The sequence below is a fragment of the Pseudomonas sp. PDM24 genome, from assembly GCF_019218905.1.
Lineage (GTDB): Bacteria > Pseudomonadota > Gammaproteobacteria > Pseudomonadales > Pseudomonadaceae > Aquipseudomonas.
In genome coordinates, this window is record NZ_JAHUWR010000002.1 from 1 (window position 1) to 57,671 (window position 57,671).

The 57,671-nt window shown below is 58.8% G+C and carries 51 protein-coding genes (1 of these 51 running past the window's edge); 27 read left to right on the forward strand and 24 right to left on the reverse strand.

All coding sequences use genetic code 11. The features are described 5' to 3' along the window. Nucleotides 1-580 precede the first annotated feature (580 nt). A complete protein-coding gene (gene tyrS, locus KW837_RS07895) occupies nt 581-1,780 on the reverse strand; it encodes a tyrosine--tRNA ligase (protein WP_218395820.1) in 1,200 nt (399 codons plus the stop codon). A 210-nt stretch (nt 1,781-1,990) separates the two neighbouring features. Here tyrS and KW837_RS07900 point away from each other — a divergent pair, with 210 nt between their 5' ends. Further along, on the forward strand, nt 1,991-3,427 hold the full coding sequence (locus KW837_RS07900; RefSeq protein ID WP_218395179.1) for a peptidoglycan DD-metalloendopeptidase family protein: 1,437 nt from the start codon (nt 1,991-1,993) through the stop codon (nt 3,425-3,427). A gap of 3 nt (nt 3,428-3,430) precedes the next feature. Continuing rightward, on the forward strand, nt 3,431-4,522 hold the full coding sequence (locus KW837_RS07905) for an anhydro-N-acetylmuramic acid kinase (RefSeq protein ID WP_218395180.1): 1,092 nt from the start codon (nt 3,431-3,433) through the stop codon (nt 4,520-4,522). A 73-nt stretch (nt 4,523-4,595) separates the two neighbouring features. Here the strand turns inward: KW837_RS07905 and erpA are convergent, their stop codons facing one another. After that, complete coding sequence (gene erpA / locus KW837_RS07910) at nt 4,596-4,946, reverse strand: iron-sulfur cluster insertion protein ErpA (RefSeq protein ID WP_007906865.1); 351 nt, start codon at nt 4,944-4,946, stop codon at nt 4,596-4,598. Between the two features lie 167 nt (nt 4,947-5,113). Then, on the reverse strand, nt 5,114-6,148 hold the full coding sequence (gene argC, locus KW837_RS07915) for an N-acetyl-gamma-glutamyl-phosphate reductase (protein ID WP_008008353.1): 1,035 nt from the start codon (nt 6,146-6,148) through the stop codon (nt 5,114-5,116). A gap of 135 nt (nt 6,149-6,283) precedes the next feature. On the opposite strand from argC, the gene hemJ reads away from it, so the two are divergent. From hemJ to coq7, 6 genes are all read left to right on the forward strand, one after another. Beyond that, nucleotides 6,284-6,715 carry a protoporphyrinogen oxidase HemJ gene (gene hemJ / locus KW837_RS07920; RefSeq protein ID WP_007906869.1) on the forward strand — a complete coding sequence of 144 codons (432 nt, stop codon included), beginning with the start codon at nt 6,284-6,286 and terminating at the stop codon, nt 6,713-6,715. A 33-nt stretch (nt 6,716-6,748) separates the two neighbouring features. Beyond that, entirely contained in the window at nt 6,749-7,717 is a 969-nt protein-coding gene (locus KW837_RS07925; protein ID WP_218395181.1) for a nitronate monooxygenase family protein, read from the forward strand. A gap of 69 nt (nt 7,718-7,786) precedes the next feature. Beyond that, on the forward strand, nt 7,787-8,764 hold the full coding sequence (locus KW837_RS07930) for a DUF805 domain-containing protein (protein ID WP_218395182.1): 978 nt from the start codon (nt 7,787-7,789) through the stop codon (nt 8,762-8,764). Between the two features lie 62 nt (nt 8,765-8,826). Further along, nucleotides 8,827-9,615 (forward strand): SDR family oxidoreductase, encoded by a 789-nt coding sequence (locus tag KW837_RS07935; RefSeq protein WP_123497429.1) that lies wholly within the window; start codon nt 8,827-8,829, stop codon nt 9,613-9,615. A gap of 81 nt (nt 9,616-9,696) precedes the next feature. After that, nucleotides 9,697-10,035 carry a histidine triad nucleotide-binding protein gene (locus KW837_RS07940; RefSeq protein WP_007906873.1) on the forward strand — a complete coding sequence of 113 codons (339 nt, stop codon included), beginning with the start codon at nt 9,697-9,699 and terminating at the stop codon, nt 10,033-10,035. Nucleotides 10,036-10,220: 185 nt separating this feature from the next. Next, a complete protein-coding gene (gene coq7 / locus KW837_RS07945) occupies nt 10,221-10,868 on the forward strand; it encodes a 2-polyprenyl-3-methyl-6-methoxy-1,4-benzoquinone monooxygenase (RefSeq protein ID WP_008008345.1) in 648 nt (215 codons plus the stop codon). A 281-nt stretch (nt 10,869-11,149) separates the two neighbouring features. Here the strand turns inward: coq7 and KW837_RS07950 are convergent, their stop codons facing one another. Next, nucleotides 11,150-11,572 (reverse strand): OsmC family protein, encoded by a 423-nt coding sequence (locus tag KW837_RS07950; protein ID WP_092277352.1) that lies wholly within the window; start codon nt 11,570-11,572, stop codon nt 11,150-11,152. A gap of 249 nt (nt 11,573-11,821) precedes the next feature. Between KW837_RS07950 and crp the strand changes: the two genes are divergently transcribed. Then, nucleotides 11,822-12,466: a cAMP-activated global transcriptional regulator CRP gene (gene crp / locus KW837_RS07955; protein WP_123497427.1), complete on the forward strand. Its 645-nt coding sequence runs from the start codon at nt 11,822-11,824 to the stop codon at nt 12,464-12,466. A 24-nt stretch (nt 12,467-12,490) separates the two neighbouring features. Here the strand turns inward: crp and KW837_RS07960 are convergent, their stop codons facing one another. The 4 genes from KW837_RS07960 to KW837_RS07975 form a co-directional block, all read right to left on the reverse strand. Next, nucleotides 12,491-13,192 carry a lipoate--protein ligase family protein gene (locus tag KW837_RS07960; protein WP_218395183.1) on the reverse strand — a complete coding sequence of 234 codons (702 nt, stop codon included), beginning with the start codon at nt 13,190-13,192 and terminating at the stop codon, nt 12,491-12,493. A 148-nt stretch (nt 13,193-13,340) separates the two neighbouring features. Next, the gene (gene trpC, locus KW837_RS07965; protein WP_218395184.1) at nt 13,341-14,177 is read right to left on the reverse strand and encodes an indole-3-glycerol phosphate synthase TrpC; all 837 of its coding nucleotides are present in this window, start codon (nt 14,175-14,177) and stop codon (nt 13,341-13,343) included. Further along, on the reverse strand, nt 14,174-15,223 hold the full coding sequence (gene trpD / locus KW837_RS07970; protein WP_007906883.1) for an anthranilate phosphoribosyltransferase: 1,050 nt from the start codon (nt 15,221-15,223) through the stop codon (nt 14,174-14,176). The genes trpC and trpD overlap by 4 nt, the downstream gene beginning before the upstream one ends. 9 nt (nt 15,224-15,232) lie before the next feature. Further along, nucleotides 15,233-15,826 (reverse strand): aminodeoxychorismate/anthranilate synthase component II, encoded by a 594-nt coding sequence (locus KW837_RS07975; protein WP_008067458.1) that lies wholly within the window; start codon nt 15,824-15,826, stop codon nt 15,233-15,235. 409 nt (nt 15,827-16,235) lie between these two features. Between KW837_RS07975 and estP the strand changes: the two genes are divergently transcribed. Then, nucleotides 16,236-18,143 carry an esterase EstP gene (gene estP / locus KW837_RS07980; protein WP_218395185.1) on the forward strand — a complete coding sequence of 636 codons (1,908 nt, stop codon included), beginning with the start codon at nt 16,236-16,238 and terminating at the stop codon, nt 18,141-18,143. Between the two features lie 169 nt (nt 18,144-18,312). Here the strand turns inward: estP and trpE are convergent, their stop codons facing one another. From trpE to KW837_RS08030, 10 genes are all read right to left on the reverse strand, one after another. Next, nucleotides 18,313-19,794: an anthranilate synthase component I gene (trpE, locus tag KW837_RS07985; RefSeq protein WP_218395186.1), complete on the reverse strand. Its 1,482-nt coding sequence runs from the start codon at nt 19,792-19,794 to the stop codon at nt 18,313-18,315. A gap of 70 nt (nt 19,795-19,864) precedes the next feature. Continuing rightward, on the reverse strand, nt 19,865-20,683 hold the full coding sequence (locus KW837_RS07990; RefSeq protein WP_123497418.1) for a phosphoglycolate phosphatase: 819 nt from the start codon (nt 20,681-20,683) through the stop codon (nt 19,865-19,867). Next, on the reverse strand, nt 20,680-21,354 hold the full coding sequence (gene rpe / locus KW837_RS07995; RefSeq protein ID WP_007906892.1) for a ribulose-phosphate 3-epimerase: 675 nt from the start codon (nt 21,352-21,354) through the stop codon (nt 20,680-20,682). The genes KW837_RS07990 and rpe overlap by 4 nt, the downstream gene beginning before the upstream one ends. An 86-nt stretch (nt 21,355-21,440) precedes the next feature. Next, on the reverse strand, nt 21,441-22,589 hold the full coding sequence (locus KW837_RS08000; protein WP_218395187.1) for an iron-containing alcohol dehydrogenase: 1,149 nt from the start codon (nt 22,587-22,589) through the stop codon (nt 21,441-21,443). Nucleotides 22,590-22,811: 222 nt separating this feature from the next. Continuing rightward, the gene (locus KW837_RS08005) at nt 22,812-23,636 is read right to left on the reverse strand and encodes an ABC transporter permease (protein ID WP_192344779.1); all 825 of its coding nucleotides are present in this window, start codon (nt 23,634-23,636) and stop codon (nt 22,812-22,814) included. A 12-nt stretch (nt 23,637-23,648) separates the two neighbouring features. Further along, complete coding sequence (locus KW837_RS08010) at nt 23,649-24,896, reverse strand: ABC transporter permease (RefSeq protein WP_123497414.1); 1,248 nt, start codon at nt 24,894-24,896, stop codon at nt 23,649-23,651. A gap of 206 nt (nt 24,897-25,102) precedes the next feature. Then, nucleotides 25,103-26,146 (reverse strand): ABC transporter substrate-binding protein, encoded by a 1,044-nt coding sequence (locus tag KW837_RS08015; RefSeq protein WP_218395188.1) that lies wholly within the window; start codon nt 26,144-26,146, stop codon nt 25,103-25,105. Between the two features lie 48 nt (nt 26,147-26,194). Next, nucleotides 26,195-27,319 carry an ABC transporter ATP-binding protein gene (locus KW837_RS08020; RefSeq protein WP_123497410.1) on the reverse strand — a complete coding sequence of 375 codons (1,125 nt, stop codon included), beginning with the start codon at nt 27,317-27,319 and terminating at the stop codon, nt 26,195-26,197. A 336-nt stretch (nt 27,320-27,655) separates the two neighbouring features. Beyond that, complete coding sequence (locus KW837_RS08025) at nt 27,656-28,285, reverse strand: response regulator transcription factor (RefSeq protein WP_003210977.1); 630 nt, start codon at nt 28,283-28,285, stop codon at nt 27,656-27,658. A gap of 104 nt (nt 28,286-28,389) precedes the next feature. Further along, nucleotides 28,390-30,783 (reverse strand): PAS domain S-box protein, encoded by a 2,394-nt coding sequence (locus KW837_RS08030; RefSeq protein ID WP_218395189.1) that lies wholly within the window; start codon nt 30,781-30,783, stop codon nt 28,390-28,392. A gap of 73 nt (nt 30,784-30,856) precedes the next feature. On the opposite strand from KW837_RS08030, the gene KW837_RS08035 reads away from it, so the two are divergent. Further along, on the forward strand, nt 30,857-31,849 hold the full coding sequence (locus KW837_RS08035) for an alpha/beta hydrolase family protein (protein WP_218395190.1): 993 nt from the start codon (nt 30,857-30,859) through the stop codon (nt 31,847-31,849). A gap of 131 nt (nt 31,850-31,980) precedes the next feature. Here KW837_RS08035 and KW837_RS08040 read toward each other — a convergent pair whose 3' ends face one another. Genes KW837_RS08040 through KW837_RS08050 form a run of 3 tightly spaced genes read right to left on the reverse strand, consistent with a single transcriptional unit; the run spans nt 31,981 to nt 34,437 of the window. Next, complete coding sequence (locus KW837_RS08040) at nt 31,981-32,748, reverse strand: TerB family tellurite resistance protein (protein WP_218395191.1); 768 nt, start codon at nt 32,746-32,748, stop codon at nt 31,981-31,983. A 1-nt stretch (nt 32,749) separates the two neighbouring features. Continuing rightward, a complete protein-coding gene (gene murU, locus KW837_RS08045; RefSeq protein WP_218395192.1) occupies nt 32,750-33,421 on the reverse strand; it encodes an N-acetylmuramate alpha-1-phosphate uridylyltransferase MurU in 672 nt (223 codons plus the stop codon). After that, nucleotides 33,418-34,437, reverse strand: a complete 1,020-nt coding sequence (locus KW837_RS08050; RefSeq protein ID WP_218395193.1) for an aminoglycoside phosphotransferase family protein — start codon at nt 34,435-34,437, stop codon at nt 33,418-33,420. Before KW837_RS08050 ends, murU begins: the two co-directional genes overlap by 4 nt. A 130-nt stretch (nt 34,438-34,567) precedes the next feature. Between KW837_RS08050 and KW837_RS08055 the strand changes: the two genes are divergently transcribed. The 11 genes from KW837_RS08055 (at nt 34,568) to KW837_RS08105 (ending at nt 48,751) form a co-directional block, all read left to right on the forward strand. Continuing rightward, entirely contained in the window at nt 34,568-37,366 is a 2,799-nt protein-coding gene (locus KW837_RS08055; protein ID WP_218395194.1) for an LPS-assembly protein LptD, read from the forward strand. Beyond that, complete coding sequence (gene surA, locus KW837_RS08060; RefSeq protein WP_192344788.1) at nt 37,347-38,663, forward strand: peptidylprolyl isomerase SurA; 1,317 nt, start codon at nt 37,347-37,349, stop codon at nt 38,661-38,663. The genes KW837_RS08055 and surA overlap by 20 nt, the downstream gene beginning before the upstream one ends. Next, the gene (pdxA, locus tag KW837_RS08065) at nt 38,660-39,649 is read left to right on the forward strand and encodes a 4-hydroxythreonine-4-phosphate dehydrogenase PdxA (RefSeq protein ID WP_218395195.1); all 990 of its coding nucleotides are present in this window, start codon (nt 38,660-38,662) and stop codon (nt 39,647-39,649) included. Before surA ends, pdxA begins: the two co-directional genes overlap by 4 nt. Next, a complete protein-coding gene (gene rsmA, locus KW837_RS08070) occupies nt 39,646-40,464 on the forward strand; it encodes a 16S rRNA (adenine(1518)-N(6)/adenine(1519)-N(6))-dimethyltransferase RsmA (RefSeq protein ID WP_192344790.1) in 819 nt (272 codons plus the stop codon). Before pdxA ends, rsmA begins: the two co-directional genes overlap by 4 nt. Before the next feature lie 115 nt (nt 40,465-40,579). Then, nucleotides 40,580-40,960: a Co2+/Mg2+ efflux protein ApaG gene (gene apaG / locus KW837_RS08075; protein WP_123497395.1), complete on the forward strand. Its 381-nt coding sequence runs from the start codon at nt 40,580-40,582 to the stop codon at nt 40,958-40,960. After that, a complete protein-coding gene (locus KW837_RS08080; RefSeq protein WP_218395196.1) occupies nt 40,960-41,841 on the forward strand; it encodes a symmetrical bis(5'-nucleosyl)-tetraphosphatase in 882 nt (293 codons plus the stop codon). Before apaG ends, KW837_RS08080 begins: the two co-directional genes overlap by 1 nt. Nucleotides 41,842-41,874: 33 nt before the next feature. Further along, entirely contained in the window at nt 41,875-42,204 is a 330-nt protein-coding gene (gene glpE, locus KW837_RS08085) for a thiosulfate sulfurtransferase GlpE (protein WP_218395197.1), read from the forward strand. A gap of 297 nt (nt 42,205-42,501) precedes the next feature. Continuing rightward, entirely contained in the window at nt 42,502-44,424 is a 1,923-nt protein-coding gene (locus tag KW837_RS08090) for a PrkA family serine protein kinase (RefSeq protein ID WP_007904259.1), read from the forward strand. A 202-nt stretch (nt 44,425-44,626) separates the two neighbouring features. Then, nucleotides 44,627-45,898: a YeaH/YhbH family protein gene (locus KW837_RS08095; protein WP_192344792.1), complete on the forward strand. Its 1,272-nt coding sequence runs from the start codon at nt 44,627-44,629 to the stop codon at nt 45,896-45,898. Further along, a complete protein-coding gene (locus tag KW837_RS08100) occupies nt 45,895-47,457 on the forward strand; it encodes a SpoVR family protein (protein ID WP_007904256.1) in 1,563 nt (520 codons plus the stop codon). The genes KW837_RS08095 and KW837_RS08100 overlap by 4 nt, the downstream gene beginning before the upstream one ends. 64 nt (nt 47,458-47,521) lie before the next feature. Next, complete coding sequence (locus KW837_RS08105; protein WP_218395198.1) at nt 47,522-48,751, forward strand: multifunctional CCA addition/repair protein; 1,230 nt, start codon at nt 47,522-47,524, stop codon at nt 48,749-48,751. 75 nt (nt 48,752-48,826) lie between these two features. On the opposite strand, the gene folK is transcribed toward KW837_RS08105, so the two are convergent. Together folK and folB are read right to left on the reverse strand one after the other, a co-directional pair. Next, entirely contained in the window at nt 48,827-49,345 is a 519-nt protein-coding gene (gene folK, locus KW837_RS08110) for a 2-amino-4-hydroxy-6-hydroxymethyldihydropteridine diphosphokinase (RefSeq protein WP_192344794.1), read from the reverse strand. Further along, complete coding sequence (gene folB, locus KW837_RS08115) at nt 49,336-49,692, reverse strand: dihydroneopterin aldolase (protein WP_123497385.1); 357 nt, start codon at nt 49,690-49,692, stop codon at nt 49,336-49,338. The genes folK and folB overlap by 10 nt, the downstream gene beginning before the upstream one ends. A 74-nt stretch (nt 49,693-49,766) precedes the next feature. Here folB and plsY point away from each other — a divergent pair, with 74 nt between their 5' ends. Continuing rightward, entirely contained in the window at nt 49,767-50,336 is a 570-nt protein-coding gene (gene plsY / locus KW837_RS08120; RefSeq protein ID WP_192344795.1) for a glycerol-3-phosphate 1-O-acyltransferase PlsY, read from the forward strand. Nucleotides 50,337-50,359: 23 nt separating this feature from the next. Here the strand turns inward: plsY and tsaD are convergent, their stop codons facing one another. Beyond that, nucleotides 50,360-51,385, reverse strand: a complete 1,026-nt coding sequence (gene tsaD / locus KW837_RS08125) for a tRNA (adenosine(37)-N6)-threonylcarbamoyltransferase complex transferase subunit TsaD (protein ID WP_063342354.1) — start codon at nt 51,383-51,385, stop codon at nt 50,360-50,362. Between the two features lie 199 nt (nt 51,386-51,584). On the opposite strand from tsaD, the gene rpsU reads away from it, so the two are divergent. From rpsU to KW837_RS08145, 4 genes are all read left to right on the forward strand, one after another. Further along, nucleotides 51,585-51,800: a 30S ribosomal protein S21 gene (gene rpsU / locus KW837_RS08130; protein ID WP_002551877.1), complete on the forward strand. Its 216-nt coding sequence runs from the start codon at nt 51,585-51,587 to the stop codon at nt 51,798-51,800. A gap of 481 nt (nt 51,801-52,281) precedes the next feature. Then, the gene (dnaG, locus tag KW837_RS08135) at nt 52,282-54,255 is read left to right on the forward strand and encodes a DNA primase (protein ID WP_192344797.1); all 1,974 of its coding nucleotides are present in this window, start codon (nt 52,282-52,284) and stop codon (nt 54,253-54,255) included. A gap of 67 nt (nt 54,256-54,322) precedes the next feature. Then, complete coding sequence (gene rpoD, locus KW837_RS08140) at nt 54,323-56,170, forward strand: RNA polymerase sigma factor RpoD (RefSeq protein WP_123497377.1); 1,848 nt, start codon at nt 54,323-54,325, stop codon at nt 56,168-56,170. A 122-nt stretch (nt 56,171-56,292) separates the two neighbouring features. Beyond that, nucleotides 56,293-57,671, forward strand: the 5' end (the start) of a protein-coding gene (locus KW837_RS08145) for a bifunctional diguanylate cyclase/phosphodiesterase (RefSeq protein ID WP_218395199.1). 2,368 nt of this gene lie beyond the right edge of the window; 1,379 of the gene's 3,747 nt are visible here — the first part of the coding sequence; its start codon is at nt 56,293-56,295; its stop codon lies off the right edge, out of view.

The window sequence follows — 57,671 nt, forward strand, 5'->3', positions numbered from 1 at the left end:
ATCAAACTCTTCAGTTCAAACATCTTTGGGTTTTTAAGAAACCCTAAACTTGGCTCAGCAATCGTTGGTTACATCTTTGATTTCTCGCGGAGTAACTTGTGATGCTGATAATCTTGTTGACTATCAGTCTGACTCCACAAGCACCCACACGAATTGCTTGATTCAGTTGTTAAAGAGCGGTTGGTTAAGATCTTTCGTCTCAACCGAGGCGCGCATTCTACAGCAGCCTCTGTTACTGTCAAGCGGTTATTTTCAGAAGTTTTCAAAGTTTCGCTTGGGAATCTTCAACAACTTCAACCACTTGCGCTTCCGATCTCTCGTTAGCGGGAGGCGAATTCTACAGCGTTACTCGCTGCTGTCAACACCTCTTTTTCTCCGCTTTCGACCGAGAAGATCGAACCGTCAAAAGAGCCAAACAACACCGCTCTTTCAACTCCTTCTGGCTTCGATGAACTGAAGCGTAACCGCTGCCGAAAACTGCGTAACTCTTTGTTTACCAAGGAGTTTTCCGTTTCGACTGCGCCGGAAGTGGGGCGAATTATAGACGTCCAGAATCTGCCGTCAACCCCTGATTTCAGCTTTATTCGGATTTGAGCGTAATACGCGCAAATGCCTTCTTCCCGGCCTGGCAAACATGGGTCGCGCCCAGTACGTATATAAAGGTGCGATCAACAACCTCACCATCTATACGCACACCACCAGAACCCAGAAGGTCGCGCGCCACTGCGGAGTTCTTCACCAATCCTGCTTTATTAAGGACCGCAGCGATCGGCATATCCTCGGCGGCAGTCAATTCGATCTCTGGCAGATCATCCGGCAGCTCACCGTCTTTCATACGGTTGCCCGCCGCACGATGAGCATTGGCCGCAGCCTCTTCACCATGGAAGCGCGCAACGATCTCTTCGGCCAGCTTGATCTTGATATCACGCGGATTCGCGCCCGCTTCGACGTCAACCCGAAAAGCATTGATCTCTTCCATGGAGCGAAAGCTGAGCAACTCGAAGTAACGCCACATCAGCGCATCCGGAATAGAGACCAGCTTGCCATACATGACACCCGGAGCTTCCTGGATACCGACATAGTTGCCCAACGACTTGGACATCTTCTTCACGCCATCCAGACCTTCGAGCAATGGCATCGTCAGAATGCACTGAGCCTCCTGACCATAACTACGTTGCAGCTCACGCCCCATCAGCAGGTTGAACTTCTGATCGGTACCGCCCAGCTCGACATCCGCACGCAAAGCGACCGAGTCATAACCCTGAACCAGCGGATAGAGGAACTCGTGAATGGCGATTGGCTGATTGGTCGTGTAGCGCTTGTCGAAATCGTCGCGCTCGAGCATGCGAGCCACGGTGTATTGCGAAGTCAGGCGAATGAAGTCGGCCGGCCCCATCTGATCCATCCAGGTGGAGTTGAACGCCACTTCGGTCTTGGCCGGATCAAGAATCTTGAAGACCTGAGTCTTGTAGGTCTCAGCATTCTCGAGAACCTGCTCACGAGTGAGCGGAGGACGTGTCGCGCTCTTGCCGCTTGGATCACCGATCATCCCGGTGAAATCACCTATAAGGAAGATCACCTGGTGCCCCAGATCCTGGAACTGGCGCAGCTTATTAATAAGCACGGTGTGACCCAGGTGCAAATCCGGCGCGGTCGGATCGAAGCCTGCCTTAATACGCAGCGGCTGGCCACGCTTGAGTTTCTCGATCAGCTCGGACTCGACCAACAGTTCTTCTGCACCACGTTTGATCAGCGCTAGCTGCTCTTCAACCGACTTCATAACAGACCCGCAAGGCTCAGATTCAAAGGGGAACAACCATACAAGATCGCGCACCAAATACAAGTTTTGCCCGGCGCGCGGACGCCAATCCACGGACAGAGCGCTCGCAGACTTGCTTCAGAGATGATTTGGTTATATTTTATACAGTTATTTCGTCTTCATCATGTCATTCATCTTTTCCAATTCATCTTTTCAAAGTCAAAATTACCTATGACCACAGAACCGTCTAAAGCGCCGCCGCTTTACCCGAAGACCCACCTGCTCGCAGCAAGTGGCATCGCCGCCCTTCTCAGCCTGGCGCTTCTGGTATTCCCTTCCAGTGATGTTGAAGCCAAAAAGACGACCCTGAGTCTTGAACTGGAAAGCCCTGCAGAACAACTGACACAAGATCAAGACGCCGCCGACACCGTCCAAGCCACAAATGAGCCGGCAGCCTCCCCCTTCGCGCAGATCGAAAACAGCGCCGAAGAGACTCAGGAAACTGCCCAGGCCGCCCCCGCCCCCGCCCCTGCTCCCGCGCCAGTCGTCGAAGAGAAGAAGGCACCAGGCCATAAAGAAGTGATTGTCAGTAAAGGTGACACTCTCTCGACTTTGTTCGAGAAAGTCGGCCTTCCGGCCACTTCGGTGCATGAAGTACTGGCCGGCGACAAGCAGGCCAAGCAGTTCAGCCAACTCAAACATGGCCAGAAGCTTGAATTCGAACTGAGCCCTGATGGCCAGCTGACCAATTTGCACAGCAAAGTCAGCGACACGGAAAGCATCAGCCTGACCAAGAATGACAAGGGTTATACGTTCAATCGCATTACCGCCAAGCCCACCGTTCGCTCCGCCTACGTTCATGGCGTGATCAACAGTTCGCTGTCGCAATCTGCCGCCCGAGCCGGTTTGTCCCACAGCCTCACCATGGATATGGCCAGCGTGTTTGGCTATGACGTCGACTTTGCCCAGGATATTCGCCAAGGTGACGAGTTTGATGTGATCTATGAACAGAAGGTCGTCAACGGCAAAGCTGTCGGCAACGGCCCGATCCTCTCCGCACGCTTCACCAACCGCGGCAAGACTTACACCGCGGTGCGCTACACCAACAAACAAGGCAACAGCAGCTACTACACGGCTGACGGCAACAGCATGCGCAAGGCGTTTATCCGTACCCCGGTAGACTTCGCCCGCATCAGCTCGAAATTCTCCATGGGCCGCAAGCACCCGATCCTGAACAAGATCCGCGCCCACAAGGGTGTCGATTACGCGGCACCACGCGGTACGCCGATCAAGGCTGCTGGTGACGGCAAAGTATTGTTGGCGGGGCGTCGCGGCGGTTACGGCAACACCGTGATCATCCAGCACGGTAATACCTATCGCACGCTGTACGGTCATATGCAGGGCTTCGCCAAAGGCATCAAGACTGGCGGCAGCGTCAAGCAAGGTCAGGTGATCGGTTACATCGGCACCACCGGCCTCTCCACCGGCCCGCACTTGCACTACGAGTTCCAGGTCAATGGCGTGCACGTCGACCCGCTGGGTCAGAAGGTGGCGATGGCCGATCCGATCTCCAAAGCTGAACGCTCACGCTTCCTCGCGCAAAGCCAACCGCTGATGGCGCGCATGGATCAAGAGAAAACCACCCAACTGGCTTCGAGTAAACGCTAAGCCATGGCGCTCTATATAGGTGTGATGTCCGGGACCAGCCTTGACGGCCTGGACATTGCGTTGATCGAGCGAAACCCGACGATCAAGCTGATCGCCACCCATTACATCCCTATGCCTGATTCCCTGCGCGCCGAGCTACTTGGCTTGTGCGCCAGCGGCCCGGACGAGATTGCCCGCTCCGCCATTGCCCAGCAGAACTGGGTGAAACTGGCCGCACAGGGCATTCACACCCTCCTCGACCAACAAAATCTGAAACCCGACGACATTCGCGCGATTGGCAGCCACGGCCAGACCATTCGCCACGAGCCGGCGCGCGGGTTTACGGTGCAAATCGGTAACCCCGCCTTACTCACCGAGCTGACCGGCATCACCGTCGTCAGCGATTTCCGCAGCCGCGATGTAGCCGCTGGCGGACAAGGCGCGCCACTGGTTCCAGCCTTTCACGAAGCCCTGTTTGAAGAACGGCCTGGCAACCGCGCGGTATTGAACGTCGGCGGGTTCAGCAACCTCAGCCTGATCGAACCCGGCAAGCCTGTCGCCGGGTTTGACTGCGGCCCCGGGAACGTCCTGCTGGATGCCTGGATTCACCAGCAACGCGGCGACAATTTTGATCGTGACGGTCAATGGGCCGCCAGCGGCAAGGTTGAACCTGTCCTGTTGAACGAGCTGCTCAGTGATCCATTCTTTGTGACCCGGGGCCCGAAGAGCACCGGCCGCGAAGTATTCAATCTCCCATGGCTGATGCAACATCTGTCGCAGCTACCAACCTTCGCTGCCGAAGACGTACAGGCCACGCTGCTTGAGCTGACTGCGCTAACCATTACCGAGTCATTGCAAAGCGCCCAATCGGATACTGATGAGCTGCTTGTCTGTGGTGGCGGCGCGCACAACGGCACATTGATGCGCCGCTTGGCCAGCCTGTTGCCGAATGCGAAAGTCAGCAGCACTGCTGCGTATGGTGTAGATCCGGACTGGGTCGAAGCCATGGCCTTCGCCTGGTTGGCTCATTGCTGCCTGGAAGGTATCGCGGCCAACCGCCCGAGCGTCACCGGTGCCCGCGGCCTGCGTGTACTCGGCGCCATCTACCCCGCCTGAACCTGAACCCCAGACAGCAAAACGCCGCAAAGTCCTGAGACTCTGCGGCGTCTGGTAATGCGGTGGGGTGCGATCAGATCGAGAACGAAGAGCCACAGCCACAGGTGGTGGTAGCGTTCGGATTCTTGATCACGAAACGCGAACCTTCCAGACCTTCCTGGTAATCCACTTCGGCACCAGCCAGGTACTGGAAGCTCATCGGATCGACCACCAGGCTGACGCCTTCGCGCTCGACGATGGTGTCGTCATCGGCCACTTCTTCATCGAAGGTGAAGCCGTATTGAAACCCTGAACAACCGCCGCCCGTAACGAATACGCGCAGCTTCAAGCGATCATTCCCCTCTTCATCGACCAGGCTCTTCACCTTGTGCGCGGCACCGTGGGTAAATTGCAAAGCCGTGGGGGTGAAGGATTCGACGCTCATGCTGACTATCTCCCGGCGTTACGCCGCCATAATGCGTGATGACGCGCATTATCCGCTTCTCCCAGAAAATCGGTCAACTATTGTTACGGTATATCAATCAATCCAATTGTCAGACCAAAATGCAAAAAGGCCCGTCGACGGGCCTTTTTGCTGAGCGGGATAGAGTCTTACGGCAGCATGCCCGCATGGGACAGACCCAAACGCTCATCCAGACCGAACAGGATATTCAGGTTCTGCACCGCCTGACCCGACGCGCCTTTGACCAGGTTGTCGATCACCGACAACACCACCACCAGATCACCATCCTGCGGACGGTGCACGGCAATACGGCAAACGTTGGCACCGCGCACGCTGCGGGTTTCCGGATGGCTGCCGGCAGGCATCACGTCGACGAACGGTTCGTTGGCATAGCGCTTTTCGAACAACGCTTGCAGATCCACCGAGCGATCCACAACCGTCGCGTAGAGCGTCGAGTGAATACCGCGAATCATCGGCGTCAGGTGCGGAACGAAGGTCAGCCCCACGTCCTTGCCCGCTGCGCGACGCAGGCCCTGGCGGATTTCCGGCAAGTGACGGTGCCCTTTGACGGCGTAAGCCTTCATGCTTTCCGACGTCTCGGAGTACAGCGAACCTACAGAAGCGCCACGACCGGCACCGCTGACGCCGGATTTGCAGTCTGCGATCAACCGCGAAGTATCCGCCAGACCCGCTTCGAGCAAAGGCAGGAAACCCAATTGCGTGGCCGTCGGGTAGCAACCCGGCACAGCGATCAGGCGCGCTTGCTTGATTTGTTCACGATTGACTTCCGGCAAGCCGTAAACCGCCTCCTCCAACAGTTCCGGCGCGCCGTGCGGCTGACCGTACCATTTGGCCCACTCATCGGCGTCTTGCAGACGGAAGTCTGCCGACAGGTCGATGACCTTGGTCCCGGCAGCCAGCAACTCACCCGCCAAGGCATGGGCGACACCGTGCGGCGTGGCGAAGAACACCACGTCGCAGGCCCCGAGGGTCTTGATGTCCGGAACGCTGAAAGCCAGGCCGTCGTAATGGCCTCGCAGGTTCGGGTACATGTCGGCCACGGCCAGGCCGGCCTCGGATCGGGAAGTGATCACTACCACTTCAGCTTGCGGATGCTGTGCCAACAGACGCAGCAGTTCGACACCGGTGTAACCCGTGCCGCCGACGATACCGACCTTGACCATAAACCTGCCCTCAACGAACCCACTGGAAAGCCGTCGATAATAGGGGCCGCGCGGCCCTGCGACAACCGTCAAGGTGACGTGCGGACGCTCTACCCCCTACTATCTTCGTTACCGTGAACCTGGGAACAACTAAAAATGCTTTATCTGTGGCTCAAAGCGCTTCATATCGTCAGCATGGTCTGCTGGTTTGCCGGCCTGTTTTACCTGCCGCGCCTGTTCGTCTATCACGCCCAAAGCGAAGACACCGTCAGCAAGGAACGCTTCAGTATCATGGAGCGCAAGCTGTACCGGGGCATCATGGGCCCGGCGATGATCGCCACCCTGGTGTTCGGCATCTGGCTGATCAGTCTCAACCCAAGCGCCTACTTCACCCAAGGTGCATGGATGCATGCCAAATTGACCCTGGTGGTGATTCTGATCGGCTACCACCACATGTGCGGCGCACAGGTAAAACGTTTTGCCCGTGGCGAAAACACCCGCAGCCATGTCTTTTATCGCTGGTTCAATGAAGTGCCGGTTCTGATATTGCTGGCTATCGTAATTCTGGTCGTCGTTCGGCCGTTTTAATCCAACAAGCATCATTCACCCGGGGTACTTCCAATGTCGCTGCCCGCTTTGCTCGAACAACGTTTGCGTCTGCCCGTTGTAGCAGCGCCGATGTTTCTGATTTCAAATCCTGAGCTGGTGCTCGCCTGCTGCCGCAATGGCGTGGTGGGCAGCTTTCCTGCGCTGAACCAACGTGAGAGCAGCGGTTTCAAGGCCTGGCTGGAAGAAATCGAAGCAGGACTGGCGATACTGGAAAACCCCGCGCCTTATGCAGTGAATCTGATCGTCCACAACAGCAATCCGCGATTGCAGGCGGATCTGGCGATCTGCATCGAGCACAAAGTACCGATCGTGATCACTAGCCTCGGTGCCGTGAAAGAACTGGTCGACGCCGTGCACAGCTATGGCGGCCTGGTGTTTCACGACGTGACGACCCGGCGCCACGCAGAAAAAGCCGCCGAGGCCGGCGTGGACGGTTTGATCGCCGTGGCTGCGGGCGCCGGTGGTCACGCCGGGACCTGGAGCCCGTTTTCGCTGATCGCCGAGATTCGCCAGTTTTTCGACAAGACCTTACTGCTGGCCGGCTGCCTGAACCATGGCCATGAAATTCTTGCCGCGCAATTGCTCGGCGCGGATTTGGCCTACTTCGGTACGCGATTTATCGGCACCACGGAAAGTCATGCGCCTGACGCGTATAAGGAGATGCTCCTGACTTCCAGAGCGGCAGACATCGTCCATACTCCAGCGGTGTCGGGAGTACCCGCAAGCTTCATGCGCCGGAGCCTTGAGGCCGCCGGTTTCGACATGGCTGCCCTGCAAGGCAAGGGCGAGGTGGACTTCGGCTCCAAGCTCAAGCCATTGAACGATGAAGCCAAAGCCTGGAAAACCGTGTGGTCCGCAGGCCAGGGCGTCGGAGAAATCGAGGACCTGCCGAGTGTCGATCAACTGATCGCACGTCTCGACACCGAATACCGCAAGGCGCTGGAACTGGCGGCGGCGTTGCCCAAGCGCTGGCCGCGCTGACAGGCGGGCCTTACACTTCATAGCTGCAACACCGTCTATTACAAACTCTTGCGACAAGGATGCCCGGCCATGAGCGAAAACCGTTTCAAGATCGTCTTCGATGGCGCTCTGCTGCCAGGTGTGGACGTCACCACCGCGAAGCTCAACCTCGCCGAGCTGTTCAAAAGCGACGTCGCGGCCATTGAACGCCTGTTCAGTGGCCGGCAGGTTGCGCTCAAACGCGACCTGTCCCACGCCGATGCGCAGACTTACCTTCAGGCACTGACGAAAACCGGGATCGATGCCCGAATCGAGACAGAACCCTCGATCGAGCTGAACCTGTCCGACGTTCACGAACACGCTCCTGCCAACAGCCAACCTGTCACGGCAGATCCCGATTCTCCCTATGCACCGCCCCGCGCCTCTGTCGGCGAAGCACTGCCGGAGTTTTCTACGCTCAAGGCCTTCAGTTTCGTTGGCCGCATCGGTCGCTTGCGCTTTCTGGCCTGGACGATGGCTCTTACGCTGGTGACGCTTGGCGTTGGCGCCGTATTGGCGGTGTTCGGCTTTGCACTCATTAGCACAGACTCGACTGCTGGCTTGATCCTCGCGGGTCTGTTGGCCGTTATCCTGGTCGTGGTGCTCGCCTTCATCAGCATCCAGTTCAGTGTGCAGCGCCTGCACGATATCGGCTGGTCCGGCTGGCTTTGGCTGCTGAACCTTGTACCGGTCGTGGGCAGCGTTTTTCCGTTTGTCATAATGATCGTGCCAGGTAACAACACGGCCAACCGATATGGCGCACCACCACCGCCCAACAGCAACGCGGTCAGGGTGCTGGCTTCGCTGTGGCTGGTGTTTATCGCAATCATGTTTGTGGGCGGGCTGACTGGAGGCCTCACCGCGATCCAGGATGAGTACGAAAGCGCCACCGACAGCACCTATCAAAGCAGCGCGGTGATCCCCGACGAAGTTGAAGTCGAGCCGGCCTATGAGGCTGAACAAGCGCCAAATTCATCCGATGATGCAGCCGAAGCAGCCGAGCCCACTGTAGACTCTGCGAAAGAATGAACAGCGCTTCCCACCCGTGACACCTGCGTCGCCGGCGCGGAGCTGTTGCGATGGAGAACTGCATGACCCGTTACGCTCTGATCACTGGCGCTTCCAGCGGCATCGGCCTGGCGATGGCCGAAGCGCTGGCCCGGCGCGGCCGCAACCTGATTCTGGTGGCCCGACAGCGTGATCAGCTGGAAAGCATTGCGATTGAACTGACTCAACGTTTTGGTGTGGAGGTGCTGTTTCGTGCCTGTGACCTGGGCGAGCCGCTGAGGCTGTCCGGTTTTTTGCTGGAGCTGGAGGAAGGCGACCGGCAGATCGATTTACTGGTCAACTGTGCCGGCATCGGTACCTGCGGTCCATTCCTGGCCCAGGACTGGATGACCGAACAAGACTTGATAGAAGTGAACATCCTGGCCCTCACGCGCTTGTGCCATGCCATCGGCAACAGCATGGCCTTGCAGGGCGGCGGGCAGATTCTGAACGTCGCCTCGGTCGCGGCGTTCCATCCCGGCCCCTGGATGAGCACTTACTACGCCAGCAAGGCTTACGTGCTGCATTTTTCCGAAGGTTTACGCGTCGAACTGAAGAAATGCGCGGTCAAGGTGTCGGTACTCTGCCCCGGCCCGACCCGCACGGCGTTTTTCCGCACCGCGCAACTGGACACCGACAAACTGGTCGAGAGCAAACTGCTGATGAGTCCAGAAGAAGTCGCGCTCTATACCGTGCGCGCGCTGGCGAAAAATCGCGCCATTATTATTCCCGGTCGCCTGAATCGCTGGTTCGCGTTCCTGCCGCGGCTCGGCTCACGCTGGCTGACCCGGACAATCGCGGGCATGGTCAACAAAGCCTATTGCCCGCGCTGATCAATCCTCAAGGCAAAAGACTGGGCTCTGACCTGACCCATGGTTACACTCAGGCCAGCCCAAACAACGGAGAAAACAGCTGTGGATACTCTGTTCACCAAGATCATCAACCGGGAAATCCCGGCGAAGATCATTTACGAGGACGACCAGGTACTGGCCTTCCACGACATCGCGCCACAGGCCCCCGTGCATTTCCTGGTAGTCCCGAAGAAACCGGTGCGCACCCTTAACGACCTCACCGAGGACGATAAGGCTTTGGCCGGGCATATTCTGTTCACGGCCCAGCGCCTGGCTCTGGAATTGGGCTGTGAGGAAGGTTTCCGGGTAGTCATGAACTGCAATGAATTGGGCGGGCAGACCGTCTATCACATTCATATGCACGTGCTGGGTCAGCGCCAGATGCACTGGCCGCCGGGCTGATTCATCAATCTCCCCCTGTAGGAGCGAGGCTTGCCCGCGAAGGCGTCCTCAAGTGCGCCAAAAGCTTCGCGGGCAAGCCTCGCTCCTACAGGATTGGTGTCGCTCCCACCGGAAATGACCCAGCGCAAACCCTCCCCCGGCCGATTGAGTTAAACTGGCCGCCGAGATTCTTCCCGGAGGTCAGCATGACTACCCAACGTCACTACTCGCCAATTGACCGTCTTCTGCTGCAAGCCGATGCCGCGATGCGTACTTTGCTGCCCTTCAGTGGTCAGCCCTACCGTCCGTCGCCTGCCATCGTGCAGCCGGATGCACAAATGAGCGACGAGGACACCCGACACGTCGCCGGTTTGATGCGCATCAACCATACCGGCGAAGTCTGCGCCCAGGCGCTATATCAAGGCCAGGCCCTGACCGCCAAGCTGCCGAAAGTGCGCGCCGCCATGGAGCACGCCGCCGAAGAAGAAATCGACCATCTGGTGTGGTGCGAACAACGCATTCATCAGTTGGGCAGCCACACTAGCATCCTCAATCCGCTGTTCTACGGCATGTCGTTCGGGATTGGCGCGGTCGCCGGGTTGATCAGCGACAAAGTCAGCCTGGGTTTCGTTGCTGCCACCGAGCATCAGGTCTGCAAACACCTGAATGAACACCTTGAGCAACTGCCTGCCGAGGATGAAAAATCCCGGGCGATCCTCGAGCAGATGCGCATTGATGAAGAACACCACGCCGAAAGTGCGCTGGATGCCGGGGGGTTTCGTTTTCCTGCACCGGTGAAGTTCGGCATGAGTCTGTTGGCCAAGGTAATGACCAAGAGTACGTATCGGATCTAAGTATTGCAGCACCCGCGACGTCCCCATCGCGGGCAAGCCCGCTCCCACAGAAACCGCGTTTCGCAATAAAAAAGGCGACTACCTCGAGGTAGTCGCCTTTTTTTTGTACTCTGTCCCGTCCTGAATAAGGTTTACACCTGTTTCACCCTAACGCCCGATGCACCGCATCGGGCGTTAGGGTGAAACAGGTGTAAACCTATTTCAGGACTAGACACTCGGAACTCTTAGTTCGGCATGTTGCGCGCGTAGAAAATTTGCATCACCTGAGTCTGCACGTCGATTCAACCAAGCTCGATGATTTCGTAGTCGTGGGTAATCGCCACGCCAGCCGCGCCGAGCATGATCGAGGCCGAGCAATACTTCTCGGCCGACAGCTCGATGGCGCGCTTGACCTGAGCTTCTTTCAGCCCGCGGCCCTTGACCACGAAGTGCATGTGGATTTTGGTGAAAACCTTCGGATCTTCGCTCGCACGCTCGGCTTCGAGGAAGGCTTCGCAGCTTTCGACGGCCTGACGGGACTTCTTGAGGATGCTGACCACATCAAAATTGCTGCAGCCGCCAACACCCAGCAGGAGCATTTCCATCGGCCGGACACCCAGGTTACGACCGCCGGCATCGGGCGGACCGTCCATGACCACGACATGACCGCTGCCGGATTCGCCGAGGAACATGGCTTCGCCAGCCCATTGGATGCGTGCCTTCATCGCCAAGACTCCACTGTCTAAAAAAGGGTCGCCAGCTTAGCACAGGGCCCTTGATTGGCAGCGCTTCGCCTTCCTAGGACATAACCATCTGCGTCGTAGGCAAATTCTCGAATCTTGAAGGAATGTGTCTGTTAAGCTGGCGCCAAATCAGTGGCGCATAGCCAGCTTCGCAGCGAATAAAAAGGATCGCAGGCTTCGCCAGCGCCTATAAAAAACAAACACACCGTGCAGTCTTTTCGGGATACAACCATGGTTGCTATTACCCCCACACCCAAAATCAAGAACCTCGACAAACTGTTGATGCACTGCCAGCGCCGTCGCTATGCCGCCAAGAGCAACATCATTTGTGCCGGTGACCGCTCGGACACGCTGTTTTTCATCATCAAAGGTTCGGTCACCATTCTGATTGAGGATGACGACGGCCGTGAAATGATCATTGCCTACCTCAACTCCGGGGACTTTTTCGGCGAGCTGGGTCTGTTTGAGCAAGCGGGCCTGGAACAGGAACGCAGCGCTTGGGTGCGGGCCAAGGTCGAATGCGACGTCGCGGAAATCAGCTACGCGAAATTCCGCGAGCTGTCCCAACAAGATCCAGACATTCTTTACGTGCTCAGCGGACAAATCGCACAGCGCCTGCGCAATACCACGCGCAAGGTCGGTGACTTGGCATTCTTCGACGTGACCGGTCGCGTTGCACGCTGTCTGCTGGAGCTGTGCAAGCAGCCTGACGCCATGACTCACCCGGACGGCATGCAGATCAAAGTGACCCGTCAGGAAATCGGCAGGATTGTCGGTTGTTCCCGTGAGATGGTCGGCCGCGTGCTCAAGGATCTGGAGGAGCGCAACCTGGTCGACGTCAAAGGCAAGACCATGGTGGTCTTCGGCACGCGCTAAGCTCGAAAACCAGGCTCCGAGCATTTAAGCCCCGAGCATTTCTGCCAACAACTGTCGGTAGAGCGTATTGAGCCGTTCCAGCGCATCAGAAGCGGCAAACTTCTCATGCAGGGCGATGTGGCTTTCAGCGCGAACCCGCTGCTCCAGGCCACAGGCTTCATTGAAGCGATTGACCGCCGCGACCATCGACTCTCGCTCGTCATCGATCAACATCGCCCCGTGCACCAGGCCGACCGGACGCTGACCGCCCTTGCTCTGGCGCCAGCGCTGGGCGGTGCCGACCATCTTTCGACCATCGAGGTTGACGTTGAAACGGCCGTCGCAGAACGCGCCCTCAATTTCGCCCAACGACGAAGTGCCGCCCAGCTCATCAAGTAACTGACAGATCGGATCGCACAGCCGCCGGTAGCCGGTTTCGATGCGGTTCAAATCGCCTTCGCTGCGCGGCGGGGCATAAACCAGTGCGATGTTGATCGTCGAAGCCGATTGCGGCACTGGCTCACCGCCGGTTTCGCGCAGCAATACCGGCCAGCCGGCGGCAGCGGAGACTTCGCAGGCATCCTCGAACTGTGGCAGACGATTCAAGCGACGAGGCATGACCAATGCGCGGTCAGTGGGTTGCCAGAACAGCAGACCGAATTCCGACTCACCGGTGCACACATGCGCCAGCAGATCCTGCTCGGCGAGCAGGCCGGCTTCGATGGTCAGGGGGGTTGGTGAGGTCATAAGGTCTTCCATAGGACGGTCAGTCTGTGGTGCATCTTATGCCGCCTTCGCGAGCAAGCCCGCTCCCACAGTGAATTCGCGTTGTCTGGATGAACGCGGGCTAATGTGGGAGCGGGCTTGCTCGCGAAGGGAGCGCCCCGATTTTCAATCAATCGAGCGTAGAACCGCTCACTGGAATGCCACGCTCGGGAAAGAACAGGCGCTGCAGTTCGGTACCCGGGTTTTCGGCGCGCATGAACGCTTCGCCGACCAGGAACGCATACACGTCGCTGATTTCCATCAGCTCGACATCGGCCCGGTTAAGAATGCCACTCTCGGTAATTACCAGACGATCGCGCGGAATACGCGGCAACAGGTCGAGGGTGGTTTCCAGATTGACTTCGAAAGTGTGCAGGTTGCGGTTGTTCACGCCCACCAGTAGCGTGTCGAGTGTCTTCAAGGCCCGCTCCAGCTCATCACCGTCGTGGACTTCCACCAGCACATCGAGACCGACGCTTTTGGCTACGGCCGCCAGCTCGGCCATTTTCACGTCATCCAGTGCGGAAACGATCAACAGCACGCAGTCAGCACCCAGAGCACGGGACTCGACGATCTGATACGGATCGATCATGAAATCCTTGCGGATCACCGGCAGCTTGCATGCCGCCCGAGCCTGTTGCAGATACGCATCGGCGCCCTGGAAGTAATCGATGTCGGTGAGCACCGACAGGCAAGTCGCCCCGCCCTTTTCGTAACTTTTGGCGATGTCGGCGGGAACGAAGTTCTCGCGAATCACGCCTTTGCTTGGCGAAGCCTTCTTGATTTCAGCAATGACCGCCGGCTGTTTCGTCTTGGCCTGATCGATCAATGCCTTGGCGAAACCACGGGGTGCATCGGCCGCCTTGGCCAGATTATCCAGCTCCGCCAGGCTCACACGGGCGCTACGCTCGGCGACTTCCTGAACTTTGCGGGCCAGAATATTTTCCAGAACCGTCGGCACACTCATCCCTCATTCTCCACTTTGAATACCGCGGTAAATGCACCCAATTCCTCAAGTTTTTCCCGAGCGAGGCCTGTGTGCAGCGCATCGTGCGCCAGGGCAACGCCTTCTTTCAAACTGCTGGCATGGTCGGCGGCGTACAACGCGGCACCGGCATTGAGCACGATCATCTCGGCGGCTTTCTGACCGTTCTCGGTCTTGCGCTTGCCCAAGGCATCGCGAATCAGCTCAAGGGAAGCCGCCGGGCTTTCCACCGCCAGACCGTGCAGGCTCTGGCTCTTCATCCCCAAGTCTTCGGGTTCGACCCAATACTCGGTGATCTGGTCATTCTTCAATTCAGCCACAAAGGTCGGAGCCGCCAGACTGAACTCGTCCAGGCCATCCTTCGAATGCACCACCAGCACGTGTTTGCTACCCAGACGCTGCAAAACTTCGGCCAATGGCCGGCACAACGCCTGACTGAACACACCTACCACCTGATGTTTCACACCGGCCGGATTCGTAAGCGGGCCGAGCATGTTGAACAAGGTGCGCAAGCCCAACTCACGGCGCGGGCCGGCGGCGTGCTTCATGGCGCTATGGTGAGTCTGGGCAAACATGAAACCGATGCCCACGTTATCGATGCAACGCGCCACCTGTACCGGGGTCAGGTTCAGGTAGATACCTGCGGCTTCCAGCAGGTCGGCGCTGCCGCTTTTGCCCGACACCGCACGGTTACCGTGCTTGGCCACGGTGCAACCGGCCGCGGCAACGACAAACGAAGAAGCGGTGGAAACGTTGAAAATGTTCGCACCGTCGCCGCCGGTGCCGACCACATCGACCACGCCGTCGAGGGTGTTGAGTTCAACCTTGTCCGCCAACTCGCGCATCGCCGTCACGGCGCCGACGATCTCATCGATGCTTTCGCTCTTCATGCGCATGGCCATCATGAACGCGCCGATCTGCGCATCCGTGCATTGCCCGGTCATGATTTCGCGCATGACATCGCGCATCTCATCGGTACTGAGGTCGAGGTGGCCGACGATACGGCTCAGGGCTGTCTTGATATCCATGGAAAGTCCTTAGCGCGTGCCGCCGGTTTGTTTGAGGAAGTTGGCGAACAATTCGTGTCCCTGTTCGGTGAGGATAGACTCAGGGTGAAACTGCACACCTTCGATGTTCAGCGTCTTGTGGCGCAGGCCCATGATCTCGTCGACAGAGCCGTCTTCGAGCTGGGTCCAGGCGGTCAGCTCCAGGCAATCGGGCAGGGTTTCGCGCTTGACGATCAGCGAGTGATAACGGGTGACCGTCAGCGGGCGATTCAGACCTTCGAACACGCCCTTGTCCTCGTGGAATACCGGGCTAGTCTTACCGTGCATGACTTGACGGGCACGGACCACATCGCCACCAAAGGCTTGGCCGATGGACTGGTGACCCAGGCAAACACCGAGAATCGGCAGTTTGCCGGCGAAGTGCTTGATCGCTTCGATGGAAATACCGGCTTCGGTCGGAGTGCAAGGACCGGGAGACACGACAATGCGCTCAGGGTTGAGCGCTTCGATTTCGGCAATGGTGAGTTCATCGTTGCGTACGACTTTGACCTCGGAGCCCAGCTCGCCAAGGTATTGCACAACGTTGTAAGTAAAAGAGTCGTAGTTATCGATCATCAGCAACATGGCGTTAAGAACCTCTTGAATTCACTGACTTTTAAGACGGCCTTCGAATGATTTACCCGCAGTGCGCTGCGCTTTGTCAGGTGCTGGAGTGGCGCCAGCAAAGCGGCATTTCATACAGGTAAAGAAGGCAAAGCGGTACAGGTCCGGCCAGGCCGGCAGAAAAGATTCAGGCGCGCCAACGCCAACGGGCGTGTGCCTTGATGACTTGATCCAGGAGTTTGCTGACGATCAACACGGGGAAGGTCTCATTCATACGTCTCGGCACAGTAACTTAGCTGGGCAGAGCGTGCAATATGGTCGGGGCGACAGGGTGCGAAACAAGCGAAGGGTTCGCGATAGATGGCAAAGGGCCGAAAGTTTTTGGTACTGTCGTTTCGTTTACAACAACAATAAATAAACGGACTTGCTCATGATCAAACAGACGTTGTTTGTACCGCTCGCCGGATGCCTGCTCGCTGCGGCCTGTTCCCAGGCGATTGCCGCGCCCAACCCGTATTCGAATTTCGTCGTCTTTGGCGACAGCCTCAACGATGCCGGGCAGTTTACCGACACGGGTGGCCCTGCCGGTGCGACCCAGCGTTTTACCAACCGGACCGGGCCGGTCTACCTGGATGGCAGTGGTGAATTTCGCTCGCTGAACTCCACGCAATTGTTGGGTGGACGTCTCGGGTTCTCAGCAGACCAGACCGCCGCCTCGACTTCGGCTGTACGCGCCAATGAAGGACTGGTGGATGGCAACAACTGGGCCGTGGGCGGTTACCGCACCGACCAGATTCTGGATTCGATCACTACCGAATCCGCTACGGGCGAACGCACCCGACCAGGCTATCTGCCGACGAACAATTTCCGCGCCGATCCGAATGCGCTGTATTACATCTCCGGGGGCGGCAACGACTTCCTTCAAGGCCGCGTACTCAATACCGCCCAGGCCAACACCGCGGCAAATCAACTGGCCGACAGCGTGCAGACCCTGCAAACCGCCGGCGCCAAATACATCGTGGTCTGGCTGCTGCCCGACCTTGGATTGACGCCCGCCGTCAATGGCACTCCATTACAAGCCTCGATCTCACAGCTGAGTACCGACTTTAATCAACAGTTGGTCACACGCCTGGCGGGGATCAATGCCGAAATTATCCCGCTGAACATTCCACTGCTGTTGCAGGAAACCTTCGCCGACCCGGCGCGTTTCGGCCTCGCCACCGGCCAGAACCTGACGGCCACCTGTTTTAGCGGCAGCGGTTGTACGGAGAACGCCGTGTATGGCATCAACAGTGCCACCCCGGACCCGAGCAAGCTGATTTATAACGACTCGGTTCACCCCACGGAAACCGGGCAAAAGCTGATAGCCGATTACGCCTATTCCTTGCTGTCGGCGCCTTGGGAACTGACGCTGCTGCCGGAAATGGCCCACGCCACCTTACGCGCCCATCAGGATGAACTGCGTAGCCAGTGGCAATCCGACTGGGAGAACTGGCAGGCCGTCGGTCAATGGCGCGCGATTGTCGCCGGCGGTGGCCAGCATCTGGATGTCGATAGCCAAAGCAGCGGCGCCAGCGCCGATGGCAGCGGTTACAACCTGAATATCGGCGGCAGCTATCGCCTCAATGAAGTCTGGCGCGTGGGTGTGGCAGCAGGCTTCTATCGTCAGAACCTGGACGCCGGTAGTAACGATTCGGACTACAAACTCAATAGCTATCTGGCGACCGCCTTCGCCCAGTTTCAGCAGAATCGCTGGTGGGCCGATGCCGCATTGACCGGTGGCAAACTGGATTACGACAACCTCGAACGCAAATTCGACCTGGGTGTCAGCGAAGGTGGGGAAAAGGGTGATACCGATGGCCACCTCTGGGCCTTCAGCACTCGCCTTGGCTATGACATTGCGCAACCGGGCAGCGAATGGCATCTGTCACCGTTCATCAGCGCCGATTACGCCAAAGTGGAAGTCGACGGCTACTCGGAAAACAGCAACCGCTCCACGGCGCTGACCTTTGATGATCAGACCCGAGATTCGAAACGCCTGGGTGTCGGTTTGCAAGGAAAGTACAACTTCACCCGTCAGACCCAGGTATTTGGCGAATATGCCTACGAACGTGAGTACGAAGATGACGTTCAGAAGGTAAACATCGCCCTCAACAGCCTGCCGGCGAACGACTTTACGCTGGAAGGTTATACGCCGCAGAGTCACTTGAACCGCGTGAGCCTGGGGGTCAGCCACAAGTTGACCGCCGACCTGGCGCTGCGTGGTGGTTACACGTTCCGCAAGGATGATGACTTTACCCAACAGGGCATCAACGTTGGGGTGGCATTGGATTTCTAAACCGCAGGCAATAAAAAAACGCGGCGCCCTCACAGGCGCCGCGTTTTTTATGGGGGTGAGATCCATGTGGGAGCGAGCCTGCTCGCGATAGCGATGAGCCAGGCAACATCAATGTCAGCAGTGCTGGCCCCATCGCGAGCAGGCTCGCTCCCACAGGTATTGCATGAACTCAGGTGTCCGGCGTCTGCTCGGCCAGGGCTACTGCACGGAACATGGCGCGGCGCTTGTTCAGGGTTTCTTCCCATTCCAGTGCCGGCACAGAGTCGGCGACGATGCCGCCACCGGCCTGCACGTGCAGTTCGCCGTTCTTGATCACTGCGGTGCGGATCGCAATCGCAGTGTCCATGTTGCCGTTCCAGGCGAAGTAACCGACCGCGCCGCCGTAGACGCCACGCTTGACCGGTTCCAGCTCGTCAATGATTTCCATCGCGCGAATCTTCGGCGCGCCAGACAAGGTGCCGGCCGGCAGGATCGCCCGCAGTGCGTCCATCGCCGTCAGCCCGGCCTTCAATTGGCCAGTGACGTTGGACACGATGTGCATCACGTTGGAATAACGCTCGATCACCATCTTCTCGGTGAGTTTCACCGAACCGATTTCCGAAACCCGACCGGTGTCGTTGCGGCCCAGATCGATCAGCATCAAGTGCTCGGCAATTTCCTTGTCGTCCGACAGCAGGTCTTTTTCCAGCGCCAGGTCGGCCTCTTCGTTGGCCCCGCGTGGGCGAGTGCCGGCAATCGGGCGCACGGTGATCAGGTTGTCTTCGACCCGCACCAATACTTCCGGCGAACTGCCGACGACGTGGAAGTCGCCGAAGTTGAAGAAGTACATGTAAGGCGTCGGGTTGAAGCAGCGCAGCGCCCGATACAGATCGATAGGCGCAGCCTTGAAGTCGATCGACATACGCTGGGACGGCACGACCTGCATGCAGTCACCGGCCAGGATGTATTCCTTGATGGTGTCGACGGCTTTTTCGTAATCGTCCTGGGTGAAGCTCGAGCGGAACACCGGATCAGCAGACTGTTGCTTGCTGAAATCCAGGCCACGGCGCGGGGTAATCGGCTGACGGAGTTGTTCCAGCAGTGCTTGCAGACGCGCCTGACCTTGTTCGAAGGCGTCTTCCTGCGATGGATCGGCCAGGACAATCGCGTGCATTTTGCCGGCGAGGTTGTCGAACACCACTACCGCGTCGGACACCATCAGCAAAATGTCCGGTACGCCCAGTGGATCCGGGTTCGGGCATTTGCCCAGACGCTTCTCCACATAGCGCACGCAGTCGTAACCGAAGTAGCCCACCAGACCGCCATTGAAGCGCGGCAGACCGGCGATGGTCGGCACGTTGTAACGCGCCTTGAAGGCTTCGACAAAGGCCAGCGGGTCTTCAACGTCGTGGCTTTCGATCTCGACGCCGTCGTGGGTCACGCTGACGTGGTGATCGTGAACCCGCAGCACGGTGCGGCACGGCAGGCCAATGATCGAATAACGGCCCCATTTCTCGCCGCCCTGCACCGACTCCAGCAGGTAGGAATTGGGCTCGTCGGCCAGTTTCAGGTAGATCGACAACGGCGTGTCGAAGTCGGCCAGGGTTTCGCAGGCAAGCGGGATGCGGTTGTAGCCGGCAGCGGCCAAACGCAGGAATTCTTCGCGGATCATGAGGTGCCTCGTGGCTTGAGGGTCTAACGGTCAGGTGTGCAAACGCGCCGGTACGCCGGCCAGGAACAAGTCAGGCGCGCCAACGCCAGCGGGCCAGGGCCTTGATGACTTTCATCCAGAGTTTGCGAGTGACCACCACGATGGCGTTTCCAGGAGGGGATTGAACAGCGTCGGGCAACGTTATCTCAGCGGCCGGATCCAGGCAACCGGGAATTAGTTTGCGCAGATCATCGATCACCAGCGCCGGAGATTCTTCGGCGATTGGCCGACCGTGGTTATAGCCGTAACTGAGGGCCACGCATTTGACCCCCGCCGCTTTCGCCGCCAGCACGTCGCTGCGCGAGTCGCCGACGAACAACGATTGGGACGCTGGAATGTTGGCCATTTTCATCACGAAAAACAGCGCGGCCGGGTCGGGTTTCTTATTCGGTAGAGTGTCGCCACCGATGATCCATTTGAAGTAACGGCCGATCTTCATCTGATCCAGCAGCGGCGCGACGAAGCGTTCCGGCTTGTTGGTGATCAGCGCCATTTCGACGCCTTGTTTGTTCAGCCACTTGAGGGTGTCACGCACGCCGGGGTAAACCACCGTCAGTTCGTGACCATCTTCATAAAAGCCGTTGAACAATTCCAGGGCATGCTCGGCCTCGACCTCATCGACACCCTCGGCGTCGATGTGGTTGGCCAAGGCCCGGCGCACCAGCATGTGCACGCCGTTGCCGACCCACTCCCGTACCGGTTCGATACCGGCAGGTTGACGCCCGAGTTTGAGCAGCATGTTATCCACGGCCGCCGCGAGGTCGGGGACCGAATCGACCAGCGTGCCATCCAGATCGAACATCACCAGCCGCGGCAGACGCCCGGGGAACAGCTGCTCAAAGCCACTCATGGGCGAGCCAGCGCCAGTTCGGAGCGCATTTTTTCAATCACTTCCTGATAGTTCGGCGCATTGAAGATCGCCGAACCGGCCACGAAGGTGTCGGCGCCCGCCGCAGCGATTTCGCGAATGTTGTTCACGTTCACGCCACCGTCGATTTCCAGGCGGATATCACGACCGGAGGCATCGATCAGCGCCCGCGCCTCACGCAGTTTGTCGAGGGTGCCGGGAATGAACTTCTGTCCGCCGAAGCCTGGGTTGACGCTCATCAAGAGGATCATGTCGACCTTGTCCATCACGTACTTGAGCACGTCCAGCGGGGTCGCCGGGTTGAACACCAGGCCCGCCTTGCAGCCGCCCTCGCGGATCAGTTGCAGGGAACGGTCGACGTGCTGCGTGGCTTCCGGGTGGAAAGTAATGTAGGTCGCACCGGCTTCGATGAAGTCACCGACGATGCGGTCCACCGGGCTGACCATCAAGTGGGCATCGATCGGCGCGGTCACGCCGTACTTGCGCAGCGCGGCACACACCATCGGGCCGATGGTCAGGTTGGGCACGTAATGATTGTCCATGACATCGAAGTGCACGAAGTCGGCGCCGGCGGCCAGGACGTTGTCCACTTCCTCGCCCAGGCGGGCGAAGTCGGCGGAGAGAATCGACGGAGCAATGACGAAGGGCTGCATGACGCACCTTTTTTGAGCAGAATCACGATGGCGCGCATTGTATACCTCATGCTTTGACGCGCGCACCGTGCTGCGATGATTGGGTACTAATAGGCCGCTCGGTAGATCTTCTCGATATCGACGGTACTCAACTTGCGCGGATTGTTACGCATCAGGCGCTCAATCCCGGCGGCTTCCACGGCCATGGCCGGGATCGCATCCTCAGGCACCCCGAAACTGCGCAGGCCCAGCGGGATTTCTACCGCTGCACACAGCTCGGTCATCGCCTCCACGGCTTTGTCCGCCGCTTCGTTGGCGCTCAGATGAGCGGTCTTCACCCCCATGGCCTCGGCAATATCCTGCATGCGCTCCACGCAAGCCATCTTGTTCCAGGTCATGACATACGGCAGCAGCAAGGCATTGCTGACGCCATGGGCAATGTTGAAACGCCCGCCCAGTGGATACGCCAACGCATGCACCGCGCCGACCCCGGCATTGCCGAACGCCATGCCGGCCATCAGGCTGGCGGTGGCCATGTCTTCGCGGGCTTGCAGATGGGATGGATTGGCGTAGGCCTTGGGCAGTGCTTTGGTAATCAGTTTGATCGCGCCAATAGCCAGGGCATCGGTGATCGGCGAAGCATTGAGCGACAAGTAGGACTCGATGGCGTGCACCAGCGCATCGATGCCACTGGCAGCGGTGACACTGCGCGGGCAGGTCAGGGTCATTTGCGGGCTGATCAGTGCCACGTCCGGTAACAGGTAATCGCTGACAATACCTTTCTTCAGTTGCGCGATCTTGTCGGAGAGGATGGCCACGTTGGTCACTTCCGAACCGGTGCCGGCAGTGGTCGGGATAGCAATCAGCGGCGGGCCTTTGCGCGGCACCTGATCGACGCCGAACAAGTCCTCCAGGGCGCCGTGGTAACCGGCATAAGCGGCAACACTCTTGGCGATGTCGATGGCACTGCCGCCACCGAGACCAATCAATCCGTCATGCCCGCCTTCACGGTAAACCCGCATGCAATCTTCGACGATGGCGATTTCCGGATCCGGCAGCACCCGGTCGAAAATCTCGTAACTGCGCTCGCCCAGCTGCGCCAGCGCCAGCTCTACCGTGCCGGACTTGACCAGAGCGGCGTCGGTAACGATCAGCGGGTTATCGATGTCCAGACGTGTGAGCTCAGCCGCCAGTTGCTCGATGGCACCTGCGCCAGTGATCAGTTTGTGAGCGATTTTGAAAGAGGAAAGACTCATGTGCGCAGCCTCTTATAGATAGGGGAGCTGGGCACAATAGTAGCTGGGGATTGGGGGTTGTCTGCTATTAAGTTGGTGAATGACCGCCGATCCTGAAAACCACACAGATCAACTGTGGGAGCGGGCTTGCTCGCGAAGGCGGAGTGTCAGCCGACGTGCATGTCGAATGTTCCACCGCCTTCGCGAGCAAGCCCGCTCCCACATTTTTAGCTGTGTGTAATTTCAGACCTGGGCGGTGCGAAGTTTTTCGCTACGCCCACGCAGCCATTCCAGTGTCAGCAACAGGACCACCGAGAACGCAATCAGCAGCGTCGCGGCAGCGGCAATCGTCGGGCTGAGGTTTTCGCGGATGCCGCTGAACATCTGCCGAGGCAAGGTCGCTTGTTCGGGACCAGCAAGGAACAGCGTCACCACCACTTCATCGAATGAGGTGGCGAAGGCAAACAGCGCACCGGAAATCACGCCCGGCGCAATCAACGGCAAGGTCACCCGACGGAACGCGGTCAGCGGCGAAGCCCCCAGGCTTGCAGCGGCCCGTACCAGGTTCTGGTTAAACCCCTGCAACGTCGCCGATACCGTGATGATCACAAACGGCACACCCAAGACGGCGTGCACGACGATCAGCGAGATATAGCTGTTGCCAAATCCCAGTGGGGCAAAGGTCAGGTAACTGGCCACACCAATGATCACTACCGGCACCACCATTGGCGAAATCACCAGCGCCATCACCAGCGGTTTGCCCGGGAAATCGCCCCGGGTCAGGCCGATCGCTGCCAGCGTACCGAAGATCATCGCCAGCACGGTCGCCGCCGGAGCCACGATCATGCTGTTCTTCAACGAACGCATCCATTCCGCCGAAGCAAAGAAGTCCTGGTACCAGTGCAGTGAGAAGCCTTGCAGCGGATAGACCAGAAAGCTCCCGGAGTTGAACGACAGCGGAATGATCACCAGCACCGGCAGGATCAGGAACAACAAAATCAAGCCGCAGAGAATCCGCAAGCTGTAGAACCACACCCGTTCGATGGGCGACATGTAAGGACTCAGCATTTCATTCTCCCCTTAGCTCAGGCGCAGGCGACTGGCGCCCACCAGCCGGCTGTAAATCAGATAAAGCACCACGGTCGCCAGCAGCAACAGCCCACCGAGCGCGGTCGCCATGCCCCAGTTGATGCTGGTGTTGGTGTAGAAGGCGACGAAATAACTGACCATCTGATCGTTCGGGCTGCCCAGCAACGCCGGGGTGATGTAGTAGCCGATGGCGAGGATGAACACCAACAGGCAACCGGCGCCGACACCGGCATAGGTTTGCGGGAAATACACCCGCCAGAAACTGGCGAACGGGTGGCAGCCGAGGGAAATCGCCGCACGCATGTAAGTCGGCGAGATGCCTTTCATTACGCTGTAGATCGGCAGAATCATGAATGGCAGCAGGATGTGCACCATCGAGATGTAAACCCCGGTGCGGTTGAACACCAGCTCCAGCGGCTTATCGATAATGCCCATGGCCATCAGCCCGCTGTTGATCAAACCGCCCGACTGTAGCAACACGATCCACGCAGCGACCCGCACCAGAATCGAGGTCCAGAACGGCAACAGCACCAGAATCATCAACAGGTTGCTTTGCCGCGATGGCAGATTCGCCAGCAGGTAGGCCAGTGGATAGGCCAGCACCAGGCAGATCACGGTGATGATCAGGCCCATCCAGAAGGTCCGGGCAAAGATATCGAGGTAGATCGCCTGATCGGGGGTGGCCGGGGCCAGCTCACCGAGGTCGTCGATACGATGATCGACAGCGGCCAGCAGGTAATAAGGCGTCACATTACTGGTATTGCGGCGCACGACCTGCCAATAGGCCGGATCACCCCAACGCTCGTCCAGCGCTTCGAGCGCTTCCTTATAGGAAGTCGGCTCGGTGGCGAACGGCAAGGCGCGTGCGGTTTTGGTCAGCAGGCTGCGGTAGCCGGCCAACTCCATGTTCAAGCGCTTGGACAAGTCACCCAAGGTCTGATTCTTGCGGGCTTCGGCGAGGTCTTCGCTGGCGGCCTTGTACACAGGCTCTGCCGGCAGGCCTCGGCCATCCCAGCTGGCGATGGCTGCCACGGTGCGCGGCATGGCGCCAACCACTTCGGGGTTACCGACGCTTTTGTAGAGCAGCGCCACGATCGGCACCAGGAACACCAGCAACAGAAACAGCACCAACGGCGCGATCAAGGCTTGAGCTTTCCAGCGGTTGATCCGCTCGGCGTGCTTGAGCCGCTGCTTCAAGGTGGGGTCAGTGCCCGCGTTCACGGGAACGGCGATAGCCATGGCGTACTCCGGAAATCTTTGATCGTTACAGAGGCGGCATTCCGTGACCGCAAGGCCACCTCTGTTCTTGATAACTATGCATCACCCCTGTAGGAGCGAGGCTTGCCCGCGAAGGCGGCGTGTCAGTCAACATTGATGTTGAATGTGCTGACGGCTTCGCGGGCAAGCCTCGCTCCTACAGGAGTGGGTAAGCCCACGGGGTGGTCTTACTTCGCAGCCCAGGAATTGAAGCGCTGTTCCAGTTGCTCGCCGTTGTCAGCCCAGAAGCTGACGTCGATCTGCACCTGGTTGGCGATGTTTTCCGGGGTGGTCGGCATGTCTTTCAGGACATCCTTGGCCAGCAACGGCACGGCTTTGGTGTTGGCCGGTCCGTAGGCGATGTTTTCCGAGTAGGTCTTCTGTTGCTGCGGTTGCACGGTGAATGCGATGAATTTCTTCGCCGCTTCAGCACGGGTCTTGTCCAGACCTTTTGGAATCGCCCACGCGTCGAAGTCGTAGATACCGCCGTTCCACACCACTTTCAGGTTGCTTTCTTTCTGTACCGCCGCGATCCGGCCGTTGTAGGCCGAGCTCATGACCACGTCACCGGAGGCGAGGTATTGCGGCGGTTGTGCGCCGGCTTCCCACCACTGGATGCTTGGTTTGAGCTCATCGAGTTTCTTGAACGCACGGTCCTGACCATCCTTGCCGGCCAGTACTTTGTAGACGTCTTTCGGCGCAACGCCGTCAGCCATCAGTGCGAATTCCAGGGTGTACTTGGCGCCTTTACGCAAGCCGCGCTTGCCCGGGAATTTCTTGGTGTCCCAGAAATCGACCCAACTGGTCGGTGCGGATGCCAGCTTGTCAGCGTTGTAGGCCAGCACGGTCGACCACACGAAGAAGCCCACGCCGCACGGCTGGATAGCGCCTTTGACGTAGTCTTCGGTTTTGCCGAACAGCGCAGGGTCGAGTTGCTCGAACATGTCTTCATCGCAACCACGGGACAGTTCCGGCGATTCAACTTCCACCAGGTCCCAGGACACGCTCTTGGTGTCGACCATGGCTTTGACCTTGGCCATCTCGCCGTTGTACTCGCCCGCCACGATCTTGCCGTTGCCCGCCGCTTCCCACGGTGCGTAGAAGGCTTTGACCTGCGCCGCCTTGTTCGCCCCGCCAAAGGACACCACGGTCAGGTCCGGGCCCGCCGCCATCGCGTGTGCCGCACCCATCATGCCCACGACCAGGGCGGTGAATTTCAGGGATCTCAACATTTATTGTTCTCTCCACGTGCAGGGTTGGTGTTGGTGTAGCCGGGGCGATCAATGCGCCTCTAAAAGTGGGTCGAGCGCGCGAACGTGTTCGACCTGCCAGCCAAGCGGTACCACGTCGCCGACAGCGAGCGCGGGATCGAGCTCGGCAATCGGTTGTTTCACGAAGAAGTCGGTCTTGCCGCAGACTTCCAGACGAACCCGGACGTGGTCGCCCAGATAGATGAATTCCGCCACCCGCCCCGAGAAGCGGTTGACGCAGGATTCGCTCGAACCATTGAGACTCACGCGTTCCGGGCGAATCGACAGGGTGACGGGGTCGCCGGTCTTGCCGACATTGACCGCCAGGGCTTCAACCTTTTCACCGCGACCGAGTTCGACGACACAACGGTCACCGGTGTGGCTGTGCAAGCGACCATTGAGACGGTTGTTCTCGCCGATGAAGTTGGCGACGAAGGTGTTTTTCGGTTCTTCATAGAGGGAGCGCGGTGGTGCGATCTGCTGGATCTCGCCCTGGTGGAACACCGCCACACGGTCAGACATGGTGAGGGCTTCGCCCTGGTCGTGGGTCACGTAGACCACGGTCACACCCAGGCGCTGGTGCAGGTGTTTGATTTCCATCTGCATGTGTTCGCGCAGTTGTTTGTCCAGTGCACCGAGAGGTTCATCCATCAGCACCAGTTGCGGTTCGAACACCAACGCACGGGCCAAGGCCACACGCTGTTGCTGGCCGCCGGACAGTTGCGCCGGATAACGCTGGGCGAAGGTGTCGAGCTGAACCATGCTCAAAACACGTTTGACCCGGTCACTGACATCATTCTTGTTCAAACCGCGCACGGTCAGCGGGAACGCCAGGTTCTCGGCGACCGTCATGTGCGGGAACAACGCGTAGTTCTGGAACACCATGCCGATGTCGCGTTTATGCGGCGGCACGTTGTTGATGGAGCGCCCGGCCAGTTGAATTTCGCCGGCGGTCGGCGTTTCGAAACCGGCGAGCATCATCAGACTGGTGGTCTTGCCGGAGCCGGACGGCCCGAGCAAGGTGAGGAATTCGCCTTTGCGAATATCCAGGTTGAGGTCTTTGACGATCAGGTTCTCGCCGTCGTAGCTCTTTTGCACTCCACGAAAGCTGACCAGAATATCGCTGGCCCCTGCGCTTGAATCAACCTGGCTCATACCCACACCTTTGTTATTGATGACTGCTGTGGACTAAGCCTAGTGGACGCTGGGAGGGGCGCAAATCGGGGCGCAGGAGAGAATCGCCTCAGCCGGATGGAAGATTGGGGGTAGGGATTGCCCTACAAGGATGGCGGGGATGGATATGTCGATTCGCGATCGCGACAAGCGGTGATCTGCAAGCCGCAAGATCAGGCAAAAGCGGCTTTGTGTGCATGTCGCAAATGGACATGCCTCAACGATCCCGTAGGAGCGAGGCTTGCCCGCGAAGGCGTCCTCAAGTGCGCTAAAAGCTTCGCGGGCAAGCCTCGCTCCTACGGGGGATCGCGTTCAAAATCAGAGGAGCTTGTGTTCCATCGCGTACTTCACCAGTTCGGCCAGGGAGGTGATGTTGAGTTTCTGCATCAGTCGCGCTTTGTGGGTGCTGATGGTTTTGCTACTGAGGGCCAGTTGTTGGGCGATGTCGTTGACGTTGGCGCCTTGGGCCAAGCGTTCGAATACCGAGAACTCACGCTCCGACAGCAATGAGTGCAACGGCCGCGAATCCGTCAGGCCGACTTCGAAGACCATCCGGTCAGCCAGGTCCGGGTCGATGTATCGCCCACCCGCCGCGACTTTGCGGATTGCCGTCAGCAGCAATGCCGGATCGCTGTCCTTGGTCGCATAACCTGCAGCGCCGACCTTCAACGCCCGGGCGGCCATTTGTGCTTCGTCGTGCATCGACAACACCAGGATCGCCGGGGGATTGTTCAAGGCGCGAATCCGCGGAATCGCTTCCAGGCCGTTGACCCCGGGCATGGAGATATCCAGCAACACCACTTCGCACGGAACATGGCGCAAGGTCTCGAGCAACTGCTCGCCATTGCTCGCCTCCCCTACCACCAGCAAGTCCTTGGCCAGGCCGATCAATTGCTTGATGCCTTCGCGAACGATGGTGTGGTCTTCGGCTACCAGTACACGGATCACTTGCCTCTCCTCAAAAATTGCCTTGTCGCCGAAAAGATCGCAGCCTTCGGCAGCTCCTACAGGGGTACGCGTTCGGCGTAGGAGCTGCCGAAGGCTGCGATCTTTTAGGGGTCCAACGGCACTCGCACGCTCAGGGTCGTACCCTCCCCCGGCTCACTCTCAAGCGACAACTGCCCGCCCATGATCAACACCCGCTCACGCATGCCGACCACTCCAAAGGATGTCGGCCTGCCAGTGGCGGCGACAAATCCTACGCCATCATCGCTGACAGTCAGGCAGAGTTCATCGCCCTCAAGGGCCAGCGTCAGTTCAACAGTATGCGCCTGGGCGTGGCGCATGACATTGGTCAGCGCTTCCTGAAGGATCCGGAACAGCCCGATGGCCTTGGCATCGCTGAGCACCGGCAGGTTATCCGGCACTTGTACCAGGCACGGGATCTGCGTGCGTGCCTCGAACCGCCGGGCCTGCCATTCAATGGCCGAGGCAATCCCGGCATCGAGAATCGGCGGCCGTAGCGCCGTGGCCACATCGCGCACCAGTTGAAACAGCTGAGCAATCAGCCGCTTCATGCTGTTCAAGCGCTCGTGCAGACCCGGATCGAGCTGGGCGTAGGCCAATTCGCACATGGACGTTTCCAGCTTCAACACGGTCAGCATCTGACCCAATTCGTCGTGGACTTCCCGGGCGATGCGGGCCTTTTCCTCTTCCCGAACGCTCTCCAGGTGGGCGGACAACTCGCGCAGTTGCTCGCGGGAGCTGGCCAGTTCCAGTTCGATGCGCTTGCTCTCGGTGATGTCCCAGACGATCCCGTCCCAGACATAGGCGCCGTCATCGAGGCGGCGAGTGATGGCCTTGATCTCGGCCCAGCGCTGCTCGCCCTGACGGGTCAGAATCCGGCCCTGCCACGACCAGTCACTGTCGGTGTCCAGCGCGTGATCCTGAGTCTGGTGATAACTGGCCCTGTCGTCCGGATGCACCAGACTGCGCAGGCCTTTGTCGCGATGGGCCAGCGTCGCGGGCGAGTAGCCCACCAGGCTCTCGCTGCCTTCACTGATGTAGGCAAAGTCGATCCGCCCGGTCACCGGCGCGCGCTCCAGACGAAAGACCAGGCCGGGGACGTTGGCGGCGATCCCTTGCAGGCGCGCTTCGCTTTCCTGCAACGCGGCCAGGGCGCGACGACGCTCGGTGACGTCATTGAGGTAAACCACCAGGTATTCGCCATCGCGAAAACGCAAGAAGCTCAACGAAACATCCGCCGGCAGGATACTGCCGTCCGCTCGCACGCAATGGGTCTCGAAACTTTGCGGCGCTTCGTCACTGGTCCGGGCGCGTTTCCACAGGCTCAGCCAGCGGTCCATGTGCAAGCCGGGCTCGAAGTCGATCAATGGCCGATCAATGATCCCGCCCACCGGGTAGCCAAGCATGGTTTCAGCCGCCCGGTTGGCATAGCGCACATGGCTGTCCCAGTTGACCCAGAGGATGCCGACGGTGCTCTGATCGATGGAAAACTGCGTGAGGCGCAAGGCCTCTTCGCTGGCCTCGCGCAGGGCAATGTCTTCGCGCGCCGCCAGCAATCGTTGCTCCAGACTGTGTTGCTGACGGCGCTGCCAGAACACAATGGCCATGCTGCTCAGCAGCAACACCACCAAGAGCAGGCAGAGGTTTTGCCAGAAACCCGGCGACTCGGACAGCCGCGGATACTTGGGTTGCACCCATTGATTGTGCAATTGCTCCAGATCCTTGGCCGGGATCGTCCGCAGCGCGCTTTCGACGATGCCGGCCAACTCCGGCCAGTCCCGGCGCGTGGCCACTCGCAGCAGTTGCGGGAAACCGATATCGCCCACCACCACCAGCCCGGAGAACTCGGGCTCGGCAGACAGACGCCCGAACTGAGCTTCATCGACCACGGCGTAGCCGGCCTGCTGACTCAACAACAGTTGCAGCGCCTGGCGCTCCAGAGGCACGCCCTGCAAGTTCAGATGGGGATAATTGCTGCGCAGATAATCGGCGGTGACGCTGGGCATGCGCACGGCAACGCGGGTCTGGCTGTCGAGTTTTTCCAGTTCTACCGCACCGGTGCTTTTCTGGTCGCTGACCACCAGTTGCGACACCCGCATGTAAGGGTCGGAAAATTGCCAGAGCCGCAAACCCACGGGGGTTTGCGTCAGGCCTGGCGCGATATCGATGTCGCCTTCACGGGCGGCGGCTTCCAGTTGCGCAAGATCGGGATAATTACGCCAGCTCAGTTCGATCTTGAGCGCCTTGGCCAACCACTTCATCAGCTCGATGTTAACCCCGGACAGGCGCTGCAAGCGGCGATCGTATTGGGCATAAGGCGTTTGCAACACCACGCCGACCCGCAACTCGCCATGCTGCGCCAGCCATTGCTGTTGCGCTGGCAACAACTGCACGACGTGCGCCGGTGGCGCGGGCGCCGCCCAGCCCATCAAGGGAAACCATAAACAGCCGATAACCCACAGGCAGCGAAAATGCTTCATCGAAGTCTCACACACTGACAAATACTGACCAACCCATTAGGCTGCCGGAATAACTTCTGGCCTGGAATATCCGATGCCCCCTGTCTACCGCCTGGCACTGCCAGCATTGTGCCTGTCGTTGATCCTGCCTTGCGCGTTTTCCGTCGAAGCGGCTGACCCGGCACCTGCCGCCGCGGAACAACCCGCAGAAGAAAAACCGGTTGAACGCCAGCCGCTGCTTGAGCGTAGTCAGGAAGAAGCGGCAGCACTTGAGAGAAAAATCCCTGCGCAGGAACAGCAACAACTGCAAGCCGGCACCGACAGCTTTCTCGCCTTGTGGAAACCGGCCAATACCGCCGACCCCAAAGGCGCGGTGATTATCATCCCGGGCGCCGGCGAAACCGTTGACTGGCCGCAAGCGATCAGCCCATTGCGCCGTAAATTGCCGGACGCCGAGTGGAGCAGCCTGAGTATCACCTTGCCGGACCTGCAAAGCGAAGCCATTGCGCCGCGTATCGTCGAAGTGGCGCCAGCGCCCAAAACGCCTGATGCCGGCAGCAAAGACGCGACGACTGCGGCGCCCATCGAACAGGCGGCCGGCGGCGAAGCGGAGGTAACCGACAAGGCCATCGTCGAAACCACCGAAGAACAAGCCAAAGCTGACGCCGAGCGAATCTTCGCGCGCATCGATGCCGCCATCGCCTACGCCGAACAGCAAAGCGCTCGCAGTATCGTCGTGGTGGGCCATGGTACCGGCGCTTACTGGGCCGCGCGTTATCTGAGCGAGAAGCAGCCATCGCAAGTCGAGAAATTCGTGATGATTGCCGCCCAGACGCCTGCTACAGCAAAACCGGGACTGGCTGAGCTCATACCCACCTTGAAGCTGCCTGCCGCAGACATCTTCTATATGGATAAGCCGGTGGATCGTAACGCGGCGCTGGAACGTTTGCAGGCCAGCAAGCGCTTGAAAACTTCGGGGTTCAGTCAGGTGTCGCTCAAGGCTTTGCCGGGGAATGCCAAGGCCGAGCAAGAGCAGTTGGTGCGGCGGGTGCGTGGGTGGTTGAATCCGCAGCCTGTGGCGGACTGATAGACCGAGTCGCCCCATTCGCGGGCAAGCCTCGCTCCTACAGGTTAGGTGTCGCGCCCGGCGCGCATAAAACTTGTAGGAGCGAGGCTTGCCCGCGAAGACGGAATCACTGACAACACAACTCTGCCCGGCTAACGAAAATCCCGCCGCTCACGAATCAACGTATAGGCATTGTGCAATTCACGAGTCTTGTCCGTGGCCTCGCGAACCTGCAACGCCGTCGCACCGCTGCCGGCAATCTTGTCCGGATGATGCCGACTGAGCAGGCGTCGATAGGCGTGCTTGATCTGTGCCGGCTCACTCGTGGCAGACACTCCCAACAGTCGCAAGGCATCCTGATACGTGATCGCGCTGGTGACCAACGGTCGCTTCTGTGGCTCGTAATCGCTGGCCAGCGCCTGCACTTGATGCGACGTCCAGCCGAGCCATTTGCCCCACTGGGCAATCAGCTCTCGCTCATTGTTACCGGCGCGACCATCCGCCCAGACCATCCGCCAACAGGCACGCAACACCCCTTCCGCCGCGTGGGGTTGAGCACTCAGGCGTCGCAGATAACCGCGCAACCGGTCGTGTCCCGACTTACCGCGATTGAATGCTGCAATCGCCCGACGTTGCGCCGACTCGGTCATTTCCAGCGAACGCATTTCCTGCCGCGCCTGCTGAATGTGGCCATCCACTACCCGCCCATCGCTCTTGGCCAATCGGCCTAGCAACACGAACAGCAGCTCATCGTTGCGCAGCACCGAGCGACCACCGAACTTCTCCCATAAATGCGCCCAGCTTTGCAGGTGCAAGCGCCGGTCCAGCGCCTGTCCCAATAAAGCGCCGAGCATGGCCCCCGGAATGCTGGCTATAGCAAAGCCCGCTCCGGCTCCAATCAGAGTCCCTGGCCACAACATGTCAGCGTCTCGCTTCTATCAGAGTGTCTACTTCAGCCAGGCGCTCGTGGGTGCCGACATCCACCCAATGCCCATTCAGGCGTTCACCGGTCACTTGCCCGTCAGCCATGGCTTTGCGCAGCAGCGGCGCAAGTTTGAAGGCGCCGGCCGAGCACCCGTCAAACAGATGCGGGTGCAGCACAGCGATGCCGCTGTAGGTCAAGGTTGATGTATCCGACCGACCGTCCTGCACATGGCCATCGACCAAAGCGAAATCCCCACTCGGGTGATGCGCCGGGTTGTCCGCCAATACCAAATGAGCGAGCCCGGCGATGGGCTGATGCAACACGCTGAAGTCGTAGTCGGTCCAGATGTCACCGTTGACCACCACAAAGGCCTCGTCTCCCAACAACGGCAACGCACGGAAAATACCGCCACCGGTTTCCAGCGGCTCACCTTCCGCCGAATACTGGATGCTCACGCCGTACCGCGAACCATCGCCCAGATAATCTTCGATCTGCTGACCGAGCCAGGCATGGTTGATCACGATCTCGCTAAACCCTGCAGTCGCCAAGGCGCGCAGGTGATATTCGATCAGGGGCACTCCGCCGGCGCGAACCAGCGGTTTTGGCGTGGTCAGGGTCAGCGGACGCATGCGCTCGCCTTTACCCGCTGCCAGAATCATTGCCTTCATGCAGTCGCTCCAGCACGCAGACTGGCCAGCAATTCACCCAGCGCCGCCAGTTCAGGGCGACGGGCGATGACGGCGTCTATATAAGCAAAGAAGCGCGGCACGTCGCCGAGGTAGCGCGGCTTGCCGTCGCGATGGCAGATACGGGCGAAAATGCCGATGACTTTCAGGTGCCGTTGCACACCCATCAGGTCGCTGGCGCGCAAGAAGTCTTCAAAATCTGGCTGCACCGGGATGTCGAGCGCACCCGCTTGCTGCCAGTAATCCTCCAGCCAGCCACGCACGCGCTCCTCAGGCCAACTGAGGAAGGCATCCTTGAACAGGCAGGTCACGTCATAGGTCACCGGCCCGTAGACCGCGTCCTGGAAATCCAGCACGCCGGGATTCGGTTCGCTGAGCATCAGATTGCGCGGCATGTAGTCGCGATGCACCAGGACTTTGGGCTGAGCCAGGGCGCTGTCGATCAGCAGGTCGCTGACCTGCTGCCAGAGCGTTTGCTGCGCCGAGTCGAACTCGATGCCCAGTTCGCGCTTCACGTACCACTCGGGGAACAGTTCCAGCTCGCGACGCAGCAGCGCCACGTCATAACTCGGCAGCGGCGCCACCATCGGCAACTGTTGGAAAGCCAACAGCGCTTGCAGGGCATCCTTGAACAAATCATCGGCGTTTTCGCTGTCGATCACGTCCAGATAAGTCTTGTTGCCCAGGTCATTGAGCAAAAGAAAACCACGTTCGAGGTCTTCGGCATAAATTTTCGGCACGTTTATTCCGGATTTCGCCAGCAGAAAAGCGATATCCACGAAGGGTTTGCAGTTTTCCTGGGGCGGCGGCGCGTCCATCACGACGAAACTTCTGCCTGCGCCTTCCCAGCGGAAATAGCGCCGAAAACTCGCGTCGCTACTGGCCGCAGTCAACGTGGCCGGGGGCACGGTGCCCCAACCTTGTTCTGCAAAGAGGATAGCCAACTGTTCATCGAGCCAAACTTTCAGGTGTTGCAAACGTACATCTTGGTCAGGCATTGCAAGGGTCTCCGACGGCGCTAGCCGTCAAGCGGGTCATGCTTTATTATCCAGCATCTTTTTCAGACCATCGAGAGGCGTGCGGCCCACACCGCGGGCAGATGGCACGCAGGAAGCCCGGACTAATAAGATGGCATTGAAATCCCCCGCGTTTCGTAAAAAATTTCCGTTGTTGGTCACCGGCAGTCTGCTGGCCCTGCAACCTCTAGCCACTTCGTTCGTGGTCGCCGCGGAACAGTATGACTGCTCAGTCTCTGCTTCGGGTGCCTGGGACTGCGCGCCAAAGGCACCGGCTGCTGCATTGCCGCCACGCCCCGTCCATGATGGCAGCGCAGTTTCCGCCACTGGCGAAGCTGCGGCAGACACCGGCTCCAGCGCAGATACCGGCGCCAAACCCGTGCTGGTTACGGAGTCCAAGGGCCGCGGCTTGAAGTCGCGTAGTGAAGACTACAGTCACCTCGACTGGGTTCCGCGCGAGAAGCTCACCGCAGCGCAATTGGCCGAAACCGGTCCTTACTGCTCTGGTTCCTATATCGAACCGATTCGTCCTGGCATGAATGACAAGACGAGTAAAAGTGACGCTCCGACCTTTCTCGGTGCCAAAGCCTCTCGCTATAAGCAGGATGAGCAGGTCGCTACTCTGGCCGGTGACGTCGTTATGCGTCAGGGCAGCATGCAGGTAGAAGCCGACGAAGCGAACCTGTACCAGGCCGAGAGCCGTGGCGAACTGAGCGGCAACGTGCGTGTTCGCGACAACGGCGCACTGATCGTGGGCGACCACGCCGACGTGCAGCTCGACACGGGTGAAGCCAAAGTCGACAACGCCGAATACGTGATGCACAAATCGCGTATCCGCGGTAACGCGCTATATGCCAAACGGGCCGAGAACGCGATCATCCGCCTCAAGGACGGTACGTACACCACGTGCGAACCGGACAGCAACGCCTGGCAGCTCAAGGGCAACAACATCACCTTGAACCCGGCGACCGGTTTCGGTACTGCGACCAACGTGACGCTGCGGGTCAAGGACATTCCGGTTCTGTACACGCCGTACATCTACTTCCCGATCGACGACCGTCGTCAGTCCGGCTTCCTGCCACCGACCATTGGCACCGGCAGCGATACCGGCTTCCTGCTGGTCACTCCGTACTACTTCAACCTGGCACCGAACTACGATGCCACGTTGTACCCGCGCTATATGAGCAAGCGTGGCCTGTTGATGGAAGGCGAGTTCCGCTACCTGACCAAGTCCAGCGAAGGCCAGTTCGGCGCCTCGTACCTCAATGACGAGAACGACGATCGCAAGCTGCAGACTGACTACGAAAAAACCCGCTACATGTACAACTGGCAGCACAAGGGTGGCCTGGACTCGCGCGTATTGACTCAGGTCGATTACACCAAGATCAGCGATCCGTATTACTTCCAGGATTTGCAGACTGATCAGATTGGTGTGAAAAGTGCCGATTTCGTGAATCAGCAAGGTTCTGTCACCTATCGTGGCGACAGCTACACCGCTCGTTTGAATGCCCAGGCTTATCAGCTGGCGACCGTTTCGAACATCACGCCTTATGATCGTTTGCCGCAGATCACCTTCAATGGGCAGCTGCCGTATCATCCGGAAGGTTTGAACTTCGATTACGAGACGGAAGTCGTGCGGTTTGAGCGTGACTTGGAGAATGGCGACTTCGTAAACGAAGACGGCACGGTCGAATCGCGTCTTGATAACAACGTTGCAGGCCTTGCCCGAGCCAATGGCACCCGTCTGAACCTGAAACCGGGTGTCAGCCTGCCAATGAACGCGACCTATGGTTTCCTCAAGCCATCGCTCAAGTACCAATACACCCAATACGATCTCGATCTTGATGGTACCGGCAAAAACGATCTAGTGACGAATCGAAATGGTGCATCAGCGCTCGGCGAATCGTTCGGCAGTTCGCAAAACCGCGGCGTGCCAATCGCCAGCATCGACAGCGGTCTGTATTTCGACCGCAACACCACCTGGTTCGGCAAAAACTATCGCCAGACCCTGGAACCGCGCCTGTTCTACCTCTATGTACCTGAGGAAGACCAGAAGGATATTCCGGTATTCGACACTAGCGAATACACCTTCAACTACGCCTCGCTGTTCCGCGACAACCGCTTCTCCGGCTCCGACCGTGTCGGCGACGAGAACAAGCTGTCGCTGGGCGTGACCAACCGCTGGATTGAAGATAACGGCTTCGAACGTCAACGCATCAGCGTCGGCCAGGCCTTGTACTTCAAGGACCGCGAAGTACAGTTGCCAGGTATCGATGCGAAAACCCGCGACGATGCAAAATCCAGTGTTTCGCCTTATGCGCTGGAATACGAATACCGCTGGAACCGCGATTGGCGCACCACCGCCGATTACAACTGGGACCCGGACAGCCGCAGCCCTCGCTCGGGTAGCGCGATGTTCCACTACCAGCCTGAAGACAACCCGAACAAGGTCATCAACGCCGGTTATCGCTATCGCAATGACCAGGTCCGTTATGACCAGAACACCGGTAAATGGTCGGTAGGCGGCGGTGACTACGGTACTCCGGGCACTCCTGGCTATGTGAAGGACTACTACAAGATCAAGCAGCACGACTTCTCGGTGATCTGGCCGATCGTGCCGCAGTGGAACGCCATCAGCCGCTGGCAGTATGACTACAACCGCAACCGTACTCTGGAAGCCTTCGGTGGTTTCGAATACGACAACTGCTGCTGGAAATTGCGCCTGATCAACCGTTACTGGGTCAGCTATGACGAGTTCAGTCAGAACGCCCCGGAAAACGAAAAAGGCGACCACGGCGTCTTCCTCCAAATTGTTCTGAAGGGACTCGGCGGCCTCACTGGCGCCAAGGTAGAGAGCTTCCTCGACAAAGGCATCCAAGGTTATCGTGAACGTGAAGACCAAGCTTTCTGATTGTCTGCGCCCGCTGATGCTGGGCGCGCTGTTCCTGGGTACCGCGGCCAACGCCGCGGTACAGTCCATCGATAAAGTGGTGGCTATCGTCGACAATGACGTGGTCATGCAGAGCCAACTGGACCAGCGTGTTCACGAAGTTCAGCAAACCATCGCCAAACGCGGTGCTGCCGTACCGCCTGCCGGCGTGCTGGATCAGCAGGTGCTCGAGCGTCTGATCGTCGAAAACCTGCAACTGCAGATCGGCGAGCGTTCCGGCATTCGCATTACCGATGAAGAACTGAACCAGGCTGTCGGCACCATTGCCCAGCGCAACAACATGTCGATTGAACAATTCCGCTCCGCTTTGTCTCGCGACGGCCTGTCTTATGACGACGCTCGTGACCAGATCCGCCGCGAAATGATCATCAGCCGTGTGCGTCAGCGCCGTGTAGCTGAACGCATCCAGGTGTCCGAGCAGGAGGTGAAGAACTTCCTGGCGTCCGACCTGGGCAAGATGCAGCTGTCCGAAGAGTTCCGTCTGGCCAACATCCTGATTCCTACGCCGGAAAGCGCCAACTCCGACGCGATTCAGAATGCAGCCAAACAAGCCGACGCGGTTTACCAGCAACTCAAGCAAGGCGCTGACTTCGGTCAGTTGGCAATCGCCAAATCCGCCAGCGAAACCGCACTGGAAGGCGGCGACATGGGCTGGCGTAAAGCTGCTCAACTGCCACCTCCGTTCGATCGCCTGCTGAGCACCATGGCTGTTGGCGACATTACCCAGCCTATGCGTACCCCGGGCGGCTTCATCATTTTGAAGATCCTCGACAAGCGTGGCGGCGAAGCCCAGGTGCGTGACGAAGTGCATGTGCGTCACATCCTGGTCAAACCAAGCCCGATCCGCGACGAAGCAAAAACCAAGGCTCTGGCTGATTCGCTCTATTCCCGTATCGAAGCGGGCGAAGATTTCGGCGAGCTGGCGAAAAGCTTCTCGGAAGACCCGGGTTCCGCCCTCAACGGTGGCGATCTGAACTGGATCGACCCGAATGCACTGGTGCCGGAATTCCGCGAAGTGATGGCCAAGACCCCACAAGGTCAGCTGTCCAAGCCGTTCCAGACTCAATATGGCTGGCACGTTCTGGAAGTCCTTGGTCGCCGTGCTACCGACAGCACCACCCAGGCCCGTGAACAACAAGCGATGACCGTACTGCGTAACCGCAAATACGACGAAGAGCTGCAAACCTGGCTGCGTCAGATCCGTGACGAAGCGTATGTAGAAATCAAGCTCCCTGGTGCAGACCAGGCAACGCAGTGAAACCCAAGCGTTTCGCGTTGACCCCCGGCGAACCGGCCGGCATAGGTCCCGACCTGTGCCTGCTGCTCGCCTCGCAAGCCCAGCCACACCCTCTGATTGCCATTACCAGCCGCGACCTGCTCATCGAGCGGGCCGCGCAGTTGGGCGTGGTTGTTGATCTGCTGTCGGTAACGCCGGACAGCTGGCCGGATGCTCCCGCACCGGCCAACAGCCTGTATGTGTGGGATACGCCGCTTAACACCAAGGTCATCGCCGGGCAACTGGACAAAGCCAATGCGGCTTTCGTTCTGGAAACCCTGACGCGTGCTGGCCAGGGCTGCCTGGACGGGCATTTCGCCGGCATGATCACCGCCCCAGTGCACAAAGGCGTGATCAATGAATCCGGAATCGCCTTTTCCGGGCACACGGAATTTCTCGCTGACCTGACTCATACCGCGCAAGTGGTGATGATGCTCGCCACCCGCGGCTTGCGCGTAGCGCTGGTTACTACTCACCTGCCCCTTCGCGAGATTGCCGACGCAATCACGCCGGAGCGTCTGGAGCGGGTCACGCGGATCCTGTACGCCGACCTGCAAGAAAAATTCGGCATCGCCCAGCCACGCATCCTGGTTTGCGGTCTCAACCCGCACGCCGGTGAAGGCGGTCACTTGGGCCATGAAGAAATCGACATCATCGAACCTACATTAGAGCGCCTGCGCGGCGAGGGCATGGACCTTCGCGGCCCCCTGCCCGCCGACACTCTGTTTACCCCCAAATATCTGGAGCACTGCGACGCGGTGCTGGCGATGTACCACGACCAGGGCCTGCCCGTGCTGAAATACAAAGGCTTCGGCGCGGCAGTCAACGTGACCCTTGGCTTGCCGATCATCCGCACTTCGGTCGACCATGGCACCGCCCTGGATCTGGCCGGCAGCGGCAAAATTGATACCGGCAGCCTGCAAGTCGCCCTGGAAACCGCCTATCAGATGGCCGAGACCCGTTTATGACCGAGCATTACCAACACCGGGCGCGCAAGCGCTTCGGCCAGAACTTCCTGCACGATGCCGGCGTTATCGATCGCATCCTGCGTTCCATTCACGCCAAACCCGAAGACCGTCTGTTGGAAATCGGCCCGGGCCAAGGCGCATTGACCGAAGGCCTGCTCAACAGTGGCGCCCAACTGGACGTGGTGGAGCTGGACAAGGACCTGATCCCGATCCTCAACCAGCAGTTCGCCAGCAAGAGCAATTTCCACCTGCATCAGGGTGATGCGCTGAAGTTCGACTTCAACAGCCTGAACGCCGCGCCGAACAGCCTGCGAGTGGTCGGCAACCTGCCGTACAACATCTCTACGCCGCTGATTTTTCATCTGCTGCACAACGCAAGCCTGATTCGTGACATGCACTTCATGCTGCAAAAAGAAGTGGTCGAGCGTCTGGCGGCGGGGCCTGGTGGCGGTGACTGGGGTCGCCTGTCGATCATGGTTCAGTACCATTGCCGGGTAGAACATCTGTTCAACGTCGGCCCGGGCGCATTCAATCCGCCGCCGAAAGTCGACTCGGCCATCGTGCGCCTGGTGCCTCACGCTGTACTGCCGCATCCAGCCAAAGATCACAAACTGCTGGAGCGCGTCGTGCGCGAAGCCTTCAACCAGCGCCGTAAAACCCTGCGCAACACGCTGAAATTGTTGCTGAGCAACGCTGAAATCGAAGCCTCCGGCGTCGATGGCAGCCTACGCCCCGAGCAGCTCGATCTGGCGGCCTTCGTTCGTCTGGCCGACAAGCTCAGCGAACAAGTCCTACACAAGCCTGCCACCGACTGAAAGGCGATGAGCGCTATCGGGTAGGACGCCACTCTGGTTTACTACCCGATACTTGGCCTAGACTGAGTTCTATCAGCTATGCCCCGCGTCCCGCTTCGTTTCTAAGGCCTTTTGCATGTCCGATCCTCGTTATCAGGTCGACGTCAGCGTCGTCACCCGCTATCTGGCAGAACAATCGCAACCCGAGCAAAATCGCTTTGCCTTCGCCTACACCATCACCGTGCAGAACAATGGCGAGTTACCGGCCAAGCTGCTGTCGCGGCATTGGGTGATCACCGACGGTGACGGGCATGTCGAGGAGGTTCGTGGTGCAGGCGTCGTCGGCCAGCAGCCGTTGATAGACGTGGGCAAGAGCCACACCTACAGCAGTGGCACTGTCATGACGTCCAAAGTCGGTACGATGCAGGGCACTTATGAGATGGTCGCCGACGACGGTAAACACTTCGACGCCGTCATCGCTCCGTTTCGCCTGGCAGTACCCGGAGCCCTGCACTGATGGCGACGTATGCCGTCGGCGATTTGCAAGGCTGCCTTGAGCCGCTGCAATGCCTGCTCAAGCAAGTCGCTTTCGACCCGGCAAAGGATCGCTTGTGGCTGGTGGGTGACCTCATCAACCGTGGCCCACAGTCGCTGGAGACCTTGCGCTTCCTTTATAGCATCCGCGAATCGCTGGTGTGCGTACTCGGCAACCATGACCTGCACTTGCTGGCGGTCGGGCAAAACATCGAACGCCTGAAGAAGGCCGACACGCTGCGCGAGATTCTTGAAGCACCCGATTGCGGGGAGCTGCTGGAGTGGGTTCGGCAACAAAAGCTCATGCATTACGACGAACAGCGCGATATCGCCCTGGTCCATGCCGGCATTCCGCCTCAATGGTCGCTGCGTAAAGCCTTGAAGTGCGCCGCCGAAGTCGAAGACGCCCTGCACGATGACAATCGCTTCGCGCCTTACCTTGACGGCATGTACGGCAATGAGCCGGTGAAATGGGACAACGATCTCAAAGGCGCGGCTCGCCTGAGAGTCATCACCAACTATTTCACCCGGATGCGTTTTTGCACCAGCGACGGCAAACTCGACCTCAAGGGCAAGGAAGGCATCGACACCGCACCGCCGGGTTATGCGCCATGGTTTGCCCACAAGGAGCGCAAGACCAAAGGCCTGAAGATCATCTTCGGCCATTGGGCGGCGCTCGAAGGCCAGTGCAACGAGCCAGGTCTGTTTGCGCTCGACACCGGTTGCGTCTGGGGTGGCGCCATGACCCTGATGAACGTCGACACCGGTGAGCGCCTGCAATGTAAATGCGCCCCCCGAGGTAATACCCGGCCGCCAGTCGCCGCCTCTATCCCCGAACAAACGTCAGCCAGCGCCCCGCGCTAGACTGCGCTTTCAGCCGAGCCACAGGAGCCCGCCATGAGCGAATTCAAACGTATCCCCCCAGAACAGGCCCAGGCCCTGCGCGAACAAGGCGCGGTGGTGGTCGATGTCCGTGACCCGGCAACGTTTGCCGCACTGCACATCGCCGGTTCGAAGCATCTGGACAATCATTCTCTGCATGCTTTCATTCAGGGCGCTGACCTGGACGCGCCGACGGTAGTGGTCTGCTATCACGGCAATTCCAGCCAGGGCGCGGCTGCCTATCTAGTCAGCCAAGGCTTCTCCGACGTCTATAGCATGGATGGCGGTTTCGAGTTGTGGCGTACGACCTATCCTTCGGAAACGGCGCAAAGCACTTCCGAATAATTTTTTTCAATGCGCGCAAGCCCCGGTCCCCGCGGGCTAGCGCGGTGACAGACGAACGGTCTGCCACAACTTATTACGCATCTTGCATTTACCTTCCGAATTCCCAACTATCCTTAAGCGCAGGCCATCCAAAACAGGGGAGAGCCGGTACACCGGCGCGCGGGTCATCGGGAGTAGCTTTCGGAGTCGTCAGCTCCGAGAGAGTTCTGGGGGGTAAACAGCAACTGCCTGTTCGGTTGCTGCCAGCATCGACTGAGTGATCCGGCGTCGGCTCCACGTATCGAGCGAGGTGACGTCATGAGTATCTTTAGCCACTTCCAACAACGCTTCGAGTCCACGCGCCAGGAAGAACTCTCTCTGCAGGAGTACCTGGAGCTGTGCAAAAAGGACCGCAGCGCCTACGTTTCCGCCGCCGAGCGTCTCTTGCTGGCCATCGGAGAACCGGAGCTGCTCGACACCTCGACCAATTCGAGGCTGTCGCGAATCTTTTCCAACAAGGTGATCCGCCGCTATCCGGCCTTTGAAGACTTCCATGGGATGGAAGAATGCATCGACCAGATCGTGTCGTATTTCCGCCATGCGGCCCAGGGTCTGGAAGAGAAGAAACAGATCCTCTACCTGCTCGGCCCTGTCGGTGGCGGTAAGTCGTCCCTGGCCGAAAAGCTCAAACAACTGATCGAGAAAGTGCCCTTCTACGCAATCAAGGGCTCGCCGGTTTTCGAGTCGCCTTTGGGTCTGTTCAACGCCACCGAAGATGGCGCGATCCTTGAGGAAGACTTCGGCATTCCCCGGCGCTATCTCAATACCATCATGTCGCCATGGGCCACCAAGCGTCTGGCCGAATTCGGCGGCGACATCAGCCAGTTCCGCGTGGTGAAACTCTATCCGTCGATTCTCAACCAGATCGCGGTGGCGAAAACCGAGCCGGGAGATGAAAACAACCAGGACATCTCGGCACTGGTGGGTAAGGTCGATATCCGCAAACTGGAAGAGTTCCCGCAGAACGACGCCGATGCCTATAGCTACTCGGGGGCGCTGTGCCGGGCCAACCAGGGCTTGATGGAGTTCGTCGAAATGTTCAAGGCACCGATCAAGGTGCTGCACCCATTGCTGACGGCCACCCAGGAAGGCAACTACAACAGTACCGAAGGTTTGGGGGCGATTCCGTTTACCGGGATCCTGCTGGCTCACTCCAACGAGTCGGAATGGCACACCTTCCGCAACAACAAGAACAACGAAGCATTCATCGACCGGATCTATATCGTCAAAGTGCCGTACTGCCTGCGCGTCAGCGACGAGGTGAAGATCTACGACAAGCTTCTGTTCAACAGCTCGCTGGCCAAGGCCCATTGCGCGCCCGATACCCTGAAAATGCTCGCACAATTCACCGTACTTTCGCGCCTCAAGGAGCCGGAAAACTCCAACATCTATTCCAAGATGCGCGTGTATGACGGCGAAAACCTCAAGGACACCGATCCGAAGGCCAAGTCGATCCAGGAATACCGCGACGCAGCGGGTGTCGACGAAGGCATGAACGGTCTGTCGACCCGCTTCGCCTTCAAGATTCTGTCGAAGGTCTTCAACTTCGATCCGCACGAAATCGCTGCCAACCCGGTACACCTGCTCTACGTGCTGGAACAGCAGATTGAACAGGAACAGTTCCAGGCCGAGACCCGGGAACGCTATCTGCGCTTCCTGAAAGAGTACCTGGCGCCGCGTTATATCGAATTCATCGGCAAGGAGATTCAGACTGCCTACCTCGAGTCTTACAGCGAGTACGGTCAGAACATCTTCGATCGCTACGTGCTGTACGCCGACTTCTGGATTCAGGATCAGGAATACCGCGATCCGGAAACCGGCGAGATCCTCAACCGCGTAGCCCTGAACGAAGAACTGGAGAAAATCGAAAAACCGGCCGGCATCAGCAATCCGAAGGATTTCCGCAACGAAATCGTCAACTTCGTACTGCGCGCCCGAGCCAACAACAACGGCAAGAACCCAACCTGGCTCAGCTACGAAAAACTGCGGGTGGTCATCGAGAAGAAAATGTTCTCCAACACCGAGGATTTGCTGCCGGTCATCAGCTTCAACGCCAAGGCCAGCAAAGAGGACCAGCAGAAGCATAACGACTTCGTCACACGGATGGTCGAGCGGGGCTACACCGACAAACAGGTACGACTGCTGTCCGAGTGGTACTTGCGGGTCAGAAAATCACAGTAACCCGCTGCCGGTCAGACCGGTTGTCGTTAGCCCGAGGCCTGTTTACGCTTTTTCTGTTACACAGGCCTCTGGAGGTGTCCGAAATGCGGTAGCGAGGTTCAGGCAGCATCAAAGCGCTTGAGGGGAGCGTGTACACCCTCCGGCACTGGCCTTATGCTGCGTTAACGCTCGCCCCTTTCAGGACAGCTTCTAAGGAGCAGTCATGAGCTATGTGATCGACCGACGCCTCAATGGCAAGAACAAGAGCACGGTGAACCGCCAGCGGTTTCTGCGGCGCTACCGTGATCACATCAAAAAGGCTGTCGAAGAGGCGGTCAGCCGGCGCTCCATTACCGATATGGAACACGGCGAGCAGATCAGCATTCCCGGCCGCGACATCGACGAGCCGGTGCTTCACCACGGTCGTGGCGGCAAGCAAACCATCGTGCACCCCGGCAACAAGGAATTCACCAGCGGCGAGCACATTGCCCGCCCGCCGGGAGGTGGCGGCGGCAGAGGCCCCGGCAAGGCCGGCAACACGGGTGAAGGGATGGACGAGTTCGTCTTCCAGATTACCCAGGAGGAATTCCTCGAATTCATGTTCGAGGACCTTGAACTGCCTAACCTGGTAAAACGCCACCTGACCGGCACCGACACCTTCAAGACCGTACGCGCCGGTATCAGCAACGAGGGCAACCCGTCACGGATCAACATTATCCGCACGCTGCGTTCGGCCCATGCCCGACGCATCGCCTTGTCCGGCAGCAGCCGGGCGAAATTGCGCGAAGTCAAAGAGGAACTGCTGCGACTTAAACGGGAAGAACCGGACAACTTCGGCGATATCCAGGATCTCGAAGCAGAAATCGAGAAGCTCAGCGCGCGCATTCACCGAGTGCCGTTTCTCGACACCTTCGACCTCAAGTACAACCTGCTGATCAAGCAGCCGAACCCCAGTTCCAAAGCCGTAATGTTCTGCTTGATGGACGTGTCCGGCTCCATGACCCAGGCGACCAAGGACATCGCCAAACGCTTCTTCATCCTGCTGTACCTGTTCCTCAAGCGCAACTACGACAAAATCGACGTCGTGTTCATCCGCCACCACACCAGCGCCCGTGAAGTGGATGAGGAGGAGTTTTTCTACTCCCGGGAAACCGGCGGCACCATCGTCTCCAGCGCCCTGAAACTGATGCAAGAGATCATGGCCGAGCGTTATCCGAGCAATGAATGGAATATCTATGCCGCCCAGGCGTCCGATGGCGACAACTGGAACGACGATTCACCGATCTGCCGCGACATCCTGATCAATCAGATCATGCCGTTCGTGCAGTACTACACTTATGTTGAGATTACCCCGCGCGAACACCAGGCCCTGTGGTTCGAATACGAACGCATCGCCGAAGCCTTCTCTGACACTTTTGCCCAGCAGCAACTGGTCTCGGCCGGGGATATCTATCCGGTCTTTCGTGAACTCTTCCAGCGCAGGTTAGTGACATGACCGCCAAAGAGCAGAAGCGCCAACCCATTTCCACCGGCTCCGAATGGACATTCGAGCTGATCCAGGCCTACGACCGCGAAATCAGTCGTCTCGCGGCCCGCTACGCGCTGGATACGTATCCCAACCAGATCGAAGTGATCACCGCCGAGCAGATGATGGACGCCTATGCCTCTGTAGGCATGCCCCTGGGTTATCACCATTGGTCCTATGGCAAACACTTCCTCAGCACCGAAAAATCCTACAGTCGCGGCCAGATGGGGCTGGCCTACGAGATTGTGATCAACTCGGATCCTTGCATTGCCTATCTGATGGAAGAAAACACCATCTGCATGCAGGCGCTGGTGGTGGCTCACGCCTGCTATGGCCATAACAGTTTCTTCAAAGGCAACTACCTGTTCCGCACCTGGACTGACGCCAGCTCGATCATCGATTACCTGGTGTTCGCCAAGCAGTACATCATGCAGTGCGAAGAACGCCACGGCATCGACGCGGTAGAGGACTTGCTCGACTCCTGCCATGCGCTGATGAATTACGGGGTCGACCGGTACAAACGCCCGTATCCGATTTCCGCCGAAGAAGAACGCCGTCGGCAGAAGGATCGGGAAGAGCATCTGCAGAAGCAGATCAACGATTTGTGGCGGACCATTCCAAAAGGCGCGGACAAGTACAGCGACAAGGATAATGCACGCTTCCCCGCCGAACCTCAGGAAAACATCCTGTATTTCATCGAAAAACACGCACCGTTGCTGGAGCCCTGGCAGCGCGAAATCGTGCGGATCGTACGCAAGATCGCCCAGTACTTTTATCCACAGCGTCAGACCCAGGTGATGAACGAAGGTTGGGCCACCTTCTGGCATTACACGCTGATGAACGACCTGTACGACGAAGGCCTGGTCACCGATGGTTTCATGATGGAGTTCCTGACGTCCCATACCAGCGTGGTCTTCCAGCCCGGTTTCGACAGCCCCTATTACAGCGGCATCAACCCCTACACCCTGGGTTTTGCCATGTATCGCGATATCCGCCGGATATGCGAACACCCCACCGAAGAGGACTATCGCTGGTTTCCGGAAATCGCCGGCACCGACTGGTTGTCCAGCATCAAATTCGCCATGAGCAGCTTCAAGGACGAGAGTTTCATCCTGCAGTACCTATCACCCAAAGTGATCCGTGACCTCAAGCTGTTCAGCATCCTCGATGACGATCAGAAGGACGATCTGCTGGTTCCGGCGATACACGACGAAGACGGCTATCGAACCATTCGTGAAACCCTGGCGGCGCAATACAACCTGGGCAATCGCGAACCCAACATACAGATCTACAGCATCGACCGACGTGGCGACCGCTCCCTGACCTTGCGTCACCAACAACACGACCGCAAACCGCTGGGCGATTCCACTGATGAAGTGCTCAAGCACCTGCACCGCCTCTGGGGCTTCGACATCCACCTGGAAACCCTGCAAGGGGATCAGGTGATGAAAACCCACCATGTTCCGCCCAGAAGCGAGCATGGCGAGGGGGATTACGGCCGGCTGGACTTGGCAGTCATTCATCTTTGATCCTGTTTTCTGCCTCCGGAAGTTCGACGCAACGGTTATTCTGTCGGGCTAACGGAGGTTTTTTATGCAGATTTATAAAGTCGGCGGTGCGGTCCGCGATCGCCTGCTGGGCAAACCTGTCACCGATATCGACTGGGTCGTTGTAGGCGCCACCACCGAAGAAATGCTCGCCAAGGGCTTTCGTCCGGTGGGCGCGGACTTCCCGGTTTTTCTTCACCCCAAAAGCGGTGAGGAATACGCCCTCGCCCGCACCGAACGCAAAAACGGGCGCGGCTACGGCGGCTTCATCTTTCACGCCAGCCCTGATGTCACCCTCGAAGAAGATCTGATTCGCCGCGACCTGACGATCAACGCCATGGCCGAGGACGATCAACAGAACCTGACCGACCCTTACCACGGTCAACGGGACCTCGAGGCTCGCTTGCTGCGTCACGTTTCCCCCGCGTTCGCCGAAGATCCGCTCCGTGTTTTGCGCGTTGCCCGCTTTGCCGCGCGTTATGCGGAACTGGGTTTCACCGTCGCCCCCGAGACATTGGAGCTGATGCGTCAACTCAGCGAATCCGGTGAATTGGAGGCGTTGACGCCCGAACGCAGTTGGAAAGAAATCGCCCGCGCGCTGATGGAAGACCAACCCCAAGTCTTCATCGAGGTGTTGCGCGAGTGCGGCGCGCTCAAGGTACTGATGCCGGAAGTCGACGCGCTGTTCGGTGTACCGCAACCCGAAGCCCATCACCCCGAAATCGATACGGGCGTGCACACCCTGAGCGTGCTGGAGCAAGCGGCGCTGCACAAACAACCGCTGACCGTACGCTGGGCCTGCTTGCTGCATGACTTGGGCAAAGGTTTGACGCCCGAGGAAGAATGGCCCCGCCACATAGCCCACGAGCACAAAGGCCTGAAGCTGATCAAAGCGGTCAATGAGCGCTTCAGGGCACCGAAAGACTGTCAGGAGCTGGCGCTGCTAGTGGGCAAGTATCACACCCATGGCCATCGTGCTCTGGAGCTGAAACCGTCGACCTTGCTGGAGTTGCTGCAGAGTTTCGACGTCTATCGTCGACCTCAGCGCTTTGAAGAATTTATCTCGGCGTGCGAGATGGACGCTCGAGGGCGTAAAGGCCTGGAGCAGAGAAGTTATCCACAGGCGGATTATTTACGGGGTGCGGCAACTGCAGCGCGAAGTGTTGCCGTTCAGCCATTGCTGGAAAAGGGATTCAAGGGGCCGGAATTGGGTGAGGCGATCAAGGGCGAGCGCCTCAAGGCGTTGAAGGCTTACAAAGAAGCGGCCTCGGCCTGAAAAGCCTCGCTCCTACAGGTGATGAACGGCGTCAACCTGTAGGAGCGAGGCTTGCCCGCGAAGGCGTCTTGCGCCTCACAACAAATTCGAAGGGGTCAACTGCTCGCCGCGCCACTCAAAAGCCACCGGCGCCAACACCTGATCGATCTGCGCTTCTTCCCACAGGGTTGCAAAGCTCTTGCCTACGCCCGGATGCACACGATCCGGCGCAATCAGCGACAACGGCCAAAGCACGAAGGCATTTTTCAGAATCTCTGCCCGCGGCAAGATCAAGCCATCGAAATTGCCCACCAGATCGCCGAAGAGCAGCACGTCGATATCCAGCGGCAAGCCCTTGCGATCCGGCGCGTAACGGCCGTTATCCGCCTCGATGAATTTCAACCGTCGATCCAGCTCCATCAGCGGCAGATCGGTGAAGGCCGAGACCACAAAGTTAAAAAACGGCCCGCTCTTGATCCCCACCGCCTGGCTTTCGAATACCGCCGAACAGCGAATATCCACCAGGAAACCCGCCAGAGCATCCAGGCCTGCCTGCAAATGGGCTTCGCGCTCGATATTGCTACCGAGCCCGAGGTATACCTGAGTCAGCGACATCCGCGCTCGATCTCCACGCCCACACCACCCGTGGCAGCCGGGATGGCACCTGGCTTGGTCAGTTTGAGGCGCATCCAGGTGATCTTGAATTCGCTCATCAGCACTTGCGCCAGACGCTCGGCAAAGGTCTCCACCAGCAGGAACTGCGCCTGCTCGGCAAACGCCTGAATGCGCGACGAAACGCTCGCGTAGTCGAGCGCCAGGGCCAGGTCATCACCGGCGGCGGCCGGACGATTGTCCCAGGCGAAGCTCAGATCAAGTCGCAGACACTGTCGGATGCCTCGTTCCCAGTCGTAGGCACCGATGACGGTGTCGACTTCCAGGCCCTCGATAAACACTCTGTCCAAGCACTTCTCTCCACTGCACGACAAGGGCGCAATGCGCCGTTAGAATCAGGGCGTCCTCGCCCGGAATAGTTAGCATGTTTTGGTTACTGGCGATCCTCGCCTACCTGCTCGGCTCTCTGTCCTTCGCCATTTTGCTCAGCCGCCTGACCGGTAACCCCGATCCGCGAATGAGTGGCTCGGGCAATGCCGGCGCCACCAATATGTTGCGTCTGGCCGGCAAAAAACTCGCCATTCTGACCTTGCTCGGCGACCTGAACAAAGGTCTGCTACCCGTATTGATCGCAGGTGCAGTGGGCCTTTCACTGCAACAACAGGCCTGGATTGGCGTCTGCGCCGTTATCGGTCACCTGTTTCCGCTGTACTTCCGCTTTCGCGGTGGCAAGGGTGTCGCCACCGCGGCTGGCATGTTGCTGGGGCTCTACCCGCCCGCCGCGCTGCTGGCGGTCTGTGTCTGGTCGCTGACGTTCTACCTGACCCGCACCAGCTCACTCGCAGCCCTGATTGCCACACCATTGACCTTGCCACTGCTTGCCTGGCAAGAACCAGCGGCATTGCTGCCCATGAGCGCGCTCACAGGCCTGATCGTCTGGCGTCATCGCGGCAATCTACGCGACCTGTTTGCCGGGCGCGAACGGCATTTTTAAATACCGCACATGAGCGCCGCTCATCACAGCGCCGACAACTGCTCCATCGGCCAGCGCGCCTGCACGCTGATCGCCAGGCTTTCATGCTGGCCGGCCTGCAAGCGCTGACAACCGGCAAACGCGATCATCGCGCCATTATCGGTGCAGAACTCCGGACGGGCATAAAACACATCGCCCTTCATGTCGCCGAGCATTTTTTCCAGTGAAACCCGCAGTGCTTTGTTGGCGCTGACGCCCCCTGCGATCACCAGACGCTTGAGACCCGCCTGTTTCAGGGCACGCTTGCACTTGATGGTCAAAGTCTCCACCACGGCCTGCTGGAACGCCAGTGAGATGTCGCAACGGGCTTGCTCGCTGTCGTCCCCGGCGCTGACGCTCTGCTGCCAGGTGTTCAGGGCGAAGGTTTTCAGGCCACTGAAGCTGAAAGCCAAGCCTGGACGATCACACATCGGACGCGGAAAAGTGAAACGTCCTGCAACGCCCTGCTCCGCCAGACGCGCGATCTCCGGGCCGCCCGGATAATTCAGGCCCATCATCTTCGCGGTCTTGTCGAACGCTTCGCCGGCCGCATCGTCGAGAGTCTCGCCCAGGAGCGTGTATTGACCGATCCCGTCGACCTGAACCAGCTGCGTATGACCACCCGATACCAACAAAGCGACGAACGGGAACTCCGGTGGTTGCGGCTCCAGCATCGGCGCCAGCAAGTGACCTTCCATGTGGTGCACGCCCAAGGCCGGAATGCCCCAGGCAAACGCCAGCGCCTGGGCGCAGGAGGCCCCCACCAGCAAGGCTCCGACGAGGCCAGGACCGGCGGTATAAGCGATGGCGTCGATCTCGGTCGGCACACAGCCGGCCTCGGCCAGGACCTGACGAATCAAGGGCAGCATGCGTTTGACGTGATCACGCGACGCCAGCTCCGGCACCACACCGCCATAGGCGCGATGCAGATCAATCTGACTGAACAGCGCGTCGGCCAACAGCCCGCGTTCACTGTCGTAAAGTGCGACACCGGTTTCGTCGCAAGAGGTTTCTAATCCCAGTACTAGCATGGGTTTGCGCCTTGTAGAGGCTGAATTCGAAGGCGCGCATAATAGTCGTCGCGTGATGCCCCGACCAGCGGTTTTCGATCAGAGGCTTTGCATTCCTAGCGATGAGGGGTTAACATCCGCAACCCTTAAAAACCGACGTCTTCAAGTGCTCTTTTGCCGCGAGGATGTTGACCCCGGTAATGAATGAAGGTAGCTCTGGATGCCAGCCGTCAAAGTAAAAGAGAACGAACCCTTCGACGTAGCTCTGCGTCGTTTCAAGCGCTCCTGCGAAAAAGCCGGTGTACTGGCTGAAGTTCGTAGCCGCGAATTTTACGAGAAGCCAACTTCTGAGCGTAAGCGTAAAGCAGCAGCCGCTGTTAAGCGTCACGCCAAGAAAGTTCAGCGCGAACAGCGCCGCGCCGTTCGTCTGTACTAATACACAGACGATCGTAGCAAGCTTCTGCCAAGCCCGGCCCCAAGCCGGGCTAATGGCATTTGCGGACAACGCTTGATGCTTCACCGTCAAAGCCGCAGACGCGACCGAGACAAATCTGCTTCACAGCGTCAGACCTGGCTCTTTTGCCAGCGGTGCACGTCTTTTCTGACGAGCCTTCCAAGGCTACTGACGAGCACACCCACTGATTCCTCTCACGACGATCAGCCCAAGGCACCTTCTTGCGTGCCCGCTTATGAGCTATCCGAGGCCAATGACTGGCCGTCGCCGGATTCAGCGAAACACTTTCAAATAGTCGAATACTGATTGGTATTAACGTCAGTGGATTTTCGGCAGATACACTTCCCGACAGCGATACGCAGACGACACAGGTCGAGCCGCACACCCTGCGTGCCTCGAACAACGACCCGCGTTTGGCCGCCCTTCGTTTTGGGTCCATTTCAGCGCAGATGACGAGAACGCCATGGCCGGGCTAATTCCCCAGAGCTTCATTGACGACCTTCTGAACCGCACCGACATCGTCGACGTGGTCAGCTCGCGCCTGCAAATGAAAAAAGCCGGCAAGAACTACACTGCCTGCTGCCCGTTCCACAAAGAGAAAACCCCCTCCTTCAGCGTCAGCCCCGACAAACAGTTCTACTACTGTTTCGGCTGCGGCGCTGGCGGTAACGCCCTCGGCTTCATGATGGACCATGACAATCTGGATTTTGTCCAGGCTGTCGAAGAACTGGCCAAAGCCGCCGGCATGGAAATTCCCCGCGAAGAAAGCGGTCGGGCGCACAAACCGCGCCAGCCTACTGATTCGCCGCTGTATCCGCTGCTCACTGCCGCCGCCGACTTTTATCGTCAAGCCCTGAAAAGCCATCCGTCGCGCAAAGCCGCCGTGGATTATTTGAAGGGTCGTGGACTAACGGGTGAAATCGCCCGGGACTTCGGCCTCGGTTTTGCCCCGCCTGGCTGGGACAATCTGTACAAGCACTTGAGCAGCGATACCCTGCAGCAAAAAGCCATGATCGATGCCGGCCTGTTGATCGAGAACGCCGAAACCGGCAAGCGCTATGACCGCTTCCGCGATCGCGTGATGTTCCCGATCCGCGACAGTCGCGGGCGCATCATTGCCTTTGGCGGCCGGGTACTGGGCGACGACAAGCCGAAATACCTGAATTCACCTGAAACTCCGGTTTTCCATAAGGGCCAGGAACTCTACGGCCTTTATGAAGCACGCAAAAACAATCGCAACCTCGACGAAATCATCGTCGTCGAAGGCTACATGGACGTCATCGCCCTCGCCCAGCAAGGCCTGCGCAATGCCGTCGCAACACTGGGTACCGCCACCAGCGAAGAACACATGAAGCGCCTGTTTCGCGTCGTGCCCAGCGTGCTGTTCTGCTTTGATGGCGACCAGGCGGGCCGAAATGCCGCCTGGCGGGCACTGGAGGCAACCCTGCCATGCCTGCAAGACGGACGTAGGGCGCGCTTTCTGTTCCTGCCTGAAGGCGAAGATCCGGATACCCTGGTCCGCTCCGAGGGCACTGACGCCTTCCGCGCACGGATCAATCAGCACGCCCAGCCGTTGGCCGATTACTTTTTTCAACAGCTGACCGAGGAATCGGACCCGCGCTCCCTCGAAGGCAAGGCCCATATGGCCACCCTCGCCGCGCCGCTGATAGACAAAGTCCCGGGCGCCAACCTGCGCATCTTGATGCGCCAGCGCCTGAGCGAAATTACCGGGCTTAGTGGTGAAGCCGTGAGCCAACTGGTGCAAAGCACGCCTCAGCATCAGGAAGCGCCACCCGCTTACGATCCAGGCATCGATTACGACGCCATGCCGGATTACAGCGACTACCATCAGCCGCAGGCACAAGAGATGTACGCGCCGCAGCAGGAGTGGACGCCGAAGAAGCCTGGCGCAGGCGGAAAGAAATGGGACAAGAAGCCGTGGGACAAGAATGGCAAACGGGGTGGTGATCGCGATCAACCGCGCGCGCCACGGATTCCGGCCGCTGTAGAGCCGCCTACCCTGGCCGCCTTGCGCACATTGCTGCATCACCCGCAACTGGCTGAGAAAGTCGAGGATGCCGGGCACTTCGCTGCCGAGGACCATACCAACACACAACTGTTGGTCGCCCTGCTCGAAGCCGTACAGAAGAATCCCAAGCTAAACTCATTTCAACTGATTGCGCGCTGGCACGGCACCGAACAAGGCCGACTGCTCAAAGCGCTGGCAGAAAAGGAATGGCTGATTGATGGAGATAACCTTGAACAACAGTTTTTCGACACCATTACTAGCTTGTCAGCCCGCCAACGCGAGCGAAACCTGGAACAACTTCTTCGAAAAGCACGTCAAAGTGAATTGAGCACCGAAGAGAAAAATCAACTGCGCGACCTTTTAAGTCGCAATGTTTCCGCATCAAGCCCGACCTCAACTGGCGCGTGAGGTCATAGCTCAGGTATAATCCTCGGCTTGTTTTTTGCCCGCCAAGACCTTCAGTGGATAGGGTGTTATGTCCGGAAAAGCGCAACAGCAGTCTCGTATCAAAGAGTTGATCACACTTGGTCGTGAGCAGGGCTACCTGACTTACGCGGAGGTCAACGACCACCTGCCGGAGGATATTTCAGATCCGGAACAGGTGGAAGACATCATCCGCATGATTAATGACATGGGGATCAACGTATTCGAGGTTGCGCCAGATAAGGATTCCCTTATGCTGGCCGACGCCGATACCGACGAAGCCGCGGCCGAAGAGGCAGCAGCAGCGTTGGCAGCGGTCGAGACCGACATTGGTCGCACCACCGACCCAGTGCGCATGTACATGCGTGAAATGGGTACGGTAGAGCTCCTCACACGTGAAGGCGAAATCGAAATCGCCAAGCGTATTGAAGAGGGCATCCGCGAAGTGATGGGCGCAATTGCGCACTTCCCTGGCACGGTTGACCATATTCTCTCCGAGTACACTCGCGTCACCACCGAAGGTGGCCGCCTGTCCGACGTCCTGAGCGGTTATATCGACCCGGACGACGGCATTGCGCCGCCTGCAGCCGAAGTGCCACCGCCTGTCGACCCGAAAGCCGTGAAAGCGGACGACGACACCGACGACGATGACGCCGAAGCGAGCGATGACGAAGAAGAAGCCGAAAGCGGTCCGGATCCGGTCATCGCCGCACAGCGCTTTGGCGCTGTCGCCGATCAGATGGAAATCACCCGCAAGGCCCTGAAAAAGCACGGTCGTGGCAACAAGCTGGCAATTGCCGAGCTGGTAGTCCTGGCTGAGCTGTTCATGCCGATCAAACTGGTGCCGAAGCAATTCGAAGGCCTGGTCGAGCGTGTTCGCAGTGCCCTGGATCGTCTGCGTCAGCAAGAGCGCGCGATCATGCAACTTTGCGTACGTGATGCCCGCATGCCGCGTGCCGACTTCCTGCGCCAGTTCCCGGGCAACGAAGTCGACGAAAGCTGGACCGACGCACTGGCCAAAGGCAAAAGCAAATACGCTGAAGCCATTGGTCGCCTGCAACCGGACATCATTCGTTGCCAGCAGAAGCTGACCGCGCTGCAAACCGAAACAGGTTTGACGATCGCCGAGATCAAGGACATCAACCGTCGCATGTCGATCGGTGAGGCCAAGGCCCGCCGCGCGAAGAAAGAGATGGTAGAAGCGAACTTGCGTCTGGTGATCTCCATCGCCAAGAAGTACACCAACCGTGGCCTGCAATTCCTCGATCTGATCCAGGAAGGCAACATCGGTCTGATGAAAGCGGTAGACAAGTTCGAATACCGCCGCGGCTACAAATTCTCGACTTATGCCACCTGGTGGATCCGTCAGGCGATCACTCGCTCGATCGCCGACCAGGCCCGCACCATCCGTATTCCGGTGCACATGATCGAGACGATCAACAAGCTCAACCGTATTTCCCGGCAAATGCTGCAGGAAATGGGTCGCGAACCGACCCCGGAAGAGCTGGGCGAACGCATGGAAATGCCTGAGGACAAGATCCGCAAGGTATTGAAGATCGCTAAAGAGCCGATCTCCATGGAAACCCCGATCGGTGATGACGAAGATTCTCATCTGGGTGACTTCATCGAAGACTCGACCATGCAGTCGCCAATCGATGTCGCCACTGTTGAGAGCCTTAAAGAAGCGACTCGCGAAGTCCTGTCCGGCCTCACTGCCCGTGAAGCCAAGGTTCTGCGCATGCGCTTCGGTATCGACATGAATACCGACCACACCCTTGAGGAGGTTGGTAAGCAGTTCGACGTGACCCGTGAACGGATTCGTCAGATCGAAGCCAAGGCGCTGCGCAAGCTGCGCCACCCGACGAGAAGCGAGCATTTGCGCTCCTTCCTCGACGAGTGATCACAGAACCCCCGGCCCAGGCCGGGGGTTTTGCTTTATGCAGATTAAATGCCCCGTACATCCCCCCCGCCGCATAGCCCGTCTACACTCGAAGCATTCCCCCAAGCCGTAACGAGACCGTTATGCCCAGATGGCCGACCGTGTTTTTTTTGCTGTCGCTGATGACCTGGACCGCAACGGCTGGCGCGTTGACTCTGACCGACGAAGAACGTAGCTGGCTAACGGCTCACCCGGAATTGCGCCTGGGCGTGGACGCGTCCTGGCCGCCGTTTGAGTTTCGCGACGAGCACGGGCGTTATCAGGGCCTGGCAGCGGACTACATCAACGTCATCCGTCAACGGCTGGCCATCAAACTCACGCCCATCGAGCCGGTCAGCTGGACTGAAGTCTTGCAGCAGGCCAAACAAGGCAAGCTAGACATCTTGCCGGGCATTATGTCGACTCCCGAGCGTCAGACGTATCTGTCGTTCACCCGCCCCTATCTCGACTTTCCGATTGTCATTCTGGCTCACGTCGGAGGCCCCCAACCGCGCAAACTTGAAGACCTGTACGGGCTGAAGATCGCCGTGGTGGAAAACTACGCCCCCCATGAACTATTGCGCACCCGCCATCCCGACCTGAATCTGGTGGCGATGCCCAACGTCAGCTCGGCGCTGCAGGCGCTCGCTACCGACGCCGTGGACGCCGTAGTCGGCGATCTCGCCTCCAGTGTCTGGAGCCTGCGCCAGCTCAAGCTCGACGGGCTTTACGTCAGCGGTGAAACACCCTATCGCTACCAATTGGCGATGGCCGTGCCACCGAACAACAAGCTGTTGGTCAGCATCCTGGACAAAGTCCTGGCAGACATGACCCCAAGTGAAATCAGTGCTATCCAGGAACATTGGATCGGTAACGTCCTGGACCATCGAACCATCTGGCTCGACGTGCTGATTTACGGCCTGCCTGGATTACTGTTTCTGATGATCGTGCTGGCAGTGGTTATCCGGATCAACCGCCGACTCAGTTCGGAAATTGCCCGTCGGGTCGCTCTGGAACAGGAGCTGCGCAGCAGCGAATACCATTATCGCGGGCTGGTAGAGAGTCTTTCGGCCATCGCCTGGGAAGCCCGGATCAGCGATTACACCTACAGCTACGTGTCACCTCATGCTGAGGAGCTCCTTGGTTACCCATTGCCCCACTGGCTGATTCCGGGCTTCTGGCGCAACATCATCCACCCGGCGGATCTGACCCGAGCCCAAACCTTCTGCGACCGTGAAGTGGCAGCCGGGCGCGATCACAGCGTCGATTACCGGGTCATCACCGCCGACGGCCGCTGCCTGTGGGTCCGCGATATCGTCAGCCTGATCGAGCACGCCCATGAACCGGTACTGCGCGGGCTGATGATCGACATCAGCGAAGCCAAGCGCACCGAAGAGGCGTTGCGCCTGTCGGAACAGAAGTTCGCTTCAGTGTTCCAGCAATGCCCGGATATTCTGGTGATCGCCCGGCTTTCCGACGGTTG

Bases quoted from the DNA above. Each gene is read 5' to 3' on its own strand.
- KW837_RS07975 (WP_008067458.1), bottom strand. From the start codon at position 15,826: ATGTTGCTGATGATCGATAACTACGACTCTTTTACTTACAACGTTGTG.
- KW837_RS07930 (WP_218395182.1), top strand. From the start codon at position 7,787: ATGAGCGAAAACCGTTTCAAGATCGTCTTCGATGGCGCTCTGCTGCCA.
- murU (WP_218395192.1), bottom strand. From the start codon at position 33,421: ATGAAGGCAATGATTCTGGCAGCGGGTAAAGGCGAGCGCATGCGTCCG.
- argC (WP_008008353.1), bottom strand. From the start codon at position 6,148: ATGGTCAAGGTCGGTATCGTCGGCGGCACGGGTTACACCGGTGTCGAA.
- apaG (WP_123497395.1), top strand. From the start codon at position 40,580: ATGTCCGATCCTCGTTATCAGGTCGACGTCAGCGTCGTCACCCGCTAT.
- folK (WP_192344794.1), bottom strand. From the start codon at position 49,345: ATGTCGCTGACTCAGGTATACCTCGGGCTCGGTAGCAATATCGAGCGC.
- rpsU (WP_002551877.1), top strand. From the start codon at position 51,585: ATGCCAGCCGTCAAAGTAAAAGAGAACGAACCCTTCGACGTAGCTCTG.
- KW837_RS08040 (WP_218395191.1), bottom strand. From the start codon at position 32,748: ATGTTGTGGCCAGGGACTCTGATTGGAGCCGGAGCGGGCTTTGCTATA.
- KW837_RS07950 (WP_092277352.1), bottom strand. From the start codon at position 11,572: ATGAAGGCACGCATCCAATGGGCTGGCGAAGCCATGTTCCTCGGCGAA.
- KW837_RS08055 (WP_218395194.1), top strand. From the start codon at position 34,568: ATGGCATTGAAATCCCCCGCGTTTCGTAAAAAATTTCCGTTGTTGGTC.
- crp (WP_123497427.1), top strand. From the start codon at position 11,822: ATGGTTGCTATTACCCCCACACCCAAAATCAAGAACCTCGACAAACTG.
- erpA (WP_007906865.1), bottom strand. From the start codon at position 4,946: ATGAGCGTCGAATCCTTCACCCCCACGGCTTTGCAATTTACCCACGGT.
- coq7 (WP_008008345.1), top strand. From the start codon at position 10,221: ATGACTACCCAACGTCACTACTCGCCAATTGACCGTCTTCTGCTGCAA.
- KW837_RS08010 (WP_123497414.1), bottom strand. From the start codon at position 24,896: ATGGCTATCGCCGTTCCCGTGAACGCGGGCACTGACCCCACCTTGAAG.
- KW837_RS08020 (WP_123497410.1), bottom strand. From the start codon at position 27,319: ATGAGCCAGGTTGATTCAAGCGCAGGGGCCAGCGATATTCTGGTCAGC.
- KW837_RS07925 (WP_218395181.1), top strand. From the start codon at position 6,749: ATGTCGCTGCCCGCTTTGCTCGAACAACGTTTGCGTCTGCCCGTTGTA.
- KW837_RS08100 (WP_007904256.1), top strand. From the start codon at position 45,895: ATGACCGCCAAAGAGCAGAAGCGCCAACCCATTTCCACCGGCTCCGAA.
- KW837_RS08050 (WP_218395193.1), bottom strand. From the start codon at position 34,437: ATGCCTGACCAAGATGTACGTTTGCAACACCTGAAAGTTTGGCTCGAT.
- KW837_RS07905 (WP_218395180.1), top strand. From the start codon at position 3,431: ATGGCGCTCTATATAGGTGTGATGTCCGGGACCAGCCTTGACGGCCTG.
- trpD (WP_007906883.1), bottom strand. From the start codon at position 15,223: ATGGATATCAAGACAGCCCTGAGCCGTATCGTCGGCCACCTCGACCTC.
- dnaG (WP_192344797.1), top strand. From the start codon at position 52,282: ATGGCCGGGCTAATTCCCCAGAGCTTCATTGACGACCTTCTGAACCGC.
- estP (WP_218395185.1), top strand. From the start codon at position 16,236: ATGATCAAACAGACGTTGTTTGTACCGCTCGCCGGATGCCTGCTCGCT.
- KW837_RS08030 (WP_218395189.1), bottom strand. From the start codon at position 30,783: ATGAAGCATTTTCGCTGCCTGTGGGTTATCGGCTGTTTATGGTTTCCC.
- glpE (WP_218395197.1), top strand. From the start codon at position 41,875: ATGAGCGAATTCAAACGTATCCCCCCAGAACAGGCCCAGGCCCTGCGC.
- rpoD (WP_123497377.1), top strand. From the start codon at position 54,323: ATGTCCGGAAAAGCGCAACAGCAGTCTCGTATCAAAGAGTTGATCACA.
- KW837_RS07935 (WP_123497429.1), top strand. From the start codon at position 8,827: ATGACCCGTTACGCTCTGATCACTGGCGCTTCCAGCGGCATCGGCCTG.
- KW837_RS08000 (WP_218395187.1), bottom strand. From the start codon at position 22,589: ATGAGTCTTTCCTCTTTCAAAATCGCTCACAAACTGATCACTGGCGCA.
- tsaD (WP_063342354.1), bottom strand. From the start codon at position 51,385: ATGCTAGTACTGGGATTAGAAACCTCTTGCGACGAAACCGGTGTCGCA.
- KW837_RS08095 (WP_192344792.1), top strand. From the start codon at position 44,627: ATGAGCTATGTGATCGACCGACGCCTCAATGGCAAGAACAAGAGCACG.
- rsmA (WP_192344790.1), top strand. From the start codon at position 39,646: ATGACCGAGCATTACCAACACCGGGCGCGCAAGCGCTTCGGCCAGAAC.
- trpC (WP_218395184.1), bottom strand. From the start codon at position 14,177: ATGAGTGTGCCGACGGTTCTGGAAAATATTCTGGCCCGCAAAGTTCAG.
- KW837_RS08105 (WP_218395198.1), top strand. From the start codon at position 47,522: ATGCAGATTTATAAAGTCGGCGGTGCGGTCCGCGATCGCCTGCTGGGC.
- KW837_RS07900 (WP_218395179.1), top strand. From the start codon at position 1,991: ATGACCACAGAACCGTCTAAAGCGCCGCCGCTTTACCCGAAGACCCAC.
- KW837_RS07990 (WP_123497418.1), bottom strand. From the start codon at position 20,683: ATGAGTGGCTTTGAGCAGCTGTTCCCCGGGCGTCTGCCGCGGCTGGTG.
- KW837_RS08090 (WP_007904259.1), top strand. From the start codon at position 42,502: ATGAGTATCTTTAGCCACTTCCAACAACGCTTCGAGTCCACGCGCCAG.
- rpe (WP_007906892.1), bottom strand. From the start codon at position 21,354: ATGCAGCCCTTCGTCATTGCTCCGTCGATTCTCTCCGCCGACTTCGCC.
- hemJ (WP_007906869.1), top strand. From the start codon at position 6,284: ATGCTTTATCTGTGGCTCAAAGCGCTTCATATCGTCAGCATGGTCTGC.
- KW837_RS08005 (WP_192344779.1), bottom strand. From the start codon at position 23,636: ATGCTGAGTCCTTACATGTCGCCCATCGAACGGGTGTGGTTCTACAGC.
- KW837_RS08015 (WP_218395188.1), bottom strand. From the start codon at position 26,146: ATGTTGAGATCCCTGAAATTCACCGCCCTGGTCGTGGGCATGATGGGT.
- trpE (WP_218395186.1), bottom strand. From the start codon at position 19,794: ATGATCCGCGAAGAATTCCTGCGTTTGGCCGCTGCCGGCTACAACCGC.
- tyrS (WP_218395820.1), bottom strand. From the start codon at position 1,780: ATGAAGTCGGTTGAAGAGCAGCTAGCGCTGATCAAACGTGGTGCAGAA.
- KW837_RS08035 (WP_218395190.1), top strand. From the start codon at position 30,857: ATGCCCCCTGTCTACCGCCTGGCACTGCCAGCATTGTGCCTGTCGTTG.
- KW837_RS08080 (WP_218395196.1), top strand. From the start codon at position 40,960: ATGGCGACGTATGCCGTCGGCGATTTGCAAGGCTGCCTTGAGCCGCTG.
- KW837_RS07960 (WP_218395183.1), bottom strand. From the start codon at position 13,192: ATGACCTCACCAACCCCCCTGACCATCGAAGCCGGCCTGCTCGCCGAG.
- plsY (WP_192344795.1), top strand. From the start codon at position 49,767: ATGTTTTGGTTACTGGCGATCCTCGCCTACCTGCTCGGCTCTCTGTCC.